The following is a 56,329-nucleotide window of genomic DNA, read 5'->3' as shown; positions in this document are numbered from 1 at the left end:
TCTGCACCATCGCCGCGCAGGTCGAGGGCGTGGCCGCGGCCAACGGCGCGAACGCGGTCCCCGGAGCCCTGGAGGAGATCGCCCGCCTGGTCGCCGAAGGCCGACTGCGGGTGCCGATCGCAGCGAGGTTCCCGATCGAGCAGATCCGCCGTGCGGTCGAACTCCAGGCCGGCCGGCACGTGCAGGGCAAGATCGTCATCGACCTCCGCGCCGAGTAGACCGAGCCGCCGCGGCGACGAACGCGAGGGCGGCACGGCGACTCCTGACTGCACCGCACCGCCAACGCCGCGCCGAGCTCCGGCGGACGCCCGCGACTGCTGGGTGCCGTCAGCCGATCTCGTCGATGTGGTCCTCCACCCAGCCGCGCAGTTGCGCCAAGGGGCCCGCCACGCTGCGGCCGAGGTCCGTCAGTTCGTACTCGACGTGCAGCGGTACCGCGGGGTAGACGGTCCGCTCCACGAAGCCCCGCTGCTGAAGGCGGCGCAGTGTCGCGGTGAGCACCTTGGGGCTCACCCCCTCCAGCCGTTTCTGCAGGGCGCCGAAACGCTGTGGCCCCTCCTCCATGGCTCCGATCGCCAGCGCCGACCACTTGTTGGCCAGGAGGTCGAGCACGTCCCGGCACGGACATTGGGCGGCGTACACGTCGTGATGGTCGTGCCGCTGGGACTCGCAGAGCGTCACCATGGGCCCGCCCTTCCTGGCTTCACCGCTCCCACCCAAACACTTCCCCAGGGATAGTAGTGTCCCTTGCGGGTTACTACCTCCTCGGAAGTACGTTGGTGGCGCAGGACGCACCCGCGCCGCCCTCAGGAGGAACAGTCATGACCCGGCTCCCGCAGGCCATGCCCGCCGTCGCCTACCGCACGAGCCTGCCGGTGGACGACGCGGACAGTCTCGTGGACACGACCCTGCCGGTACCGCGGCCGGGGCCGCGCGACCTGCTCGTGCGGGTCGAGGCGGTCGCGGTCAACCCGGTCGACTACAAGATCCGGCAGAGCACCGACCCGGGCGGCGAGCCCAAGGTCCTGGGCTGGGACGCGGCCGGCACCGTTGTCGCCGTCGGTGAGGAGGTCGAGTCGTTCCAGGTGGGCGACGACGTCTTCTACGCAGGCGCCCTCGACCGGCCGGGTGCCAATTCACTCTTCCACGCGGTGGACGAGCGGATCGTCGGCCACAAGCCCGCCTCGCTGTCCTTCGCCGGCGCCGCGGCGCTGCCACTCACCTCCCTGACCGCATGGGAAGGCCTCTTCGAGCACCTCGGACTGCACGCCGCCGCCCCCAAACAGACCGGCACCCTGCTGGTCACCGCCGCCGCCGGCGGTGTCGGTGCGATGGTCTGCCAGCTGGCCCGCGCCCTGACCAGCCTGACGGTGATCGGCACCGCGTCCCGTCCCGAGACCGCGGAGTTCGCACGGCGCTTCGGAGCCGTGCACACCGTCGACCACCGCGAGGCGCTCGTCCCGCAGGTGCACCACATCGCCCCCGACGGACTGGACTTCGTCTTCGGCACCATCGCCACCGACCACAACCTGGCCGCCTACGCCGAACTCGTCAAACCCTTCGGGCACATCGTGGCCATCGACGACTTCGGCCAGCTCGAGATCGGCCTGCTGAAGTCCAAGAGCATCGCCTTCCACTGGGAGTTCATGTTCACCCGGTCCCTGCACCGCACCGCCGACCTGGCCGAGCAGGGGCGCATCCTCGATCAGGTCGCCCGGCTGGTCGACGCCGGGATCCTCGCCACCACGGCCGCCACCGACCTGGGGAAGGTCAACGCCGAGCACCTGCGCGAGGCACACCGCGTCCTGGAGTCGGGCAAGGCCATCGGCAAGATCACGATGACCGGTTTCTGACCGGCGCCCGGGGGGGGCGGCGAGGAAGCGCGACACCCGCACCACAACAACCGCCTACGACTGGGAGAAAGCCCTCCCCGTCTCGACCACGGACGATCCGGGCGGCCTGAACACCACCAAGACCACCGCCTACGACGACCAGGGCCGACCGGTCGAGGTGACGCAACCGAAGTCCACCGGCAGCGACGCGGCAGCGACCGTCACGACCTACTACGCGGCAACCGGTACCGGCGCGTGCAACGGCCGGCCGGAATGGGCCGGGCTCCTGTGCTCCACCGCGCCCGCCGGCGCCATCACCGGCGGCGCATCGAACCCGGACCAACGGCCCACCACGACCACCGAGTACGACCGGTACGGCAACCCATCCAAGATCACCGAGACCGCCAACGGGATCACCCGGACAACCACCAACACCTATGACGCCGCGGAGCGCAAGACCGCGACAACCCTCACCGGCGGAGCGGGCACCGCAGTCCCCGACTCGACACGCCTTGAGGCGTTCGGCTGGCTCCACCGTTACAACACCCGACGCCGCCACTCCCGCCTCGGACAGCGCAGCCCGATGGCCTACGAAACAGCGACCAGAACAGCATCAACTACGCTGACACCAGCCGCATAACCCGTGTCCAGAATCCGGGGTCAAGGCCCCTGGCAAACGCCACCGGATCTGGGCTTTCGTGATGGTGCTGCCCTGCTCGCGGCACATGTTCGTGCGCCCGGTGATCCATATGGACCAGCATGCCTGGACCGAATCGCACGCCGAGGCGTTCCGTTTCTTCGGAGGCGTCCCGCGCCGACTGGTGCCGGACAACCTCAAGACCGGGGTCGACAGGCCCGACCTCTACGACCCGAAGATCAACAAGGCTTATGCCGAACTCGCCTTCTACTACGGGGCTCTGGTCGACCCGGCCAGGGCCGTGCACCCCAAGGACAAGCCGCGGGTCGAGCGCCGATGCCCTACGTTCGCGACTCGTTCTGGAGCGGCCGCCAGTTCACCTCCCTCGAACACATGCAGGCCGAGGCCCTGGTCTGGGTCAGGGAGATCGCCGGCGGTCGGCAGTGCAGGCCGCTGGGCGGGGCCGCCCCGCTGACGGTCTTCGACGCGGTCGAGGCCCCGGCCTTGCTGCCGCTGCCGGACAAGCCCTTCGTGCTCGCCCGCTGGTCCACCGCCACCGTCGGCCCCGACATCCACGTCAAGATCGGCCGCACCCTCTACTCGGTGCCCTGGAAGCTGATCGGCCGCCCCGTCGACGTCCGCTCCACCGCGACCATGGTCCAGGTCTTCCACGAGGGCCAGCTCGTCAAGACCCACGCCGCCCTGGAACAGGGAAAACGCACCGACAAGGCGGACTACCCGCCGGAGAAGATCGCGTTCCAGATGAAGACCCCTCTCTGGTGCCGGACCCAAGCATCGGAGGTCGGGGACCGCTGCCGGGAGGTGGTCGACCAGCTGCTGGAGATCAACGCGCTCTACCGGCTCCGCGCCGCCCAGGGAGTCCTCGGGCTGCGGGAGTACAGCGACACCCGCCTGGAGGCCGCCTGCGCGAAGGCCCTGACTGTCGGCGACCCGTCCTACCACACGATCAAGGGCATCCTGATCGCAGGCACCGAGACCGACCCCGAGCCGGAGACCGGCGACGCCGGCGCGGCGGCCTTCCTCCACGGCCCCGAGGGTCTGTTCCCCGCCGACATCCCCACCCAGACACTGGGCGCGCTCCGCGAGGACCAGGGCCACGACGACGCCGAGGAGACCGTGCGATGAGCGTGATGGAACACTGCCCTGCGCGAGTCGCTGAAGGTGCTCCGACTGTCCGGGATGCTGGAGACCCTCGACGCCCGCCTGGCCCAGGCCCAGGGCGGAGAGCTCGGCCACCTGGACTTCCTCCAGGTCCTGTGTCAGGACGAGATCACCCGCCGTGAGACCGTCGCCTTCCAACGCCGTCTGCATCGGGCGAAGTTCGAGCAGCAGGTGACCTTGGAGGAGTTCGACATCGCCGCCTCCTCGAAGCTCCCCGCCGCGCAGATCCGGGACCTGGCGGCCCTGCGCTGGCTCCACGCCGGGGAGTCCGTAATTTTGTTCGGGCCGGTGGGTGTCGGCAAGACCCATATCGCCCCGGCGCTCGGGCATCTCGCCGTCCGCCAGGGCGCGAACGTCCGCTTCGCGAAGACCAGCCGGATCGTGGCCGAGCTCGCCGGCGGACATGCGGACCGCACCTGGGACAAACGCATGCGCGAGCTGATCCGCCCCGACGTCCTGATCCTCGACGACTTCGCCATGCGCCAGATGACCGCCGCTCAGGCCGACGACCTCTACGAGCTGGTCAGCGAGCGGCAAGGACGCTCCCTGATCATCACCAGCAACCGGGCGCCGAGCGACTGGTATCCCCCTGTTCCCCAACCCCGTCGTCGCCGAATCGCTCCTGGACCGGCTGATCAACACCAGCCATCAGGTCATCATGAACGGCCCCAGTTACCGCCCCAACAAGCGGCCCAAGAACCCTTCGGAGAAGGGAAGTTAGAAGTCGTCTCATTTGGTGAGTCTGCGGTAGCAGATGAGGGTGCAGGCGATGCTGGTGAAGGCGAGGAAGTGCTCGGCTTTGCGTTCGTATCGGCGGTGCAGGCGGCGGCAGCCGGCGAGCCAGGCCATGGTGCGTTCGACGGTCCAGCGGTGACGGCCGAGTCGTTGAGAGGACTCGATGCCTTTGCGGGCGATGCGGTGGGTGATGCCGCGTAAGGCGAGCCATCGGCGCAGGTGGTTGTAGTCGTAGCCCTTGTCCGCGTAGAGTTTGGCGGGACGCTGGCGACGCGGACCGCGGCGGGAGCGGATCGGCGGGATGCCGCAGACCAGTGGGATCAGGGCTTGACTGTCGTGGAGGTTCGCCCCCGAGATCCCGACGGATATGGGCAGGCCAGACCGCTCGGTGATCAAGTAGATCTTCGAGCCGTACTTGCCCCGATCCACAGGATTCGGACCTGTCAGGTCCCCCTTTTCATGGCCCTCATGTTCACCGAGTCGATCGCGCAGCGACTCCAGTCCAGCCCACCGCGCGCGCCGAGTTCGTCCAGGACCAGGCGGTGGAGCTTCGCCCACACCCGGCCCTTGCTCCACTCGGTGAACCGGCGGTGAGCCGTGGGCCCCGAAGGCCCGAAGGAAGGCGGCAACTGCCGCCATGTACAGCCGGAGGTGGCGACGAACACGATGGCCGCCAGCACCTCACGATCGCCGTAACGACGCCGACCGCCACCCTGCGGCCGCGACGGCGCAGGCGGCACTACCCGCTGGAACAACTCCCACAGCTCATCCGGCACCAAGCGCTCCACGATCCCCACGGCCGCAGACTACCGAACCCCCAAATGAGACGACTTCTTAGCCCAGTCATCCTGCTGCGAGGCTCAGACGCTCGGCAAGTAGGCGTCCTGGGACTGCGGATCCCACAGGACCAATCGGTACTCCCCGGCCAGCTCCTCGATCATCTTGATTGCGTCGTCACTCTTGGAGGAGAAGCTCAGGTTCATGATCACGTGGTCGATGCCGACCGCCAACGGCGTCGACATCCAGGGCGAGTCCGTCGGACGGGGCGGGCAGTCGGGGAACTCAGAGCGCAGACGCTCATAGAACCCGACTATCCGCTCATCCAGCTCACCCTCGTCATGATGCGAGCAATAGTCAAGAGTTGTGGGTGAGCTGATTCTTCAGCTCTGCCTGCGGTGGTTGAGGGTGGCCTTCGCGGTGTTGCGGATCCGCTTGGTGCGACCGGCTTCGGCGCCACAGGCCCATGGCACCGTCGCCGATGACCAGCTCGGGGTCGCGCATGCCGCGGCGGCGGCAGTCGCGCAGCAGGTCGGCCCACGACTCGGTGGACTCGCGCAAGCCCTCGGCCAGGGCGATCAGTTCCTTCGTGCCGTCCAGCCGGACCCCGAGCAGGACCAGGACGCACGAGTGGGCCTGGCCGAGGCGGACCTTGGGGGTGCACGCCGTCCGCCCAGACCTAGACGAAGTCGCGGTCGGACAGGTCCCGGTCTTGGAAGGCGGCGTGGTCATCGCTCCACTGCTTCGTCAGCCGGGTGACGGTCGTGGGCGATAGGCCGGCCGTGCCGCCGAGGAACTGCTCCAGCGCCGGGACGAAGTCACCGGAAGACAAGCCGTGCAGGTAGAGCAGCGGCAGCACCTCGGAGATCTTCGGGGACTTACGGCACCACGGCGGAAGGATCTTCGAGGAGAACCGCTTGCGCTCGCCGGTCTCATCGTCAACGCGGCGGTCGTTGATCCGCGGGGCCTTGACCTCGACCGGGCCAGCGGCGGTAACCACGATCCTCGCCCTGTGGTGGCCGTTGCGGACCACGAGACGTCGGCCGTACTCGTCGGTCTCGGCCGACAACTCGGCTATGTACTGGTTGACTTCCGCTTCCAGCGCGGCGGCCAGCATCCGGCGGGCGCCTTCCCGCACGATCTCGTCGATCAAGGAGCCGGACTGGGAGGAGCCGTCGTCGGTGACTACGCTGAGCACGGGCGTGCCTTCCCGACCCGCGCTGCAACGCGGGCCTACTCGGAGACCTTAAGGATCATCGGGAAGGTACGCCCTCCGCGTGCCCTCCCGAAACCGATCCACAAGTCCTGAGCATTGCTCTCATGATGCAGGGAGTTGCACCGTTCGAACATTGCACGCGCTGCCGCGGCATCAGCCGAAGCATCCATTGCAAGTACCGCAAGGTCGAAGCTCATGGCGTCATCCTCCGAAGACGCCCCTTCATGCTCCTCTGCCCGCTCACCGCGGAAAGCTACGTCCCGGCCCGCGACCGGCCCGCGCGACCAGGCCGGCATCAACGATCTCCCAAGCCAAGCTCCTCTCGATCATCGGTGAGTGGAGGCTCGGATTCCGGGGTGGAGATCACGTCGCAGTGTTGCCCCGGGACTGAGCTGGAGTGATGCGACATTTCGTGGGGTGGGGATGTCGCTTTGGCGTGACGGAGAGGCGAAGCGGAGGGCGGCACTCTGGCTGGTTCTGGGCGCCGTAGACGATCAATTACGGGGAAACGTCGTCGCGGCGCACTGTGCTCCGGTGGGAGTTTGTGGCCGCTTGTGGTCGCCGCTGTGGCGGCCGAGCACTTCCTAGGGGGGAAGATGAGCAACACTCCTGGCACAGGCATGCCCTCGCACGCCTACCGCCGTCTACGACACGCGCTGACCACCACCACCGCCGTGCTCGCAGTGGTCGCCGCAGGCCTGAGTGCCACTGCCATACCCGCCTCGGCCGCACCGGAAAGCGTGAAGCCGTCGCAGGAGCCGGTTGGACTGACCAGCGCTCCGCGTTCGCAGGCGTCGGCCCAGCCGCGGTCGGCCGCCGTCGTGCGGTCCGGCCTGCCGCGACGCACCGCGGCAGCTCCGCCGACCGAACCGGTGCGGCCGTTCGGTCCCCATACACAAGGTGTGGCAAAAACCCTGAACACCACGGTGGACGCGGAGAGCTTCGGTGAAGTGCCCTGGCACGGGTTTTCCACCATCCGCTTGGATGACGCCCTGGTCGCCAAGATCGATCTGTATGACGGCGACCTGCTCCTCGATGCCACGTGGATGGACCTGCCCGTGGCTGGACGCAGCCTCGAGTACACCAACACCACGCCGTCGTGGAACAGCTCGCCATGGGGCAACTGGGACCGTCACCTGTACTTCTGGCAGGACGCCAACGGGAATCACACGCAGGACGGCGACATCAGCGTGTATGAGGACCACGGCGAGCCGGTGCAGTTCGCCCGAAACACCGACGGAAGCTACAGCCTCGACTCACCGGGCTACCGGGAGACGCTGACCAAGAACAGCGACGGGACCTACACCGTCGCCCACACCGACACGGGCCTGAAGGACACCTACAAGCCCAACGCCGACACCGTCAACCAGGGCGATCTGATCTCAAGCACAGATCGAAACGGCAACACCACCAGAGTCAGTTACTACACCACCACGACCCCGGGCAACTACACGTACAACATCGGCTACCGCCTCACCGACCAACGCACCGGTCACTACATCGACGCCCAGCCCGGACCTGCAGGATTCACCCTCACCGACGGCACCGGCCGCACCGCTATCGACTCCTGCGCCACCGCCACGCAGTGCACCTTCACCGACACCGCGGGCAAGCGAACCGTCTACGACTACGACAGCGACGGGCGGGTCATCAAGGTCACCACGCCCGAGGGCCGCGAGACGACTTTCACCTACGACGACGGCAACTCCATCACCTCATTCACCCGCGTCACCGACAACGTCACCGGCGCAGGCCAGACCACGTTGATCAACTACGGTGACGCCGACCCGTATCCGACCACGATCACCGACCCGCTGCAGCACGCCACGAGCTACGTCACCGATGACGACGGCGCGGTCACCAAGGTCACCGACGCCCTGGGCCACACCCGTTCCCACAGCTACGACGCCAACCACAACGAGACCACCGCGGTCGACGCGATGGGCACCGGCAGCACCGCTGGCAACACCACCACCTACGGCTGGACCAACAACAACCTCACGTCCGCGGCCATGCCGATGGGCGCCACGGCCACGCTGGCCGGCTACGCCTCGCACGGCGGCGCCCAGCTGCCCGGTTCGCTGACCGACCCGCAGGGCTCGACCACCGCCTACAGCTACGACAGCGCCGGCAACCTGCTCCAGGTCAAGGACACCACCTCCGGCGGCACCGGAGCGAACTGGACCTACACCTACCAGGGCGGCAGCACCGACTGCGGCGGCTTCACCGGACAGCGCTGCACCGCCACCGATCCCAACGGCAACACCACGCACTTCGCCTACAACACCGGCGACCTGGTCACGATGACCCCGCCCGCACCATTGGGCAAGACCACATACACCTACGACAGCCGCGACCGGATCCACACCGCGACCGACGGCCGCAACATCACCACCACCTACACGTACGACGACCGCGACCGCGTCACCAAGGTCGCCACCGCGCACACCACCACCGTCCTGACGTACGACGGCGACGGCAATCTCCTGCAGCAGACCGACGCCTCCGGCACCACGAAGTACACCTACGACGCGCTTGGCCGGGAGAACTGGCGGCAGCTGCCCTCCGGTGAACAGTCCTCGCTCGGCTACGACGCGGGCGGCAACACCGCCACGTTCACTGACCCCGCGGGAACCGTGGTCTACCGGTACGACGAGGCCAACCGCCTGAAGTCGCTGACCGAGCCCGGTGGCGCGCAGACCACCTACCTGTACGACAACGACGACCACCGCACCAGGACCACTTACCCCGGTAACACCACGCTCGCCACCACCTGGGACAACGACGGCCGCCCCAGCACCGTCACAGGCGCCAACGGCTCCACCACACTGTCGAAGTACACCTACGCCTACACCAGCGGTCCGTCAGGCAAGGACGGCGCGAAGGTGAGTAAGCGCACCGACAACGCCGGCGCCGCCATCGCCTACGCCTACGACACCCAGGGCCGCCTGACGCGTGCGGTGGAGACCAACTCCGGCGGAACCACGACGGCTGGCTGGCTGTACTGCTACGACGCCGGCGGCAACCTGCAGAACGCCGTCAGTAGCGGAGTCACCTCGAGCAGCAACTGCTCCGGCACCCGCGTCTTCCAGTACACCGCCAACGCCGCCAACGAACTGTCCGGCGCGGGCATCGCCAGCCCCAACAACTGGGGCTACGACGCCGACGGCAACGAAACAGGCACCGACACCCCCGCCGCCACACCACGCTCCGGCGAGACCTGGACCGACCTGAACCAGAACTCGGCGCTCACCGTCGCAGGCTCCACCTACACCGCCACCTACTCGGGCACCGGCTCTAGCGAACGCACCACTCTGGCCGGCCCGAGCAGCACCACCGCCTTCTCCCACACGGCGCTCGGCCTCACCACGGCCACCACCACGGGCGGCAGCGGCGCCGGCACCACGCGCTTCATCCGCGAGCCCGGGGGCACCCTCACCGGTATGACCACGGCCGCCGGCACCGACTACTACCTCACCGACGCGCAAGGCTCGGTCACCGCAGTCGTCGACAACGCCGGCCACCAGGTCGCCGCCTACACCTACACCCCCTACGGCGCCCCACGCACCACCACCGGCACCCTCAACCAGCCCAACCGCTACACCGGCGCCTACCTCGACCCCTCCGGCCTCTACAACCTGGGCGCCCGCTCCTACGACCCGACCCTGGGCCGATTCACGCAGCCCGACCCCAGCGGCAAGGAAGCCAACCCCTACGCCTACACCGCCGGCGATCCGATCAACTACACCGACCCCAAAGGCACGTTCAGTCTCAGCGACCTCGACGGCGTCATCGGGCACATCTCCGACGCCAAGGACGCCTACTCCATCACAACTGACCTGATCTCCGGCGACATCGAAGGCGCCGCTCGCGGCACGGCGAGCCTGACCGCCGGATTCATCGTCGGAGCGATCTGCGAGGCCGCCACCGGCCCCGAATCGGGATTCGTCTCAACCCTGGGATGCTTCGCAGCCGGATACGACACGAGCACCGGTATCGAGCATTGGCTGTCCTGACCAACCCAACCATGCCGCCCACGAAAGTCCGACCCACGACCGGAGAGGAGTCCGCGTGACGAAGCTAGGAAGAGCGCTGGAGAACGCTGAGGACGCTACCCGCGGGCGCCCCTGGACCAACCTGATAGGCGCCTTCGTCATCATTTACCTCGTGGTCGCCGTAGCGCTCACCATCGGCGGAACCTCCCCCGCGAAGGCGTGGCTGGGCCCACTCCCCGTCCTGGTCGCCGTAGGAATCGGCATGGGGCTGGCTCGCTCTCGTAACCGGAAAGCTTCGTAGTCAGGCCCCGAACACGGGCCACCAGCGACTGCAGCGCGGTGGGCGGTCATAACCTGACCGTCCACCGCCTCGCCCCGCAGGGCAAGTGGTCAACGGAGTGCTGTGGCGCCTGCGAAGCGGGGCGCCGTGGCGCGATCTGCCGTCGCGATGCGATCCCTGGCAGACCGTCTACCGACGCTTCGCCATGCCTGCCGGAGGGGGTGCCTATCGCGCTAGTTTGCCTGGTCTGGCAACCGACGGGTGTCCTCAGCGAGGAGGGCGATGCTTCCACTCCATCCCGTTCACCTTCTTTGGCGCAGGTGGGACGCCCTGTACGGCATCGTGGTGGAGACTCTCACGCGACAGCCGGACATAGCGCTGGAACTGCGGGTGACGCGCCGGTACGTGAAGGCGCACGGGCGGTACTGGTACGTGTTCACCGGGGCGGCCCTGGCCCTGCCATTGCCGCGCCTGCGGCTCTTCCAGCGCAGACTGCGGCGGGACGCCCGCCGCGCCACCGTGCGAGAGCTGGAGACCCTGCTCCGCCTGGGGTGGCGTGAACGTGCGGTGGGTTTGTGGCTCGTCGCCGCAGGCCGACGCGCGGACCTGCGCACCCGCTTGGCAGAGATGGCAGTGGAGGACTACCCGGACGACCCGTCAAACCTCGCGCTGGCGGCGGCCTGCCTCGGCGAGGACCAGGACGCCCGGACACTGGTGCGGTACCTGCGCATCGGACTGCCCCGGGGTGACGAGCACGGACCGCACCTGGCCCTTGCCGCGCTTGTCCATCTCGACGGCCGTCTCGGCACCCGGCACGCACAGGAGTTCCTCACTGCCGGCGGGCCCTGGGAGCGCTACGCGGGCCGCACCGCAGACCTCGGCGAGCTGCGCCGATCGATCGACGATTACCTCGCCTTGTTCTCGGGCGGGTGCCCCGCCTCGCGCGACGAACTAGTCGGCCGGGGGGTCTATCCGCCCGGCTGGCGGGGCTGGCACCTGCCACCGCTGTACTGAACTCCGCCGCGACCGCCCGCACCCGCTCGCCCCGGGATCCCCGACCGCAAGGCCGCGTCCGTCCGACCGTGACGAGCGGCAGGAAGCGCCGAAGGTCCGGTGTTCTCCGGTGCCTGTAGTTGGCGCCTTGGTGGCAGCGGGTGGGCGTGGATCGGTGTGGATTGCCCTGCTGTCATGAGTTGGCCAGGCGGCTGCCGCTGCCCGACCGGCGCCGCCTGGGCGGGCTGTCGCGAAGGTGCCTGCTCCCACAGGGGCACGGGGCGCGCTGAACAGGTATGCGGTCTGACAGGGCAGTGTCGTGGAGTCTTTGACGTTGGACAACTGGCGGCCGGCGTCGTTCCTGGTCGTGGCGCAGCTCGACGTCATGGTGGAGGGTTTGAAGGACCGGTCCTTCACGGTGGAGCCTGACGAGGTGCATGGCGAGCACACCGCGGTGGTGCGCCTTCCTACAGGCCTGGTGTTCTGCCTGGTTGCTATACCCGAGACCGCCCTCGGGGGGTTCGTGGTGCTGTGTGGCGACCCGGGAGAGATGGGCTGGGACGAGGCGTTGGACGTCTTCTTGTCGCAGACGCCGTTCGACCGGTCCGCTGTCAGCTGGGTTCCCGGCGACGTCCCAGATGGGCCGTAGTCCCGTACCCTCCCGCTCCGGCCTCTCACTGTGCAGACGTCTACCAGCGCATCCCCAGTGCGTCGAGTTCCGCGCGCCGCTCCGCCGTGAGCTTGTCGGCCCGCCTCCGCGCGTTGTCTGCGAACTGCCCCAGCTTGTTGTGAACTACAGGCTCGGTGTCCAGGTTATTCCGATGGTCTGCCGCCTGATTTCTAACGACGTGTCCGGGCCGTGGGGCATGTCGCCGCAGCTCAGGCATGTGGTTTTTCCTGGCAGTTGATCTTTCACGAATTCGGCACTGAGGCTGGAACTCCAGAAGACGTCGCGCTGGCTGCGGCGTACCCCCGCGGGTAGGGGGAGCAGCTCGAACCTGCGGAGGACGTCCGTCGGGTCACTGCGGTACCCCCCAGGCAGGGGAGCCGGCACGGTGATCGACCAGTCCCCACGGGCCCTGCGCGGTACCCCGCGTGTAGGGGGAACAGGCCAGTAACACCGGGATCACCAGCGACGCCACAGTGGTACCCCCAGCGTGTAGTAGGGAGCAGTTCCGCCACCACCGTGAACTCGCCCCGGTGCCCGCGTTACCCTCACGCGCAGGGGGAGCAGCCGAGGAAGCGGGCGAACTCCGATACCAGCATCGTGGTACCCCCTCGCCCAGGGGAGCAGTCCTCGACTCGGTGGTGGAACGTCATCACCGACGCGGTACCCCCAGTTGCAGGGGGAGCGGAACTGCCGGGCCGCCCGGATATTCGCCGCCCACGCGGTAGCCCTCGGGCAGGGGGAGCAGCGGGTGCCGGCCTCGATGAGGCTCCGACAGAGCGCGGTACCCCCTCGTATGGGGGAGCAGATGCAGGTCCTGGTCGTAGTGGAACAGCACGTCGGCGGTACCCCCACGTGCAGGGGGAGCAGGCGATGTACGGGTGGAGGTAGTAGGTCCGGTACGAGGTACCCCCATCCGCAGGGGGAGCGGGCCTCCTTCAAGCTTCCGCTGACCTGGCTCTGCGCGGTACCCCCACGTACAGGGGGGAGCAGTTGCACCACACCTGAAACCAGCTCCCGGGCATCGCGGTACCCCTGTGCGTAGGGGGAGCAGCCAGCCTCGCGCCGCGCCTCGATCTCCGCAAGTGCGGTACCCCCCATGTGCAGGAGAGCAGTCCGCTAACCGCCGACCGGCGGTCCTCAAATTCGCGGTACCCCCACGCAGGGGAGCGGAACTGCCGGGCCGCCCGGATGTTCGCTGCCCACGCGGTACCCCCTCGTGCAGCGGAAGCAGCACGTCCCCTACTCCGACCTGCGGCGCTATTCCGCGGTACCCCCGTCCGCAGGGGGAGCAGTGGCTCGCCGAACAGCGGACCCTGGATGCGTACGCGGTACCCCCGTCCGCAGGGGGAGCAGGCTTTCTGACCTGGGCTGTTGTGCGGGTTTGGTTGTTTCTTTACTTGGTTTCTCGGTTCGTTGTCGCTGTGTTCGGTGGGTTTTGCGTCCCGCGGTGTTCATGGTGTGGTTTTTGTCGGTGTGTTGTCCAGCGGTTTGCGCCGGGGGTCTTGGGGTCGGTCGGGTGTCGACGGAATTGTGACCTGGAGTTGTCTGTTGTGGTCGTGTTCCGGTGTTTTTCTGTCGGCGGTGTTCCGGCGAGGACGCTTGGTTGAGCGGGCCTCATCGTAAGTGGTGGTCGCGGTGATGCTTGCGGAGGTGGGTGCTGGTGGGTGTGGTGGAGGATGCAGGGCGCGGGGGGATCCCGTTGGATCCCTGGGGAAAGTTCGACAGCACTTCCGGGGAGTCGTATGCATTGTTGTTTCATTTGCTGGATGCGGGTGCGGTAGCGGAGGCTTTGTGGCGCTCGTTTTTGACGGTCCGGCAGCGGCAAATCATTGCTGATGGCTTGGGGGTGTCGCTGGAGCAGGCGGCCCGGCTGGTGGCGTTTTGTGCGGCCTGTCACGACATCGGGAAAGCGAGTGCTTTTCAGGCGTGTGAGGCGGTGGCGTGGGCGCGTGTGGGGGAGGTGTTGCGGGCTGATGCGGGCGGGTGGGTGTGGATGCCGCACGGTCGGGCGTCGATGGTGGCGCTGTTGCCGGTGCTGGTGGAGTTGGGCTTCGAGGTGGCGGGCAATGCGGGCGCCGGTGTGCGGGTGGCGCAGGTCGCCGGTGGTCATCATGGCCGGTATCTGGCGTTGGATGTGGCAGGTGAGTTGAGGCAGGACGGCAGGCTGGGTGGCCCGCTGTGGGCGGACCTGCGGCGTCGGTATGTGCGGGTCGTGCACTATCTGCTGGGTGTGGACATGGTGCCGTCGCGGATGTCGGCGCAGGCGGCTGTGCTGATCACGGGTGTGGTGATGCTCGCGGACCGACTGGTGAGCCAGCGCGGGTACTGGACTCGGCGGGCGTCGGCGCCGGCGGTGGGTGCGGCCGAGCACATGGCCGGCTCTCGGGCGCAGGCTCCGCGGCTGGTGGACCGTGCGGGGCTGAGCCGGGTGGTGTTGCCGGAGGTGCCGTTCGCCCGGGCGCACGGCCTGCCGGAGCCCAATGCGATGCAGGCGTCGCTGATAGCAGCCCTGGGGAAGGCGGGGGTGGGAGGTGGGGGCGCGATGGTGCTGGTCACGGACGGTACGGGCGCGGGGAAGTCCGCGGCGGGCCTGGAAGCGGCACGGTTGCTGAACGCGGCCTGCGGGACGGCAGGCTGGTGCTGGCTGCTGCCGACGACGGCGACCGCGGATGCCGCCTACGACGTCGCGGCGAGGTATGTGGAGGCCCACGGCGCGGACAGGTCACCGCTGGGCCTGGTGCACCACCAACCGTGGCTGAACCGGGCCTATACCGACCAGCGGATCGCGGCGGACCTCCAGGGCTCCACGCGAGACGCCCCGTGGAACGACACGGTGTGGGACGAGGGCGAAGGGGAGGAGCGGGAACGTCCCCGGGAAGCGGTCACGGTCCCGGACCGGTGGCTGCGCGGGTGGGACAGGGCGCTGCTGGCGCAGTTCGCGGTGGCCACGGTGGACCAGGCGCTGATGGCGGCGCTGCCGGTGCGGCACAGCCCGTTGCGGATGCTGGCCCTGTCGGGCAAGACGGCGATCATCGACGAGGCACACGTCCTGGACACGTTCACCTTCCGCCAGTTGGAGCGACTGCTGGTATGGCTGGGCGCCTTCGGCACGCCGGTGGTGGTGCTGTCGGCGACGCTTCCTACCCGGGCGGGGGAGCGGCTGGTGCGTGCTTACCTGCGGGGGGCCGGCACCGCCGCCCCGGCCGGGCCGCTGGTGGCCCCGTATCCTGGGTGGCTGATCGCGGACGCCGCTACGGGCGCCACCGTGGTGATGGCGGCTGCCGACCGTGAACGGCACCGCGGGCGGCAGCGCCGCAGCGTCATGATGGGCCGGGCGGACGTGGTGTACCGGCCGCTGGGGCCGGCGCCGCGGCAGGTTCAGGCAGGGGAGCGCCTGGCGGTGATCGGAGATCTGGTGGCCCCGGTGGTGTCCGGCGGGGGATATGCAGCGGTGACGGCCGCGACCGTCACCGACGCGCAGGAGACCTACCGGCACCTGCGCGACACCCTGGATTTCGGCGGGCGGCCCGCTGATCTGGTGCTGCTGCACGCCCGTTTTCCCGGCCGTCAGCGCGAGCGACTGATGCGCCGGGTACGGCGCGCCCTCGGCCGCGACCGGCCCTATCCCGGGCGGATGATCGTGGTCACCACGAGCGTCCTGGATGTAAGCCTCGACATCGACGTCGATGTGATGATCAGCGACCTCGCCCCGATCAGCTGGCTGCTGCAGCGCTTGGGCCGGCTGTGGCGGTTCCAGCACGCCTGGACGGGGCAGGAGCGGCGGCCTGCGTGGGTCCGCGAGGCCGGCGCGTGTCTGACGGTGTGCCACCCCGTCGGCCCGGACGGCGCACTGGACGTGCCCGGGCACTGGTCACACATCCCCGCGTTCACCCTCCACGCCACCGCCGCGACTCTGGCTGCCCGCGCTGCCGGGCAGCCGCTGCTCCTGCCCGACGCCGTGCCCGCTTTGGTGGAGGAAGTACAAGCCGCCCTGGACACCGAGAAGGGCGCCGCCGTCGACGCCGTACTGCACCGCGCCTACACCGCGTCGGTGAGGGCGCAGGAGCATCTCAGCTCTGTCCAGTTGATCCCGCCGCCGCACCGCGTGGCGTCGCTGTTCGACCTGCATCGCCAGCCGCTGACCGCCGCGACGGCCGCCACCCGCCTGGGAATGCTGCCCCGCCCGCTGCTGCCCTGCTACCGCATGCCGCACGGACGGCTGGCCCTGGACGCGGCCGGCCGTTTCGAACTACCCGAAGGGAATCTGCGGCCCGCGCACGTGCGGGCCCTCCTCGGTCGCAGCGTGCCGCTGCCCGCAACGTGGGTGGCCCGCCCGGGCGCCGGCCACCCGCGGCCGCCCACCGCCTGGAGGGGCCACCCCCTGCTGGGCGACCTGGTCCTGCTGCCCCTGACCGCCGACCGCGCGCCGACAGCCTTCGGTGACCACCTGCTGCACCTCGACCCCGAACTCGGCCTGGTGCACCAGCACACCCCCGCCGTCTGACCGCGCGCCGCCGCGTCGCGGCCCCTTACGGGCCCGCTGCGCGGCGCCTTCGGCAGGGCGCGGGGAGTTTCCCGCGGTGGGTGCTTAGCAGACCCGGGGAAGAAGAATCTCATTTTTGCAGTGATTCGCGGGGATCTGTACCGACCTGGCTAATGTGACAGGGCGTGACTTTCGGCTCTGCTGTCGCACCGGCCACGCCCGAACCGCCGCCTCATGCGCTGCGGTTCGGGAGCGGCCGGGCTCGCCAGGCCCCGGGCCGTCGGTCGCATACCGGTCCTCGCACGACGGAGGTGACCGATTCCTCCCCGCCCTTCAGCCCCCGCCGACCGCCCCCGATATCCCGTCGACACCCGCCCGTGGGTGCCGGTCCGCACCGGCAACCAGGTAGAGCCGGTGGGATTGAGGGAACTGTTCTGCCGCGCCCACCAGATCCATGATCTTGCGCTTCCCCACGCCCCGGCCACCGCAGGCCTGCTGCGGGTCCTGGTTGCCATCCTTGCCCGCCTGACCGGGCTGGACCAGCCCGGCACCAGCGTGCAGGAGTGGAACCAGCGCCGCACCGACCTGCTCAACACCCGCGGCGGCCTGGACCCGGCCGGTATCGACGCCTATTTCGACCGGTACACCTGGGACGCCTTCGATGCCGAGCGTCCCTGGATGCAGGATGCCTCGCTGGCCGACCAGTGCCGGGCCCCTTCCGGGATCAACGCGCTGATCATGGGGCGGCCCTCGGGGCACAATCTGTGCTGGTTCGAACCGGACACCGACACCGATCCTGCATCGGCTCCCACCGACCAGGCCCTGTGGCACCTCCTGATCAACCACTACTACGGCAACCCGGGCCGGCAGACACTGCGCACTGCAGGAGGCACGGCGAGCGGCCAGGGCTCGGCCGGGCCGCTGCGCGGCACCCTGTCCTTCCACCCGCTGGGCCGCACTCTCCTGGAGACCCTGGCGTTGGGCCTGCCGCCGCTGACCGACGACGAGAACACCGTCGCCGACGCCTGCCCCTGGGAAGAGCCGGCTGTCCCCGACCCGCTGGCGCCACTGCCACCGGTGACCTGGCCCGGCAGGCTGCTGACCGGCCGCTCCCGGCACGCGGTCCTGCTGGTACCGGGAGCCGACGGCACGACCGTCACCGACGCCTACCTGACCTGGGCCACCCAGCAGCCACGGCTGGAGGCAACCGACCCCTACCTGGCCTACCGCACCGACCCCAAGGCGCCGGTCGAAACGCGCCGCGTGCCGCGCATGGCGGAGACCGGCCGCTCGGTCTGGCGCGACCTGGACGCGCTGCTCCTGGCCGGCGAGGAGAACTCCGCCAGCCCCCGCCCGACCGCCTTCACCACCCTCAACGACCTGCCCGCAGACGTCCGCGACGCCCTGCGGGTCCGCGTGATGGGCTTCGACCAGGACGTCGGCCTGGTCAAGAACCGCCTGTGGTACAGCGCGCTGACCCCGCCGATCTGGAACTGGGCCCAGGAACACGACCCGGACACCGCCCGCAGGATCCGCGACTGCTGCACCATCGCCGAGCAACTCGGCCACCTCCTGGGCAAGGTCGCCGGCCGCGCCTGGAAAGAGATCACCTCACCACCGGCCGCCGCCCGCCCGCACAAGCCCGGCGCGAAGGATCCCGCATGGTCCGCCCGCGCCCGCGCCGCCTACTGGCCGCAGGCCGAAGCCACGTTCTGGCGCCTGATCCACGACACCCCCGACACCCCCGTCCGACCCGTGTTCGCCGCCGACGCGGTGCGCGCCCTGCGCACCGTGTCCACCGCGAGCCTGTCCCAGCACGCCCGCGCCGGCGAGATCCTCGCCGCCGCCATCGCGACCCTGTTGCGCGACCCCGCAACCCCCCGCACCTCCCGGCGACCCCACAAGGCCCCCGCATGACGACAGCTGCCGAACACCGCGCCGACCACGACCTGTTCATCGACACCGTCCACGGCCTGTGCCAGGACCCCGGTGCCCGCAAGGCGATCAGCCGCAGCCGCGGCCGCGACCTGAGCCACTGCGCCGACGCCCACTCCTACCTGGCCGAGCACGTCTTCCGGCACCCCATCCGCAAGTACGCACCGCGCGCCCACTACACGGTGGCCGCCCTCATCGCCGCCACCAGCACCCCACACATCCCCGACCAGCCACCACCGCAGGCCGCCCTGCACGCCGGGAGCGCCGCAGGCACACCGCTGCTGACCCCGCTCACCCCAGCCTCACCCCCGGCCGTCGACGTGCCTGCCCGCACCCCCCAAGGAGCCGTCGGCAGCCCGGCAGACGACACCGCCGACACCCCCGACAGCCCCGGCACCGCTGTTTGCGGGCCGGCCGGTGGTACCACCAGCGGGCCCGAGGCAGCCCGCCTCACAGGGCAGGCCTGGCAGCGCCGCCCCGACCTGGGCCGCACCCTCGCCGAGGCCGTCCTGCGCCGCGCCATCGCCCACGACAGCGCCACCCGCCGGCTGCGGGCCCTGGGAAAGCTCAGCACCGACCTGCTCCACCCGCGCCTGCCGGCCCTGGCCAAGCTCCTCGACCAGGCCGGACTCGACACCGACTTCGCCGTCCTGCTCGACAACCTGGTCTGGTGGGACACCGACCGGGCCCGCATCACCAGCGCCTGGACGCTGTCGTTCCACCTCGCCGTGGGCGGCGACACCCCAGCCCCCACCGACCTTGCGGAGACATGATGGCCTCCCGTTTCCTCGAACTGCACATCCTGCACAATCTGCCCGCCTCCCGCCTCAACAGCAACGAGGACGGCGAACCCAAAACCCTGACCTACGGGAACGTCGTGCGCGCATGCGTGTCCTCCCAGTGCTGGAAACACGCCCTGCGCCACACCATCGAAGAGCACTCCCACGAGTACGCCACCCGCACCCGCAACCTGCCATACCGCCTCACCAAGCACCTGATCGGAGACGGCTGGCCGCCGGACCTCGCGGCCTTCGCCGCCGCGGAAGTCGCGCGCTGCGCCGGACCGAAAGGCCTCGCCCCCGGCAGCGACCCGCAGGCCACCGCAACCATGCTCTACCTTCCCGCCGACGTCCTGACCGGCCTCGCCGCCCTGTGCCAGACCCACCGAGGCGTCCTGACCCAAGCCGCGAAGGAAGCGGCCGACCGCACCCCGCAGACGGCCCCCGACACGCCCCCGCCTGCCGCCCGCAAACCCGCCGGCAAGAAACGCCGCACCACCCCGGACACGCGCCTGCTGCCCACCGCCGACGTCAACGCCCTGCTGACCGACCGCACCGGCACCATCAACCTGCTCGGGCGGATGCTCACCGACATCCCCGGCGGCACCGTATCCGGCACCGTCGACCTCGCACCGGCCTTCAGCGTCCACGCCGCCGACCCGCAACCCGACTGGTTCACCGCCGTAGAGGACTGGCCCCGCCCCGGCACATCCGGCAGCGCCCACATGGACACCGCCTACTTCACCACCGCGACCCTGTACCGCTACGCCTGCCTGAACATCACCGACCTGCAGCGCAACACCGGCGACCTCGACCACGCCCGCCGCCTGACCGCACTGTTCACCGAGGCGTTCATCCTCAGCATGCCGCAGGCCAAACGCACCAGCACGGCCCCCCACACCCTGCCCCACCTGGTTCACTACACCATCCGTGACCGCCGACCCGTCTCCTACGCACCCGCCTTCGAACCACCCGTCAAAGCCCCCCGTACCGGCGGCTACACCGCCCCCGCCATCCAGACCCTGTGCGCCTACGCCGCCGCCACCGACCGGCTCCTGGGCACCGCGCAGCGCCACGCCCACGGCTACACCAGCCTCGACGACGGCGACCTGCCCCTGGGCACCGCACACCGCGGCTACGACGACCTCATCGCCACCTGCACCGCCGCCGCCTTCACCCCCACCCCGCCACCGGCCGCAGGCAGCCTCGACATCCCCCTGCTGCCCGCACCGGCAGCCGCCGCATCGTGAGCGCGCTGCTGCTGCGGCTTGCCGGACCGCTCAGCTCCTACGGCAGCACCTCCTCCTTCCACCGACGCGGCACCCACCCCCATCCCACCCGCTCCGCCCTGATCGGCATGTTCGCCGCCGCCCAGGGCAGGACCCGCCAGCACGCCCTGGCCCCCCACGACGACCTGCCGGACAAGCCCAGCTACCACGACCTGACCTTCACCATCCGCCTCGACCGCCCCGGCAGTCCCCACACCGACTTCCACACGGTCGGCGGCGGCCGCCCCCACCGCGAAGGCCTGCGCACGAGCAAAGGCGGCTACCGCAGCGCCGACCGCTCCACCCTGGTCACCCGCCGCGACTATCTCGCCGACGCGGTCTTCACCGTCGCCGTTCAAGGCCCCGCACCTTTGGTGGAACGGATCGCCACCACCCTGGAACACCCCATCTGGGCCCCCTACCTCGGGCGCCGCTGCTGCATCCCCGACGAGCCCCTCGTGCTGGCCGCCTCGGTCCGCGACCCCGTCACCGCCCTGCGCACCACCGTGCCCCTCAGCCTGCCCGCACCCCCACCGCCAGGGGCTGCCACCGTGCCCGTCGGCTTCGTCTGGGAACAGCAGCCGGAAACCACCGTCGCCGGCCGCCACTACGAACTGCCCCACAGCCCCCTCGACCTCACCCCCGGCCAGCGCACCTACACCACCTACTCGGTGTGGTCCACCACCGAACCCCTGCCGGCCGACCTGTACGCAGGCCCCCAGCCCCTGCACGCCCTGACGGCCTACCGGCACGCCCACCACCGCGCCGACCGCACCCCCCACCGCTTGCCCGACTACCTCCTCGATCAGGAGCCGCCATGCCCGCCGTCCTCGACGCCGGCCTGCTGACCGCCAGCCTCACCCGCATCCTCCTGCGCCGCGGCAACCCCCACGTCCGCCGCGACCTGCTCGACACCGTCGCCCTCCACAAGACCGTCATGCGCCTGGCTCCCGACGACCTCGGACCCCACCCCCGCCAAGCCTCCGGCGTCCTCTTCCGCCTCGAGCCCGGCCCCGCCCCCACGCTCATCGTCCAGACCACCCACCCCCCGCTGCTGCACCACCTGCCAGTCGGCTACGGAACCGCCCACGTCCACAACCTCAGCCCGATCCTGTACCTGCTGACCTGCGGCATGACCGTCCGCTACCGCATCACCGCCAACCCCATCACCATGCAGCCCCACCCCACCGACCCCGACAAGCCACAGCGCCGCATCGCCCTCAACGGAACCGACGCCACCGCCTGGTGGACCCGGCGGGCCACCCGCGCCGGACTGGTCGTCCACACCACCGATGCCACCATCCGCGCCTTCCACCGCCGCGACCCCGCCGGCCCCTGCCACTCCCTCATCCAGTTCGACGGCCACGCCACCATCACCGATGCCGACCAGCTGCGCCACGCCCTGACCCGGGGCATCGGCAAAGCCAAGGCCTACGGCGCCGGCCTGCTCACCCTCGCCCCGGCCTGACACCCCGGCCTGACCACGCCCGCCCCTGGCCCGGCCAGCGCAGGAGCTACCCCCGCATGCCCGCACACATCCCCGCGCAGGACATCGAACTGCGCATCGAATCCATCCGGCACCTGCTGGAACTGGAACAGCAGAACACCGACACAGCGCCCCACCGCAAGACCGTCGCCAGGGCCTACGGCGTCGACGAAAAGACCGTGAAGCGGTGGATGGATAACGCCCGCGCCCACGGCGGCACCTACACCCCCGCCCAGCGAAGACGCTTCACCCTTACCGCCAACATGATCGACGAAGTCGCGATCCAGCGCGGAAACATCAACGCCACCTTCCAGCGCCTGACCACCCACCCCTACGAAGGCGACCCTCCGCTGCCGTGCCTGGCCACCTTCTACAGCGCCGTCAACGCCGCCTTCGACAAGGCCTTCCTCGAGGGCCTGCGCCACGGCGAGTGCGCGGCACGCCGCTACACCGTCCACGGCCAGGAGATCTTCGACCACCGCAACCAGGTCTGGGAAGGCGACCACGTCCAGGCAAGCGTGTGGGTCAACGTCGACGGCCAGCCCGCCAAGCCGTGGATCACCTGGTTCATCGACGGCCTCACCAAGGTAGTTCCCGGCAAGTCCATCACCCCAGGGTTCCCCAACAGCGGCTCGATCATGGCCGCCGCACGCGCTGCCCTGGCCCGCGGCGGTCCCTACGGCCCCTTCGGAGGCCGGCCCCAGACCGTCCGCATCGACCGCGGCGCGGACTTCCTCAGCACCGTCGTCAGCCAGGCCTTCGGCAACCTCGGTGTTCCCCTGCACCCGTTGCCACCCCGCAGACCCGACCGCAAGGGAACTGTCGAGGGCCTCAACAGCGCCGTCAAATCGAACCTCTTCCAGGGCATGCCCGGCTTCGTCGACGACGCCCCGCCAGGCAAGCAGCCCCGAACCCGGCCCAGCGGATCGAAAAAGCCCGCCAGCACCGACGGCCTGATGTCCTTCAAGGACTTCGTCACCGAGGTCGAACGGTGGATCGACGAATGGAACCACCGGTGGCCCAAACCCCACCTGGGCGACCGCACACCCGCACAGGCATGGGACGACGACCTCACCGTCATCTTCGACATCGACGCCGAAGCCCTCCACACCTACACCCTCGCCGGCCCCGACAAGCCACGGAAGATCACGAACAAGGGCGTCACCTGGAAAAACAACCGCTACATCGCGCCCTGGATGAACGACGACGCGCTTGTCGGCACACTGGTCATGCTGCGGCACATGCCCAACCAGGACCGCGAAGTCGAACTGTACGACGCGACCACCGGCAAGCACCTCGGCTCCGCCGTCGCCACCAACCAGGCAACCCCGCAACAGCGCCGCGAGGTACGCCAGGCCGCCGACCGCAAAGCCACACAGATCCGCCGCAAGCGTGACCGCGCCGAACAACTCCGCATCGAGCGCCACGCCCCCGTCACCGCCCCCCAACACCCCCAGTACGCCCAGGCGATGTCCCACGACCAGGCCCAGCAGCACCTGCACGAACTCGGCGAACCCGAACCCACAGTCGGCCCCGCCACGAAAGACGACCTCCTGCCACTCCCCGTAGCGACACCAATCTGGGCCGCCGCCGCACCAACCGGACAGGCACCGAAACTGCCGCGGCCACAGGCCGAGCCCTTCCTGCCCCTGCCGCCCCCGACCGCCTCATGGGGCGCAACGTCCGAGCCGCTCGCAGCCGACGCAGAAAGCGACCACTGATGACCGAAGCCCCCGCCGCACCACCTTTCGACCTGGCGGCCTACCTGAAAGTCCCCGGCGCCAGCCTCGTGCCCACCCAGGCCGTCCTGCGGACACAAAAAGACCTGACCACGGCCATCCAAGGGCACAAAGTCATGTGCGTATACGGCGACTACGGCACCGGCAAGACACTCACCGTCGGCGTCACCCTGCACGACCTCGCCCCAGACGCCACCGTGCCCGTCCAACCCCTGGGCACCGGCATCAAAGCCTTCCGGCACGCCCTCGCCACCGGCCTCAACGTCCCCGGCGACCTGACAAGCGACACCGCCCGCGACGCAGCCATCCTCGCAGTCCTCGCCCAACGGCCCCACACCCTGCTGTGCGACGAGGCCCAGCGACTCGACAACCGCAGCCTGGACTACCTGCGCGCCCTGTACGACAGACGGGACCTCCACCTGTCCATCGTCCTGGTCGGCGCTCACGACTTCCGCCGAAAGATGCTCGCCCGGCCCGCCTGGAAGAGCCGCATCAAGCTGTGGACCAAGTTCACTCCCCTCACACCCGACGAAGTCCTCGACACCGTGTACAAGTTCCACCCCGTCTGGTGCGCAGCCCCTGCCGCGGACATCCCGGTGATCGACGACGCTGGCTGCCACGGCAACTTCCGGGCATGGGCCGGGCTCACCGACGAACTCAAACGGGCACTGGAGGAAAACCCCGGACTCACCTACAGCCTCAAGCTAGTGCTCTGGCTCCTGCGCAAGATGAACGGCTTCGACGGCCCGGAGTAGAGCTGCTGTAGGCACAACGCTGGCTCACGCCTTCGCCAGCCTTGCTCATCGCCTTGGCCACGACGAGCACACCGGCGCTCTGACCGACGCCATCAGGTGCTTCCTTGATCAGGAGATACACCGGTCACCGTACAGACCCCGTCCCGCGTGACACCGACGCGGCACGACAACGAACGACCATGGGGGTCAATTTTCCGGGATCGCTCAGGGGTCAAAATTCGCGGAGCGTTGACATGATCGTCACCCGCATCGACGGAGCACCACTTACCGAGCTGATCGACGGGTTCGAGATCGCCGCCGGGATGCAGCCCGCAGGCGACGCCTACGGCGGTCTGATTCCGGAGTTCTTCCGGTTCGGCCCGATGCAGGATCACTTCCTCGGACGGTCCACCAACGCGATGAGGTCGAAGACACCCGTTCTCGGTTGTGAATGCGGCGAGTGGGGATGCTGGCCCCTCATGGCCCGCATCACCGCGACGACCGACTCCGTGACCTGGGACGCCTTTGAGCAACCGCACCGCAAGGCCCGCGACTATGTGGCATTCGGTCCGTTCCAGTTCGACCGTCACCAATACGATGGCGCCCTGCGGGCCCTAAGCGCGGTGAACGGCTCCGACGTCGACGACACGCGTGCATGAGCGCCACCAGGCGCGGCCTGTTGGGCTAAGGGATGGGGAAGCGGTTCATGGAATGATCCAGCAGTTTTCCCAGTCCACGCGCAGCCACGACGAACTACTCGCGCTCTTTCCACCCGTCGGTTCACAGATCGATGCAGTGATCGAGCAAATCCACCGTTGGCATCCGCCGGTATCAGTGCGGCTCAACATCCGACCTGCCGACCTGGAGTCGCTGGTCTGGAGCTGCGACTTCTGTGCTGAACCGATCACGTTGGGCCCAGGTGGAGACGCCCTCATCCTGGACTCGCGCAGCAGCGACGGTCCAGGAAGCCACACCATCATCTCCCACCGGCACGGCCTGGCCGAGCGCATCCGCCCGGAGAACAGTGGAGAGCGGGCGCGAGCATTGAAGATCGGGAAGATGTACTGAAGTCGTGAGGTTCGCGCCGACCGGTATGGATGAGCTCGACAGCTCACTCGGCGGGAACCAAGCGATAGTTCAGAGAAGCCTGCTTCCGATGCTCGATGCACTGACCCGACCGGCTCAACGGGCCTGAATCGTCGACATCAGCAACAACATCATCGCCCGCATCGCTGAGGCCGAGAGAGAGCGCTGGCTTGGCGAGGCGTCACGGATTCATTGCGTCGAGGGGCTCGTCGTGCCAGCGCCAGCCGGCGGTGCCGTCGTCGTGGATGTGCAGCATGAACTCGGCGACCGGCCCACCGTCAGGAAGCGTCAGGGTGAGCGCACTGCGGATCTGGATGTAGGAGGCCTCGGTCCGCTCCCAGTCCTCCGCGTCGACAGCCCGCTCTTGCTCACTGAAGAGGAGACGGAACTCTTCAAAACCGGGGAGGGCCTCGACTTTGCCGTGTGTCCAGGGCATATCGACGCCGGTCACGGTCAGCCGGGCAATCTCCTGATCGCCGTGCTGGAGCCGCCAGATACTGCCGGTGGTCAGGTTCGGGTTGGCCATATCTCCCATGATGACGATGGACACTGACAGGCGGGCAGTGAGGTCACGGCCCTTGAGATGCCCGCGTCAGCGCACCGCCGGGGTCGTCCCAGACCTACTCGGCCTGCTCCGGCCGCGGCTCGTCCTGGATCGGCGCCGTTGCTTGACCATCGGCGACCGGGGCGATGTAGCGAACGGACCTGCCCTGCTTGCTGCGCTGGGCCAGGGCTCGGGACACCAGGTTCTCCAGCGTGGTTCGTACGACCGTCGACTTGATGCCGCGCTCGGGGTGAGCCTGAACGAGCGCCTCGGTCACCTCCGCAGCGGAGCGCGGCTCGGACTGCTCAGCCAGATGGCGGCCGACAAGCTCCACCAGGGTCGCCCCGGTCCCGTTCAGCCCCGCAGCCCCGGTCCCCGGCTTCGGCGTAGCCGACTTCCTGGTCGTCTGGCTCTTGGCCTTCTTCGCCCTGCCCTGCGTCTTCTTCGCCCGCGCAGGTTTTCCCGCATCGGCGTCGGACTCGGCCTGGGGCTCCTCGCGCGGGGCGGGCAGTGCGGTGATATTAGATTCGGCTCCCGGCTGGGCAGGCGCGACCGCGATCCCCAACGCCTGCTGCACGTTGAGCAGCACCGTATGGTCGTGCTCCAGAACCGCCAACTGCTCCTGCAGCACGCCGATCTCTGCGTTGATACGTTCCTGCTCCTTGGCATTCTGCTCAAGGTCGCTGGTCACCTGAGCGGCGTACTGCGATGTCACTCCGGTAGCGGCGGTCATGATCTGCGACATGGCGTTGGCCTTCCTTGTGTGTCCTGATTCAACCCCGCGTCGGGCTGTGACGCGGCGCTTGCACCGCCAGTCCGCGCGGGGGAACTTCTGACCCCACTCGGACGGCAGTGGCGGCACTTGATGCCATCCGTCCGAACACAGATAGTACGGACGAGCGGAACGAGTTGTTCCTGTTGGGCGATGTTTGTTCACCAAGGCAGCCAACACACAACCGACGCCCCCGAGCGGACCGGGTCCTCGCCCACAAGGCGTATTCGCCACGGACGACCCGTACCTGGTGCAGGCGTCGTGGCATCGCCGTGACGATTCCTGAACACTCTGACCAGGCCGCCAACCTGCTCCCTCGGGCTCCGGCAGCGGTCGACCGACGTGGAACCATGCAACCACCGCAACGTCGCCGGAGAGGCACTTCAGCCGGCTCACCCAGTTCGCGCGATAGCAACCCGGTTCGACAAGCTCGCGGACTGCAACCAGACGCGACTCCACATCGCCTCACTGGCTCCGCGAGCCCGCATCGGGAGGCGCTTACGACCGGACCCACGATTGCTCTGACCGCTCCTGATCTGGCTGCGATGCCGAACGAGACGGGCGGCCACGAACACCGTCTCGGTTTCCGCTGGCCCATCGCCATGTGCCGCAGCCCCGGCCGTTACAGATCAGGCTGCTCCACGCGGGTGATCGCGGACAGATGTTTTGGGTGGCCCTCGGTGGCTTGCCGGTGGCGAATTCGGTTTGGTGGGCACTGGTTTGGGGGGTGCGCCACGTGTGGGTGATCGATGGCGCGCCCGATACGGAGATAGGCGCGGCCCGCAGCCGAGGATCACGTCCATGTCCGTGATCTGTAACGGTGCGTGTTTCCGTGATCGCCGTGGGTCGCCGGTCGGTGATGGTGGTGCTCCCGGCGGACAAGCCGAGGGCCAACACCACTGGCACAGCCCAAACGCTGCGCCCTGCATCGAAAGGGGACAGGAGTATCCCGTCTCGTTTCCCGTATGACCGCGACCACCCTGGCTGCCGGAGCCATGCTCGCCGCCGCGGCGCTGCCGGCCACGGCAGCGGACCACGGCCGGCACTACCCCCAGCGTTCCCAGGTCGCTCTGGGGGCCATCCAGTACGACAGCCCCGGACGCGACAACCGCACGAAGGCCTCCCTGAACGCGGAGTGGGTGACCGTCGTCAACATCGGCCGCGCCGGCGTCAACCTGTCCGGCTGGACCCTGTCCGACGAGTCCCACCACACCTACCGCTTCACCCGCCTGTGGCTGGCCGGCCACACCGCCGTCCGCGTCCACACCGGCATCGGCCACGACACGGCAGCGAACGTCTACCAGGACCGCCGCAACTACGTCTGGAACAACGACCACGACACCGCAACCCTGCGCGACAACCACGGACGCATCGCCGACACCAAGTCCTGGGGCCACCGCCGCCACCGCTGACCCCACCCCAAGGTGACCGGACCCAGCCGGTCACCCACGCCCCGCCACCGAGCCCCGACTCGATGGCGGGGCGCTCGCACGACAGCGATCAGGAGGCACGGCGACGGCGCCCGCGAGAGGCACCGCAACCGGCCCGCCCGCAGCGGCAGTTCATGCGAAATGCGGTGTACCGCTCCCCATCAACCGATACCGTACGGGCAGCCGGACATCGTCCCGGTTTCAACCGTCTGAACTGACCGGCAGGGCCGACTGATCCGCCCCGTACACCGGCACCCGTCCAGGAAGGCACCCCGAGTGCAGCCCAACCACCCCTACCGACCCCTGCCACCACGCCCCACCCCGGTCTGGTCGCAGCGGACACCCGCCGTGATCGCCTTCCTCGTGCTTGTGCCACCGGCCGGAGTGGCCATGACGATCCTCAGCGGCTGGGCCCGGCGAACAAAAGTCCTGGCCTCAGGGGCTGCCATCATCTGGTGCATGACCGCCCTGGCCCTGGCCGGCGGCAACAACAAGCACGAGACCACCACCGCCAACAACAAGCCCCCTGCCACCGTCTCGGCTTCACCCTCGGCGTCCCCGAGCGTGATCCCGACAACCACCCCCGCCTCCAGCAGCGCGACGCCGACGACATCGCCGTCGACGACCGCTGTCACGACCGCACCACCCCGGCCCGAGGACCAGAAATGGGCATCCTGCGCGGACGCATGGGCCGGGGGAGTAACCAAGACGGGCATGTCCCTCGGCTCCGACAAGGGCTACCGGGCCAGCCTGGACACCAACGGCGACGGCATCGCCTGCTCGAAGATCGTCAGTGAGTCCTTTGGTGGCAACAGCGATTCCTCGTCGAAGGTGGCGGCCAGCACCCCGCACCCGTCGCCGACCCACCGTGCGGTCAGCGGATCGGGCGGGACATCGGGCGGCACGTCAGGAGGCTCCTCCGGAGGATCCGGTGGAACATCATCCGGCGGCTCTTCCGGCGGAGGCGTGTACTACGCCAACTGCTCCGAAGCGCGGGCTGCAGGGGCGGCGCCGCTCTACGCCGGCCAGCCCGGGTATTCGGCCCACCTGGACCGCGACGGCGACGGAGTGGCCTGCGAATAGACGCAGCGCCCCACTCATCAGGACTGCGAAACGCCGTGACCGTGTGGGCTTCTGGCGAATCCGCCAGAAGCCCACACGGTCCTCACGATCTGTCCGCGCGGCACCTCACCGCTGGTGCGCCCTTCGATGCCGGCCCCGTAAGCGACCGAGCGGTCGGGAGCCCCCAGCTGGTGAGCATGAGGTTGACGGCGTTCTCTGCAACGGTGATGGCGGTCATGAGGTCGCTGTGCGCTGGACCTTGCTGCTGCGCACGTCCCAGGAGAAGCTCGAGGTTCCACTGGGCTGGGATGGCGTCGCTTGTGGTGGCGGCCAGGTAAGCGGAAGTGACCTCGTCGACGGTGAGTAGAGCCGTCGCGGTGTTGTAGGCCGCGACTTGCTTGGCGACCTCGGCCAAGGCCGGTTTCAGAGCGTCCGGTACTCGCTCAGCGGCGCGTTCCACGCGGGTCTGCCAGTCCCGCAGCTGTGCGAAGTCGCCGTGCGCCGCGGTGCCCGGGGAGTGGGCAAGGCGCCCGGTCTCCAGATCAATGGCTTCCAGCATCGCGCTGATCGGGGCAAGGTCTGCGCGTGTGTGGTCCTGGCGGCGGTGGCGAGCCACCAGGAGCCACCCGACGACCGCGACGAACAGCGTTACGATCACGCCGAGCGGCACCCACTCAGACCAGCCCGATGTCGCCTGTGGCGTCGAGTGACCGACAGTGATGTCCCTGATCGGAGACGCGAGGTTCGCGGACATTGGTTCTTCTGATCAGTCAGGACTGATGAGATGTGACTGGTGATGCGACTGAGCACGTCGTCGGCGCCAGCTCCGATTCCTGAGGCAGGGAGTGCGGGCCACAGTGACCTCGTCGGTTCGTGAAGTCCCCAGGCATGACCTGTGCGCTGCGACCTTTCGTGACGCGCATGGCCTTGTCGCCGACGCAATCTCCTCCAGTCATCGCCCACGCTGAATCCCATGGGAGTTCCGGGGTGGGAGTTGCGGGGTCACCTGAGGGCGGGGAGGTCTAGAAGGGCCCGGCGCCAATCACAGTTGGCCCGGGCCCTTTACGGTCTTCAGGAGGGTGACTGGGCTATGAGATCAGGCCCATGGTTTTCCAGGAGCCATCGTCTTCCCACAGGCTGGGACCGGAAGTGAGGGTTCCTGTTCCATCTCCCGTGTAGAGGTGTATGGTTCCGTCCCCCCAGACTGCGACGAGGTCCGTCAGTCCGTCGTCAGTAAAGTCGCCGGGGACGATGCCCTTGACTGTAGCCCACGAGCCTTCCTTGAAGGTCATCTGGACGCCTTGAGTGAGGTGGCCGTTACCGTCGCCGTTGTAAAGGTAGAGGTCTCCGCTAGATCCCCATACACCGAGGAGATCGGCATGACCGTCGTTGTTATAGTCACCGGCTCCCAGAAGGCGCATAGTCTTCCAGGAATTGTCGTTCCAGATGTTGGGGCCGGCGCTCCCGATGTGACCGTTGCCATCGCCGGGGTAGATGTGGACGCTGCCGTCGTTCCAGATGGCCAGGAGATCGGTGTGGCCGTCTCCGGTGAAATCGGCGGCGGCGATTTGGGAGACGCTGAGCCAGGTGCCGCCCCCGATCAGCTGCCCTGCAGCAGCGATGTGACCTCTCCCGTCGCCGGTGTACAGGTGTGCAGTGCCGTCGTTCCAGATGGCCACGATGTCGGCGTTGTCATCCTTGCTGTCGGTGAAGTTGCCGCTGGTCATGAGGCGCATGCTGGCCCAGGTGCCGTCCCACAACTGATTGTCAGCAACGAGATCGCTTTCCGCGGCTCCGTCGTACAAGTGAAGGGTGCCGTCGCTGCCCCACTGTGCAACGACGTCAGCGGTTCCGTCACCGCCGAAGTCGTGATTGTCGTTGATGTGCTCGTAGGAGGTCGGACCGGGGTTCCCGGCGAGGATGGCGACCTGCTTTGCGGAGAGGGCGGCCGAGGAATACGTCTGGACATCGGCGATGCTGCCTACGAAATGCCCGGTGATGGCGTCGTTGTACTTGTAGGCGCCGATGGTCAGAGGCCCGGTGGTATTCCACTTGGTGGTGTGGGTGGCTTGAGCGGCGGCGACGTCGTCCACGTAGAGCACCATCCGCCCCGTTGCGGCTTGGTAGGTCGCGGTTAGGCGTACCCAGGTCCCGAGTTGGGCGGGGATGGTGACGGCTGATGCGACGTCCTCGGTGGGGTTAGTTGCGTCAGAACGTGCCATCTCGAATTGCCAGGACTTGGTGGTGGCGTCGCTGTACAGGGCGAACGGAGAAGTGTGCGTTCCACTTTGTCCGATGATACGTCCGCCGAATGCTTCGGGCTTGACCCAGGCGGAGATGGTAAAATCCCCGGTCGTGTTCAGCGCGCTACTGGTTGTTTGTACGACGCCTGTGCCGTCGAAGTGCGCGGAGGGGCTGAACAGGTCGCCTGTCGTCCAGGTTGCGCCACCGCTACCGGTTGCTGCCAGGTTTCCAGTCACGTCTGCGGCGTTGCTGATCGCGTCTTGGGTGCCGTCGTTGAGCGGCCACGAGTGGCTGGGCGTGGTCAGCGCGTCGGTGTACTGCGTGGGCGTAATGGGGGTGGCGGTGAGATCCGTGTACAGGTTTGTCGTCACGCTGCCGTCGGGGTTGATGACCCTCAGGTCGGGGATTCCGTCGCTGTTGACGTCGGCGGCTTGAATGGTTGTGCCGGCGGCTGGGGTGAAGTTTTTCGAGATGGGATAGTCGGTGTAGGTGAGCGTGGCGGTTTGGCCGACCACGTCGATGTCGGTGGCGGCCAGGTTTTCCCAGAGGTCGAGTTGTCCGGTGCTCTTGTTCCACAGGAACATCGCAGTGCCGGTCGACAACTGGGTGGACGTCAGGGTCCACATGTTCCAGTCGGCTGTTTTGTCTGGGGTATTGAGTGCGTCGAAGCGGGCGTCGGCGTAAAGAGGCAGGGCATTTGAGTAAGATCCGGTTCCGGTCTGGGCTTGGATGAGGTTCAGGCCGTAGCCGGAGGTGTCTCCTGAGACGCTGAGCAAGTCGGGGTAGTTGACGATGCCGCTATGGGAAGTGTTGCCGGCGTTAACGAGTTGCATCGGATTATTGCCGTAGGGATCGGCAAATTTTCCACTCGTCAAGACGTGGTCGTTTTCGCTGTATTGTGTGTCGAGTGCGGACCCGTCGCCGTTTCCGTTGATGATGACCGGCACGCTTGCGTGTGTTCCGCTGGGGTAGTAAATGAGGACGTCTTGGAGGGCTGTCCCGGTGAAGTGGCCGGTGATGGCCAGGGCGCCGTCGTAGTCGGCCGGCGTTCCCGCGCCGGTTGGGCCGTTGGCGTTGATACCGGACCCGTAGGGGCCGATGTCTGGGGCGCTGGAGTTGAGGTGGCCGTTGCCGATCGTCTGGCCGGGGTCAGCTTTGGCGTTGGCCAGCCACAGGCCTGACGGAAGGTTGTCCTGTCCTCCGACGGTGAGCAGGTCGGGGATGTTGTCGCCGCTGAGATCACCGTCGGATTGGACGGTGGTAGGGGCTTCTGAGAAGAAGTTGATGCTCGCGCTGTCACCGTAGTTGGCGCCGGCGGACAGGCTGCTGACGCTCAGGACATTTGTTTGCCTGCGGGGCTTGATGGTGACGGTGGCAACGCCGTTGGCGTCGGCCTTGACGTTGAGTGGTGCCCCACCGTTGACCTGGTATTCGTAGCTGCTGGGGATGACCGCCGGGACGCCGGTCACGGGGGTTGGCGGGTTGATGGTGACCGACAAGGACTGCCCGATGGTGGAATCGCCCGGTTGGACGATGTTCGGGGGCCCAGGGCGTGTGGGGTCAAAGGAGAAGTGGCACGGTTTCGCCAGCCAGTTGCCCCAGAAGCCGAAGTCGCTGACCTGGATGCGCCAGTCGAATTCTGTGACCTTGCCACCCGCAGCTTGCTCCAGCGTCGCTTTCGGGATGATGAACACCGAAGTGGAGCCGGATTGATTGGTGAGATTGTTCGCACTCGACTCTGCGATCACGGGGCTTGACGCGCCGTGAGGCAGGAGTTGGAAGTGGGAGCCCACCGTGCCTCCGTCGGGGTCGGAAACACCTGCGTAGAGGGTTACGTTTCCATCACCGACGATGGTGTCCGCCGTGCAGGAGGTGCTCGGCGAGGTGGTGAGGTGGGTTGGCGTGTTCGGGAGGTGATCGTAGGTGATCGATACAGACGTGGTGCGGGGGTCGAACTTCTTCCAGGACACGTCTTGATACTTTTGCTCAGCCGTATCCGTGGCCTTGAGTACGAACGTCAGAGTCTTCGTGGTGCCGCTGTCGGCGGCCGCCTGCATGACGGAGTCGAGGGTGAAGGGGACGCTGTGGTTGGCGCAGTTGGATCCCCAGCCGTAGGCGACGGTCTGTGAGTCGACGAAGGTTTTCGGGGCTGGCTGATTGGCCCAGGTGGTGGAGGAGGAGACGCCGCCGCTTGTGGTGTCGAGGTCGACCTCCGAGGGGGTGCAGGACCAGGACCAGACCTCGGTGATGTTCAGTTGCGCGGCAACGTGCTCTGCGCCGTAGATCGCCGAAGGAACGCCGATCTGCAGGTATGAGCGCGCGGTGTAGTTCGGTGGATTGTTGGGATCGTCGGTGTAGCCGACGCGGAGCAGGTCGTTGGTCTTCCAGAAGCTGGCGCCGGAGTAGTACGAGCTGGTGTAGGTCCATCCCTGGAGCGTGCCGGGAGCGGAGGGCCAAACGAATGTCGGGCCGCTGAGGAACACCGGGTAGGTGACGTCCGACCCGGACAGCGCTGCGGCCTTTGGCGTGAGCGTGATGGTGTTGGCCGTGGTGCGGGTGGCGAGTTGCGTGGCGTGTGCTGCCCTGCCCGGCCCCTGGACGGTCGAGGCGACGGGCGTACCGCTCTTGCGGTCCACCATCTGCCCGGTCATGGGGTTCTTGACGGCGTCGCTGGAGGCAGTCGCAGAGCCGGGTTGCGCGCCCTTTGAGTCCCACATCTGCGGGGTGGTCGCGGTGAAGATCGGGTGGCCTCTGCGATCGGTGGCCTTGATGTTCCCCGCACGGTCGGAGGTGATGGTTACGCCTCGTCCGTGTGCGCCCAGGGTGAAGTTCTTCAGCGCCGGATTGGCAGCCGCCTTGGCGTTCTTGACGATCAGGACGTCAGAGAAGGTCCCGTCCGTGTTCGCGGTGACGGCCAGGTCGACCCCGCCGAAGACATTGGGGTACGTCGCGGTGGCACCCGAGAGGGAGGGAGTCGGCAAGTGAGCGGGCAGGCTAACCGCCAGAGAGTCCGCGCCGGCGTGCAGGGTGGCCAACGGACCAGAACCGCCGCCGGACAACGTCAAGTCGCTGCTGGTGACCGCAGTGGAGATCGTTCCGTTGCTGTTGCGGTGAAGCGTTGCATCCAGCGACTTCCACACGCCGCCCACGAACTTCCGCACAGGCGCGAGCGACTCATTGACCGTGAACGTGCCATTGGGGTGTGCGGTCAACGTGCTCTCAGGAGTCGTCGCGGCCGTGACTTGCACGTCCTTGTGGCTCTTCCGCGCCTGCGCGGAGGCAGTTTGCGCACTGACCCCGTGGGTGGTTGCAGCCGTGCCGTGTGTCGAGGCAGCCGCTGGGGCCGGCGCCGCCGCGGCAGCAGTGCCGAGCACGGCTGAGCTCGTCGCGAGGACAACGCTCAGTGTGCAACTGACGCTGAGCGTGCGCCAGGTGTGGCGTCTGGGATGGAGATGCGAGGACACGTAACGGGAGCCCTTTCCGTGATCGCCGGGGGTCTCCCGGACAGCCGTCAAGGTAAGCGCGGAGGCCGCGACTCCCTCACGGTCGTGATCCACGTCACACGCGTGTTCATGGAATCTTGTCGGGATTTACACCTGATGAGCTCTCTTTCTTTGCCTGCTCTTTTCAGTTGAGGGAGGCGTTCCGTGGGAGCTTTCTCCGGTCGTGGCGTGTGACCTGGGACTATCACGGTCTGCGCGCCGCTAGTGACGTCTTGGTGACGAAAGGTCAGTTCATGTCGTGGCGGGGTGGGAAGCGCCGTACGCGCCTCTGGGTCGGGTCGCGCTGGGTAACGATGTTGGCCGTCGGCGCCGTGCTGGTGGCATCGGGCACGGCGTGGGCTGACGTGACGTCAGGCCACCGGCGATATGCTGGCGCACCTGATCTCCCGCAGTCGCCCTCGGTCGGGCATGTCACATCCCTGCCGTCGCACTTCGTCAAACCACCTAACGACGCGGTCAAGCCATATCGGGCGACCGCCACCCACTTTCCGCCGGCCACCAGCACGACAGTCGCCCTGACCAGCGGAACGAAACCCTCTTCGTCGAGCTCCCCGATCTCCATCCGCGCGGTCTCACCCAAGACCGGCCACTACGCTGGGCCGGCTACCGCGACGGTGAAGGTGAGTGACCCGGCCTCCGCACGCCAAGCGGGCGTTTCGGGCGTGCTGTTCACCGTCACCCCACACGGAACGGGCCATTCCGCAGCCGACGTCACCCTCGACTACTCCGCGTTCGCGCAGGCCTACGGCGGAAACTTCGGCTCTCGACTTGAGCTGGTCCAGCTTCCGACGTGCGCGCTGACCACTCCGCAGAAGCCGGAATGCCGAGTGCAGACCCCGCTGGCCTCCAAGAACACCCCGAACCGCAAGACCCTTCAGGCCCGTGTCAATCTCACCGGGGCAAGCCACACGACAACACCAGGTGCGCCACCGCACACAACTAGCGTTGCGCAGACGTCCTATTCACAAGGGGCGCCAGCCAATGTTGGCACTGCGTCCTCAGCCGGTGTTGTTCTGGCTGCTACGACATCTGCCTCCTCCAGCGGCGATGGCGGAGGTCCCTCGGGAACCTACTCCGCGACATCCCTGAGCCCCTCCGGTTCCTGGACGGGAGGTGGCTCATCGGGCGCCTTCACCTATTCCTACCCCGTGACCGTGCCGCCGACCGCGACTCAGCTGACGCCGACTCTGTCCCTCGGCTACAACTCGGCAGCGGTCGACGGGCAGACCGCTGCCACACAGTCCCAAGGCTCATGGGTCGGTGACGGGTGGGCCACACCGCAGTCGTTCATCGAACAGAGCTTCACCTCCTGTAGCGACAATCCTGAAGGCACAGCCTCGCCGGTCTCGACCAGCGACGAGTGCTACGACGGACCCGTGCTCACAATGTCCTTGAACGGCAGCTCAATGTCACTGATCTGGGACTCGAGCAAGAAGGTATGGAAGCCGGAGGACGACAACGGTGAGGTCGTCACTCACCTGACCGACCAGAGCAACGGCACTGGGACGTACAACACCGACTACTGGACGGTCACCAGCCGAGACGGCACCACCTACGAGTTCGGACGCAACGAGCTGCCGGGCTGGTCATCGGGCAAGACCACGACCAACTCCGTGGACTCCATGCCGGTGTACTCCGCGCACTCCACCGACCCGTGCTACAACTCTGCCGGCTTCACCTCGTCGGTGTGCACGATGGCCTACCGATGGAACCTTGACTACGTCAAGGACCTCAACGGTGCTGCTATGTCCTACTACTACAAGCAGGACACCAACTACTACGGCCAGGACAACGGCGCAAAGAACTCGCCGTACGTGCGGGACTCACACCTGGACCACATCGACTACGGATTCACCGACGGCAACGCCTACGGCACGATCCCGGACAAGGTCAACTTCACCACCGCTGACCGCTGCGTGACCGGCACATGCGACCCGCTGAACTCCACCACGAAGGCGAACTGGCCCGACGTTCCGTTCGACCTGGTGTGCGCTTCTGGTGCGACGTGTGCGTCGCACAGCCCGGCCTTCTTCTCCACCGTCATGCTGACAACGATCGCTACACAGCAGTGGTCGGCCTCTGCAGCCAAGTACCTTCCGGTCGACTCCTGGGCGCTGAACGTGACCCTGCCCACGACCGGTGACGGAAATGCCACCACCTGGCTGTCGAGCATCACCCGCACCGGACAGGATGCCAGCGGCGGCGGATCCACCACACCGATAGCTCTGCCGCCTGTGACCTTCGCGTCCGTCGACCTGCAGAACCGCGTGGACACCGCCACCGACGGCCTGCCGCCGCTCTATCGCTTCCGCGTCTCCTCGGTCACCACAGAAGCCGGTTCGGTCATCGGGGTCCAGTACGGACAGACCACCCCGTGCACCGCGCCGGTGACGATCAGCCCGGCAGCGAACACCTCGTCGTGCTACCCGGTCTATTGGACACCGAAGGACTACACGGCGCAGATCCTCGACTGGTTCAACAAATACGAAGTGGACAAGGTCACCCAGACCGACCCCACCGGCGGCGCGCCCACCATGGCCACCTCCTACAAGTACACCGGTGCGGCGTGGCACTTCGATGACAACGAACTCGTCAAGCCCAAGTACCGCACCTACGGCCAATTCCGCGGCTACCAGGACGTCAAGACCTTCACCGGCGACAACGTCAACGACAAGCAGACCCTGAACGAAACGACCTACTACCAGGGCATGTCGGACGACAACAACACCACCGCCGTGATGCTGACCGACTCCCAAGGCGGCAAGCACGAGGACCTCGATCAACTCGCTGGCGGAATACTGGAGACCACGGGCTACGTCGGCAACGGCGGATCGGTAGACCACTCCACCATCACCTCGTACTGGGTCTCCGACCCAACAGCCACCCGCACCCGCACGGGCCTGCCGGCCCTGACCGCCAACAGTGCGCAGCCGGTGGAAACCTGGACACGCCAGGCACTCACCGACGGCGGAACCACCACCTGGCGAACCAGCGAAACCGACACCTCCTACGACGCCACCATCACGGACGCCAACTTCGGCCAGGCAACCGCCGTATACACCCACAGCGTCCCCGTGAACGCGGCGTATGACCGCTGCACCACGACAAGCTACGCGCCAGCAAACACCGACAAGAACCTCGTCGGCCTGGCCGCCCAGACCGAAACCGACACTGTGGCCTGCGCAGGCTTCAGCGAAGGCAGCACCTCGAGCGTTCCCGGCTCGGTCAACACCCTGACGGCCCCCGCCAGCGTGAGCCGCCCAGCTCAAGTCGTCTCCGCCAGTCGCACCTTCTACGACGACCCGACCATGGCCGCCACTTGGCCGCAGCCCTCGGCCCCGACGTTCCCGCAGACCTCCGCTCCGACTCTCGGCACCCCATCCGTGGTGCAGATCGCCTCCGGCTACACCGGCGGCGCGTTCACATGGCAGACCTCCAAAACGCAGGTCCTCGACAGCTATGGTCGCCCCACCGACGCGTACGACGCCAAGGGCAACAAGACCACCGTGGCGTACACCGATTCCGCGGGATCCACTACCGGGACCGCAGTCAAGAACCCGCTCAACCAAACCGCGTCCACGACCCTGGACCCGGCCCGAGGGCTCACGCTGACCGGAACCGACCCCAACACGGTTCTGACCACCACCCAGTACGACCCACTGGGCCGGCAAACCGCGGTTTGGCTCAACTCGCGAGCCACCACCAGCCCAGCGAACTACACCTACAGCTACCTCGTTTCCAACAGCGGCGTCACCGCGGTGACCACCAACACGATGAACGATGCGGCCGGGTACGCCACATCCACCACCATCTATGACGCGCTGCTTCGGGTCCGGCAGACCCAAACGCCCACTCCGAAGGCCGGGCGCATGGTCACCGACACCTTCTACGACACCCGCGGCTGGAAGAGCGCCACATACAACGGGTGGTGGGACTCCGCCACCGGACCCAACACCACGATCGCCTCTGCGGCAGACCTCAAGGACGAAGTTCCCAACCAGGACTACTTCACCTACGACGGCCTCGGCCGAGTGATCATCGACCAGTCCGAAAAGGACAACGTCGAGATCACCCGGACGACCACCGTCTACAACGGCGACCGCACCACCGTCATCCCCCCCGACGGCGGCGTCACCAAGTCCACCGTGACCGACCCGATGGGCCGCACCAAAGAACTCGACGAGTACACCGCCGCCCCGACCCTGCACACGCCGACCGACACCTTCACCGGCACCTGGTACACCAGCGGCGGCACCACTCAGGCCACCACGTACGGGTTCGACAGCCACGGCAACCAGAATTCCACGACCGCCGGCGGCTCAACCTGGACGAACACCTACAACATTCTCGGCCAGATCACTAACAAGCAGGATCCCGACGCGGGCGCCTCGAGCATGCTGTACGACGCCAACGGGAACCTCACGCAGACCACCGATGCTCGCGGCAAGACCACCAGCTACACCTACGACGCCCTCAACCGGAAACTCGGCGTCTACGACGCACCAAGTAGCGGACAAACGACCGCCAACGAAACAGCCTCATGGGTGTACGACAACGCGAACAACGCCATCCCCAACATGAGGTACCCGATCGGGCACGCCACCACGCAGACCGCCTACAACGGTGGCGCCGCATACGTAACGCAGGCCCGCGGATTCAACGTCTTCGGCGAATCCATCGGCGAGAGCATCACCATCCCCTCCAGCACCGAAGGCGCAGCGCTCGGCAAGACCTACACCTTCTCCCACGCCTACTCCACCAACCTGGGCCTGCCCTCGACAAACACTTCAGCCGCGGCTGGCGGGCTGCCCTTGGAGACCGTCAATCTCGGCTACCAAGGCCCTCTCGACCTCCCGGACCGCATATCGGGTACCAACGGATACGACAACGGCACCGCCTACGACGCCTTCGGCCGCGTACAACAGGAGACCCTCGGCGCCGTCACCGGCAACCAGGCCTGGATCACCAACACCTACGACGACCACGCGGGCTGGCTGAAAGACCAACTCGTCACCCGCTCGACGGCAACACCGAAGACCGTCGACGAGCAGGCCTACGACCACGACAAGGCCGGCAACATCACCCGCCAGGTCTCCACACGCCTGGGATCGGCCACCACCACCGAAACCCAGTGCTACCAGTACGACGCCCTCGACCGACTCACCCAAGCCTGGACCGCCACCGACTCCTGCACTGCTGACCCCAGCACCGGGAGCAGCGGCAACGTCGGAGACAACCTCAGCCCAGCAAGCGCATATTGGACCAAGTGGACCATCGACGCCCTGGGCAACCGCACCAAGGAAATCGACCACTCCACCACCGGCGCCGCCGACACCTCCACCGACTACGCGTATGACGGCAACAGCGCCAACCAGCCCCACACCCTGACCTCCACCGACTCAACCGGCGGCACCAACGGCTCCACCGCCTACGCCTACGACGCCGACGGCAACATGACCATCCGCACCACCCCCGGCGCCGGCACCCAGGACATCACCTGGAACGACCAGGGGCGGCTGACCAGCATCACGGGAGGGACGAAGGGCGACAGCCACTTCGTCTACGACGCCAACGGTGACCTGCTACTGCAGAAGGACCCCGGCACCACCACCCTTTACCTACCCGGTGAGCAACTCGCCCTCAACACCGCCACCGGACAAGTCGACGGAACCCGCTACTACCCGCTGCCCGGCGGCGGAACCGCCGTCCGGATCGGCAACGGGGCAGCCAACACCAGCACCTACTCCTACGAAATCCCCGACCAGCACGGCACCAACGGCCTCAGCCTCGACGCCACCGCACAAAACCCCACCTGGCGCCAATCCACCCCCTACGGTGCCCCCCGCGGAACCACCACTACCTGGGCGGACAACCGGGGCTTCCTCAACGCCCCGACCGACACCAGCACCGCCCTCACCATCATCGGCGCCCGCCAATACGACACCACCACGGGCCGCTTCATCAGCCTCGACCCACTCATCGACACCACGGACCCCCAGTCCCTTAGTGGGTACGGCTATGCCGACAACAACCCCATGACGTTCTCCGACCCCACAGGCACCAAACTTGCCTGCGGCGGCCAGTTCGCGGAATCCTGCCCGACCGTCGACAACAACAAGGACGGCGTACCCGACACCAACCAGGACACATCAGAAAAGGGCGGCACCGAGGACACCTGCCCCAGCATCACCAACTCGCAGTGCCCCGAATACGCAGGTGATTCCACTACAACTTCGGCCAACACATCGCAACTGCCCACTGTCAACATTCCGCCGGAGTGGACGCAGCCGAATCACGGCTACGGACTCCTGGGCCTGTGCTGGTTCGGAATCGATACTGCGTTCGGCTGCGTCCACGGGAAAGCTGCACTCAATGCCACCCTGGACGTCGATCTCAACCTGCTAAAGGGATTGAGCGGCTATGACGATTTCGTCTCATGCAGCAATGGCAGCTGGAAGGGGTGCAGCTGGTCAGTCATTGACGGGGTCGGATACTTGACCGCGGCAGGAAAACTCGCCGGCGTAGTACGAGACAGCAGAGGCGTCGCCCTGGTCGACGCCCTGGCTGGATGCAGTTTCTCGCCAGAAACGCAAGTTCTGATGGCGCACGGCCAGAAAAAGTCTATAGATAAAATCAAAATCGGCGACAAGGTCGAAGCAGCCGATCCCAAGACCGGCAAACACAAGGGTACGCGAACAGTAACTGCCGCCCTGATAAACCACGACTACGGCCTCATCGACGTCACCATCCAGAGCGCAGGCGACAAGCCAGCTACCATCCACACAACGTCCAACCATCCCTTTTGGGATGACACCACCCATACCTGGACCCTCGCAGGACAGCTCAAACCAGGCGACCTACTGAACACGGACGCGAACCTCCACGCCAGGGTCATCACCGTCCGAGCCACCCCAGGTGCCGCCAATCGCTACAATCTGACCGTTGCCCAGCTTCACACGTACTATGTACTTGCGGGCTCGACCCCGGTTTTGGTTCACAACTCAAGCTGCCAATATTGGTCGCTGACCGAATACAAAGGTCAGCGTATCTATCAGCGGGATGATTTGGTGAATCCGGACTACTATTCACCTGCGGATAAGTACGGTCGAAGTAACCTTAAGAGAATGCAGCAGGGGCTGGCTCCGATGGGTCCGGACGACAAGCCGCTGAATCTTCATCACATGCTTCAGACTCAGGACGGACCGATCGCAGAGGTGACGTCCTCGATGCACTTCGGGAATTACAGTCAGCTGCACTGGAAGGTAGGCACCAATATCCCCAGCGGAATCGATCGAGATGCCTTCAATGCTTGGAAGTCGCAGTACTGGAAAAACCGAGCGGCAGGATTTGGTGGATGATGGACGCGGTCGAGGCGAGTGAGCGACTTATCGAGCTGGTTCGCGGGAACGATGACATCGCGAACCATGGCGATGGCTGTGACGTGGGGGCGATGGCCGCTGCCGAGGGTGATCTAGGTGTGGCCTTCCCTCCTTCGTATCGTCGCCTGATAAAAGAGTTCGGGACATGGGATATTGCTGGGGAGGAATTCCTCGGTGTATACCAGACACCCGCAATGGGATCGAAACTATTGGGTTCCGTAGCGGAAACTTTGGATGCCCGCAGTCAATATGGAATGCCATCCGATCTGATCGTTGTCATGTTCGATGGAATGGGTGGCCTGATTGTCCTCGATTCCTCCTGCGTGGATCAGATGGGCGAGTACCCTGTCCTGGTCTGGAATCCTGGAATTGTAAATCGCGAGAGCATGGAGAGGCTGGCGAATGATTTCGGGTCCTTTGCATTCGCCTTGTGTCAGCGGGCCGTGACGCGCTGGCGGGAGTCCGACTGAAGCGAGAAGTCAGGTGAAAATCGAGAAGCCTCGCCAGAGGTATTTGGCGAGGCTTCTGCGGGTTCCCACTGACCTTCAAAGCGTGGTGTCGGTAGGGGCTGACGGCCCGTGATCCCTGCGGTATGCCGACTTCATGAGGTATGCGCAAGGGGGCGGGCTGACGACGAACGGCGAGCCTTCCGCGAGAAGTTGGGGATGGAGGCGGCTGAGCGGTCCGTCCTGGGCGAGGAGAGCGCGGTCATCGCGCATGATCTGCGGGTCAGCGTCCGGTCGGTCCAGCGCTGGCGCAAGGCCTGGTCGCAGGGCGGGCCGGGGGCCTTGGCCTCGAAGGGCCCGGCATCGCTGCCGCTGCTCAGCGACGAACTGTTCGCCGTACTGGAACAGGAGCTGGACAGGGGTCCGGTGGCGCATGGCTGGCCGGACCAGACCTGGACCCTGTCACGGATCAAGACCCTGATCGGGCGCCGATTCCATAAGAGCTACACCGTCCAAGGCGTTGCCGCGCTGATGAGACGGCATGGCTGGAGCTGTCAGGTGCCGGCCCGCCGGGCGGTGGAGCGCGATGACGCCGGGGTGGCGAGCTGGGTGAAGGAGACCTGGCCGAACGTGGAAGGACCGTGGCGGCGCTCGACGCCTGGCTCGTCTTCGAAGACGAGGCCGGCTTCTCGATGACGCCGCCGACCACCCGCACCTGGTCCCGCCGTGGCCACACTCCTATCGTGCGCGTGCGGGGCCGCTCCCGCCGGCGGTTATCCGTCGCCGCCCTGGCCTGCTACAAGGCAGGCGAACGCTCCCGGTTGATCTACCGGCCGTGCCCGGACGCCCGGCCGGACGGACGCAAGAGCTTCTCCTGGAAGGACTACCGCGACCTGATCCAGACCGCGCACCAGCAGCTCGGCGGCCCGATCGTGCTGGTGTGGGACAACTTGAACACCCACCTGACGGCCGGGATGCGCCGCTACATCGCCGAACGGGACTGGCTCACCGGCTACCAACTCCCGCCCTACGCACCCGACCTCAACCCGGTCGAGGGCATCTGGTCGGTACTGCGGCGCACCACGACGGCCAACCGCGCATTCGCCGACCCGCACGACCTGATCACTGCCGTCAGACGGGGGTTACGCCAGCTTCAATACCGCCACGACGTCCTCGACGGCTGCCTCACCGGCACCGGACTCATGCCCACCCACCACGACGACATCACGCATTGAACGTCAGTAACGGCAACGCGGACGTCAGCGGAGGGCGGCTGCGAGGGTCCGAGGCGTTGAGCTACTGACAATCCGCCTTGGGTTTGCACTGCTGCAGGGCTCGGACCCGGAGAAGCCGATGGGTACACGCAGCCCCCGAGGCCCGGGCCCCGGGGCGCTCAGCGTTCTTGCCGGTTGCTGACGGGCTACGCGATTGCCGTCAGGTAGGTGTTCAGCTCCCTTGCGATGTTGGGGTCGGGTTGGAGGACGGGCCCGTAGTCGTTGTCGCGGCAGATATGAAGCCTGCCGATGAGCTCGTTTCGTCGACGACGTCCTCGGCCTGCTCCTGACTGCCCAACTGGGCGTCGGCATAGACCAGATGCGGTACGTAGTACAACTCGACGAAGGCCTCGAACGCCGCCGGCAGCACGGCACCTCCTTCGCCTGCTGATCGCCTCCGTACACCGCAGGCACCGACCAAGCCGCCCGCGTAAAGTTTCCGGCAGTCCCCACCGCCGCCGCGCCCAGTGCGAGCCCGCGCCGTTCCCGGCGCCGGTCCGCGTTCAAGACCCCATCCCGCGCGCTCGCCCTGGCGATCACGCGACCCATCTCCTTGACACCCACGCGCTGGACACTCCTTGTCCCGCCGCCCGCGGCCGAACACCGCGACACAGACGCCGTACTGCCCCACGCAGCAAGGCGGTCGCTCTGAGACCACTTCAGCGCACGGAACGGCAAAACGTGTATTGAGCCGGCGAAGAGATTTCCGGGATTTCGGCCGTGCGTGCCCGCCGCCACCGCGACCAGGCACAACACAAGACGCGGTGGACAGACCGCCCTTGCCAGTCGTGCAGGGGAGCCGCCGCCGTGAGCCCAGTCCGGGGGAGGGCCAAGGAGGTCTTGATGTCCGGTGCCGCAGGCACGCTGTGCGTGGCAGTCGCTGGCCGCTTCACCAGATGGTGTCGCTGGCGTCCCAGACCTGGCTGTCGTCGCTGTCGCCGTAGGGGGCCGACCGCACGCCGTAGTCGGCCCAGGACGTCCTCTCCATGTCGATGGCCGGCGCGCACGGCTCGGCTGTTGTCTGCGGGGGAGGTACGGGAACTGCGGCCGTGCATGGCATGGCCGCGCAGCACTGATGGCAGGTATCGGCGAGCTGCCACGTGGGGGAGTGGGAACCGCGGGTCAGGGCCAGGACGACCGGTCCGGCGCAGCCACGGTGCCGCCGGTGCCATGAACAGCCGGCCTTACCGCACTGGCACGTGCGCAGGTGAGCCGGAGTCACATCGCTGCGGGCGTGACGGGCCAGGTGACTCAACACGCCGGCACGCAGTGACGGGTGCGGCCAGCCAGCGTGGTCCAGCGGCCCGCACGTGCGGCACACCACCCGGGTCCGGTCGCCGATGCGGACGAGGCTGACCTCCCACAGACGGGGTGGGTAGGAGATGAGACTGCCGGGCCTCATCGGGCGCGTCCTTTCTTGGTCCGTGTCGGCCTGCCCTACCGGGGCAGTGCTCAGTCCGATTGGCGGGCTGAGCGCGCCGACACGCTAGTGCAGACCTCTGCACTCTGGGGGTTTCACTCGTCCGCCCGCAGATAGGGCAGAGGTCTGCACTGACAGTGCAGGGGTCTGCACCGTCGGATGGACGAGTGACGATCATCCCGCCCGACCCAGACCTCGACGCCCTCCGCCTGGAGCTGGCGCGTCTGCGGTCCGAGCGCGGCTGGACCTACGACGAACTCGCAGGCCGCAGCGGGATTTCACGCCGCACCCTCATCGAAATCGAGCAGGGCCGCTCGACCGGCTCCCTCAAGACCTGGCACGCCCTCGCCCACGCCATGGGCACCTCCTTCGACCAACTCCTGAGCGCAATGTGCGTCGACCACGACCCCCCAGGCACGGGCACCGCCTGACCACGGCACCATCCCAGCCGGGGAGCGGGTCTACCCGAACCGGTACCCGAAACGAACACGCCAGCGAACCGGGAAACAGGTGATCGATCTCCTGCCCCCAAGCGGGGGACAGGACCCGACACGACACCACCACCTACTGCGTCTCCGCTGCCATGGTCACCGGCATGCACTCCACCCCCCACCACCCCCGACACCGCTGGGACGGCAGCCGCACCAACGCCCGCCCCCACCGCTCGCTGCGCCTCGCCCCCGAACCCGGCACACCCCTCCTACGCGCCGGACAGACCGGCCGCTGCCGCGACTGCGGCAACCTCATCGAGTGGTACCACCGCCCCGACCACCGACCCGTACCCCTCCACCCCAAAGAACTCCCCGCCGACTTCGTCCCCGAGACCAACCGCTGGAGCGTCAGCGCCGGCATCGCCTACCCCGCCGGCGACGGCACCGCCTGGTGCCGCGTGCCGCACGCCGCCCTGTGCCCAGCCCACCCCTCAGAACCGGTGACAGAGCAACTCGCTGCCCTGCGCCGCACCATGGCCACATACACGCGCCGCCTCATCGACACCGGTCGGTTCACCCCCCAGCGGCCCGCCCCCGCACGCCACCACCCCAACCGGCCCGCCCGCCCCGTCGTCCAGATCCTCGGCATCCGCTACCTGGCCGCCCACCAGGTCGAAGACATCCACTGCCTCGCCCGATCAACCAGCACCCGCGCCCGCTGCACCCAGCCACTGGCCGACCCCACCTGCACACCCGGCACCTGGCGGCTCCTGCCCGTAACGGTCAGCACTTCCCGGCAACTGGCCTTGCCCGGACAGGCGGACATGCTCGTCTACGACCTCATGGGCTTGCCGTATACCGAGCAAGTGCGCTGGCGCTCCCAACGCTGCCGCCACCACACCGCGACCCGAGCCGAGATGGCCACCAGCGACTGGGAACCCTTCGACCCCCTGGTACATCACGAGCACATCCGCACCGACCTACCTGACCCGGCGCCGCGCAGCAGCCGGGCCACCAGCCGCTGCCACTACACCTGAGCGGCCCCCGCCCAAGCCTGCTCCTTGCCCTTCATGGCCCGAACAACGAAGCGGCCGATCACTCAGCGCATCGCACTCCGGCCCTATCCCTGCGCACCCCTGCCCGCGACCGCACCGGCTGCGCACCCATTCTCGAGGACCACCTGTGAAACCGACCGACGAGCAAGTGGCCGCTGCCGACGCCTTCCAAGCCGGCCACCACCTCAGCCTGCAAGCCGGCGCCGGCACCGGCAAAACCTCCACCCTGGCCCTGCTCGCCCACTCCACCAAACGCCGCGGCCGCTACCTGGCCTACAACCGCGCCATCGCCAAGCACGCCGCCACCCGCTTCCCCGCCAACGTCCACTGCAAGACAGCCCACGCCCTCGCCTACGCAGCCGTCGGGTACCGCTACACCGCCCGCCTGAAAGCACCCCGCCGCCCCGCCTGGCAAACCGGCCACGCCCTCGGCCTGACCAAACCCCTACACATCGGCGAACACGAAATCACCCAACGCGCCCTGGCCAACGCCGTCCTGCGCACCGTCACTCGCTTCTGCCACAGCGCCGACGACCACATCAACCACGCCCACGTCCCGCACCTGCGAGGCCTTGAAGACCCCCACCAGCACTGTGAACTCGCCGCCCACATCGTGCCGTTCGCCCGCCGAGCCTGGGCCAACCTCCAACACCCCCACGACGGCGCAGTCCGCTTCGACCACGACCACTACCTGAAAATCTGGGCCCTGACCCAGCCCACCCTCGAGGCCGACTTCCTGTTCCTCGACGAAGCCCAGGACACCAACCCCGTCGTCGAACACGTCTTCCTCGCCCAACGCAGCCACGCCCAACTCGTCATGGTCGGCGACTCCGCCCAAGCCATCTACCAATGGCGCGGCGCCAAAGACGTCATGGCCGGCTTCGACAGCACCCGCATGACACTGTCCCGCTCCTTCCGCTTCGGACCCGCACTAGCCGAGGAAGCCAACCGCTGGCTGACCATCGCCGACGCCCCCATCCGCCTGACCGGCACCGACACCATCCCCACCGGCCTGGGAGACTGCCCCGCACCTCACGCGGTGCTGTGCCGCACCAACGTAGGCGCCATACTCGAAGTCCTCGCCCTCCTCCAAGCCGGCCACCGCACCGCCCTCGTCGGAGGAGGCAGCGCCCTGCAAGCCCTCGCCCAGGCAGCACGAGACCTGAAAGCAGGCCGCCGCACCACACACCCCGAACTCGTACTGTTCCCCCACTGGGGAGCCGTACAGGACTACGCAGCACACGATCCGGCCGGCAGCGACCTGCAACCACTGGTCGACCTCATCGACCGCCACGGCCCCAACACCGTCCTGACCGCCCTCGACCAGCTCACCGACGAGAACCACGCCCACGTCACCGTCTCCACCGCCCACAAAGCCAAAGGCCGTGAGTGGCCAACCGTCCGCATCGCCAGCGACTTCACCCCACCCAAGAACACCGACCAGCACGACACACACGGCACTGCCATCCCCTGCCCCATCGACGACGCCGACGCACGCCTGGCCTACGTAGCCATCACCCGCGCCCGCCACCTTCTCGACCGAGGATCACTGGCCTGGATCGATCACCACCCGACGGCAGGCGGCAAGCCCACAACCACACACCAACCGCACCCCTGCCGTGCGCCGGATCGGCATACTGACCTCCGGCACAGAGGTGCCAATCCGGCACCGACCTCCAAGCCCCTCCGCCAGCATGACGGAGACACAGATGGGGCAGTATGTCCCCGCTCATCTCCGACCGTGAGGACCCCGCCCGTGCGATCCCGCCTTCTCCCCGGCAGCGCCACCACGCTCGTCGCACTCCTGCTCGCAGGGTGCAACCCCTCCTCACCTGTGAGCAACGCCAGCGGCACCCCGTCCGGCCAAGCCGCCCCACCCGCGAACACCAGCACGGCATCCAACGCTGCTCACCACTCCATTCCCGTCGGAGCCGGCCCGCAGACCCACTACACGGTCCAGCCCCAACCGTCCGCCGGAAGCTGCCACTACCGCTACGAGAAAGGCGAGCCGATCGAGGACCCCACCTGCAACCCCGGGGCGATCAGCCCCGCCGTCACACAGGCCAACATCACCACGACCATCTGCCGCAAGGGTGGCTACACCGGCGGCATCCGCCCACCACAGTCGGTCACCGGCAAAGAGAAAGCCCTCAACGCCAAGTCCTACGGCTACACCGGCCGAATGAGCGACGCCGAATACGACCACCTGATCAGCCTTCAACTCGGCGGCGACCCCAACGACCCGCGCAACTTGTGGGTCGAGGCCCCAGACCCCAGTCACAAAGCCAACGCCGGCGTCAACAACCTCAAAGACCCCGTGGAGACCAAACTCCACACCGCGGTCTGCGCCAACAAGGTAACCCTCGCCGCCGCCCAACAGGCGATCGTCACCGACTGGACCACCGCACTCAGCAGCCTAGGACTGCAGTAACGGACACGGAGTCACTCAACACACCCCAAAGCACCCACCACCCGACGGTCTCCATACGCGACGGAAGAAGACCGCCAACGCCGCCTCCTACGGCTACACCGGGCCGATAGATGACGCCGAGTGCGACCATCGGGTCACCTCCGAGCTCGGCAGGCCCCGAACACCCCGGGGAACCTGTGGTGGAAACGCCGTCGCCTGGGCGTAGGGTCGGCTCCGTCCCGGAACAACGACCAAGGAGAAGGTCGAGCCTCTCCGGCACACAGCCGTCTGCGCCCACACGGTCACCCCAGCTCAGGCACACACGGTCACCGCTATGGACTCGAGACCACCGGCGGGACTGGATCTGAGCCACCCCAAGTCGGGGCGGGCGTGGTGAGCCGCTGGCGGCCTGCTGACAGCGTCCGAACCGTCAGACAGCCAGTACACCCGGCCGGATGGGGTCTCGCCACGGATCGTCAAACCCGTGCGTCTGTGCGTCAAGGACACCTCTCACCATGCACACCAGACTCTAGGCACCGGAGCGTTGCCGTCACCGGACCACCTGGCCCAGAACCGAAAGCCAGGACCTCAAATGAGTCAAAGAAGGGAAGCGCATGAAGAAGAGTGCGGCCATACGAAAGCTGCCCGTAGCAGTTGCCATCGCCTTCGTCGTGGCGGCCGTGACCGTCCCACAGGCGAGCGCGGCACAGGCCAGACCCGTAGCCGGAGCTCTGAGCGGTGTAGCGACGCCAGCTTCTTTCGCCTGCGGGAGTGCCGCACCGGTGGACCACGACCCCAGCCCACTGAAGGCGACCGGAGGCGGAGCCAACATCCGCTCCGGCTCCAGCACCGGCTGCGCGATCAGGGGCACGGCCGATGCCGGTCACAAGCTGAACTACTACTGCTGGACGCTCGGCAGCGACAACGCATCCTGGACCTACCTCAAAGACCAGACCACAGGCGTCCAGGGCTGGGTATACGACCAGCTCCTGAGCGACCACGGGAGCAGCTTGTACTGCGCCTGATGCGGGCCGCCGACTTGGTTGGCGCGGACTTGGCGGGGCGAACCCGCGGACCGGACCCGCTCCCGCCGAAGCCGGCCTGACCCGTCTGAATCGTGTGTCGGATGGATCCGTGGTCCTTGTCCGAACGAGGGGCGGAGCGATCAGGCCTCGGCAGAGGGGTGGGCAGGGTGGCGACGTCGCCGGGTGAAAGGTCAGGCCGGTTACCGACGATGCGGACCGGCTGCCGGTATCGGCCGGCAGCGTCACGGCTGATGTCGGCGCCGCCTCCACGACTACCTCCGGCTGCATCAGGTCAACCGCACGAGGGTCCCGGCTGCCCCACGCGGCCGAGAAGCGGCGCCCCTCCCCGGATGGCCGCCGCCGGCGAGAGTGAGGAGCCGACCGAGGCATTCGGTCAACGGCCTGGCCAGCGCCGTGGACCGGTCGACGTACCGCAGCCGACCAGCCCCGTCGTAGCGGCCAAGCAGCAGGCTGCGGGGCCGGGACGGACTGCCGGTCACTGCCCCGACGATCGCCTCGGCGGTATGCCGGATCCGCCACTTCCACCACCCCCGGCTGCTGCCCCGGCCGGGCCGGTAGGTCCCTCGGGTGTCCTTGATGACGCTGGCAGGTGGGTGCGCAGTAGATCTGTCGGACGGGCTTGGGGGCGCGGAAGGTTGCAGATCCGTGGCCTGACCGGACGGCTCCGACATCATGCATCTCAGTAATGAGGAACGTTTCGACAGTGAAGCGCGGAGTCGCACAGGTCCCACTCGCTACACCACTTCCACGGACGCAACCGAGACGCAGAGGGGCCACAGCCTGCGGCGGGCGTTGGCCACCACTCGCTGACGTCGAACGGAAACCCACCACACGAGCTGGAACGCTGCGTGTTCACCCGTCCCGGACCCTTCGCCCGGCACGGCGGAGGGCGCTCGTACGCGGGCAGGAGAACCGCGCTGACAACGGTGCTCCGGGGAAGTTGACTTGGGCAGGTCAACGCCCCTAATGTCTGCCGCCCGGCCGCTGATCGGTCCGGGTCGTCGACTCGATCGAGACTCTCTTTTTCTCGTCCTTGGGGGGACACACACGTGCGTTGGTACATCGACGTGCTCAAGAAGTACGCCGTCTTCAGCGGGAGAGCACGCCGCAAGGAGTACTGGCAGTACACCTTGTTCACCTGCATCGCCCTCGTGGTGCTGGCCATCGTCGGCGCGGTGGCTCACACCATGATCCCGTACTTCGTGTACCTGATCGGGGTCATCGTGCCGACCCTGGCCGTGGGCGTGCGCCGTCTGCACGACACCGGCAAGTCCGGCTGGTTCATCCTGCTCGGCTTCATCCCGGTGGTCGGCGGATTCATCATGCTGGCTTTCTTGTGCGCCGCCGGCGAGCGAGGCATGAACGCCTACGGTCCCGACCCCAAGGATCCCGCCGACCACGCGTTCGTGCCGCAGCCCCAATACTGATCCCAGTCGAGACGGACGGCGCTGTCGGTCCTCAGTGCCGTCCGCTTCACTGTGTGGCCATAAGACGTCACTTACCGCGTCCTACAGCTTGCCCGTGTCTCTCCAAGCACGCAGCCTCTCCGCTGCGGTGAGGGTGTCGGGGTGTTCGGGGCCGAGCAGCCGCTCGCTGTCGGCCAGCACCTGCTCCTGCAGGGTGATCGCTTCGGGGGTGCGTGCCGCCTGCCGGTAGGAGACGGCGAGGTTGGCGCGGGCGTTGAGGGTGTCCGGGTGTTCGTGGCCGAGTAGCCGCTCGCGGTCGGCCAGCACCCGCTCCTGCAGGGTGATCGCCTCGGTGGTGCGTGCTGCCTGCTCGTAGGAGACGGCGAGGTTGGCACGGGCTGTGAGGGTGTCGGGGCGCTCACTGCCCAGCAGTCGTTCGGCGTCGGTGGCCAGGTGGTGCCAGTGAGTGAGGGCGGCTGTGTGAAGGCCGGCGTCGAGGAGGCTGTTGCCGGCTCGGAACAGGACGGGGTGGCCGTCAGGCTGCCAGAGCAGGTCGCCGGCGTCGGCGGCGAGAGCGTCGGTGTTGGCCCGCAAGACTGCGGCCAGGTCGGGGGCGGTGTGGTCGTGCTCGGGCCAGATCGCGGTGAGGACGGTGCCGGCGGCTGTGACGGTTGCCAAGGTCTCAGCCTGCGGGGTGGTTTCGCGGGCGGCGCGGGCGGTGAGGGCATGCAGGCGCACCGCGCGGTGTCCTGCGAGGGTGTCGATGGTGAGCAGGGCGTAGTGGTGCAGCAGACGCAGGGCGGCGTAGGCCTGTGCTGGGGTGACGTCGGCTGGTTGCGCCTGGTCGGTGGGTGGGGCGCGGTGTTCGGTGAGGTAGGCGGTGGCGGCGGGGGTGGCCCACAGGTCGCGGGCAGGGCCAGGCCGAGCGGTTCGCGTTGCTGGGCGGCGTCCAGGGCCAGCAGGAGCGATGCGGTGACCTGTCGTCCGTAGCCTTCGGTGTCCGCGCCGGGCGGCAGCAGTGCGCCCAGGTGGGAGGCGCGGGCGGCGAACAGGGTGAGGTAGTCGGTGCAGGGCACGTCTTCGTTGATCATGTAGGCGGCGGCGTGGCCCAGCGCCAGCGGCAGTTCTCCCAGTTCCCGCACCAGGTCGTGGGCACGGTCGTCGAGCAGATGCGGTGTGTGCGCGCTGGTGAAGCGGTCACGCAGATAGGCCAGGGCTTCCTTGCGGGTGTAGGTGCCGACGTGGACGACGACCCGGCCGGCGCCGGAGACCAATGCGTCGCGGCGGTGTGTGGTGACAAGGACGTGGCCGTTGTCCGCTGCGGGGGGCTGTGGCCACCACGCGCGGGCTCCTTCCAGATCGGTCAGATCGTCCAGGACGACGAGCCACGTGCGTTCGGTGACGGCCAGCCAGGCCAGGAATGCGCGTGCGTCGTCCTCGACGTCCTGCCCGTCCGCGCCCGGCGCCCCGACGCGGTGGGCGGCAGCGGCGTAGGCGGCCACGACCTGGACGGTCTCGGCGGCGCTCACCCACACCAGCACCTCTACGCCCTGGGCGTTGGCCTGGTGGGCCAAGGCGGCGGCCAGCTGCGACTTGCCCACGCCGCCACCGCCGGACAGGACTTGGGTGAGCACGACGGTGGAGTGTTCGGCGCGGGCTCGCTCGACCTGCTCCCGCAGCTCGTGCCGGGGCTGGAAGGCCGAGGCCAGCACCGGTACCGCGCCCACGCGCACGCGCTGCCAGGGCGTCACGGGCACCGGCGCGGCGTAGTAAGCCACCTGGCCGATGTGATCAGCTGCAATCGCACCCTGCTGGGCGATGACCGCCTTCTCCGTGGCGACCTGTGCGGCAGCGGTGGTGCCGGGCGCGGTCAGCTCTGTTCCGGGCCCGGCCGGTGAGGGTCCACGGTGCCAGATCCGATCGTCACGTCGCCCATCCGCAGCGCGGCGGCCGAGCCGCCTTCCGCGCTGATGGTCGCGTTGCCGCCGATGGCTTGAGCGCTGCCGGACGCCGACACCCCGCCAGGGGCCGCGGCCTTCTCGGCAGCCTGCACCTGTTCCACCAGCTCCTGCAGCGCCTTGGCGAAGTCCGGGTCGCGCTCGGCGGCATCCTCCAGGGAGTCGGCCAGCCGCCGCTGGGTGCGCTCGCTGGGTTCGGCCTGGCCGGCCCAGGCCTCCTCGGTGGCACGCTCCAGAGCGGGATCGGGCCCGAGCTTGGCGCTGACCAGGTCGTGCAGGCGGTCCATGCCGGCGTCCAGCCCCCGGGCGACCTCGGCATCGACCTGGCCCGCCACGCGCTTGGCCTTGCGGACCAGGTAGGCGAACACGTACCCGACCGCGATCTCGATCCCCGTCACCGCACACCCCCCACTCGCTGCTGAACTCGCACCAGACCGTACCGCCATCCCTGCCACGGAACAGGGAATCCATCGGACAGCCGGCAGGGGCCGGGCCGGGGCATCGAGGTCCCACCCACCAGCGGACCCCTCGGGGCCGCGATCGGCAGGCCGGTCCGGTGGGATGTCTGTCTCGGGCGCGCGCCCGCGTCCATGACCCGGGTTCCAGCGACGGTCCAACAGCTCGTCATCGTCCTGGTCAACCGGATCCTCCTCGTTCCACCATTCGTAAAGGTCAGCGGTCATGAACTGCTCCTTGGTGTCTCTTCGGCTAGACGCCCGCAGTCATCTCTTCGATGCGCTGGGCGAATCCATCCGGGGGGAGAGGGAGCGGGATGTCTTCGTCGTCGACGAACTGGATGGCGTTCTTGACATAGACCACAACGGCGTTGGTGGCCTCGGGCACGGCCTTGTGGCGGGCGACGGCGTGCAGGCAGGTAGCCGCGGCGGCGGTCTCCTCGTCGCGGCCTTCCCGGACGGCGCGGGCCCACATGTCCCGTCCGCCGCGCGGGACCTGGTCGTGCCACCAGTTCGCTTCCTGGAGTTCTCCGAGCGCTAGGTGGTGGAGGAAGAGGCAGAAGCGGGCCAGGCCGTCGTCGGCGCCGGCGGCGAACTGCCACCAGAAGCGGGCGCTGTCCTCTCTGCCGGCCAGGTGCAGGATGCACGCCAGGACCCGGGCACCGTCCGGTTCGGGTATGAGGCTGGCGTCGTGGGCGCGGCCGGACAGCAGCTCGGACATCGCGTGCAGGGCGTTGTCCTGACTGATGACGATCTTGCACAGGTGCTGCAGGTCGCCGGCCGCTTCAAGCCGGTCGCGGGTCTCGGCGTCGTCCCCGTCGACCGGCGCCGGCCACTGCTCTTGGCGGGCATGCGCGGGGCACAGGTCCGGGCCTGTGACGTCGTCGAAGGTGAGCGCCCCGGACATCAGCTGCTGGGTGGCGCGGGCTGTCAGACGTGCCTGGGCGGCGGCGAGCTCGTCGGCGGTGTACTCCGGCGAGACGAGCCGGGCCTTGGCCAGGTACTCGTCAAGCGACCTCGGAGCGGTCATCTGCGTGTCCCTTCTTGGTGTCGAGGTCCAGTGCGGCCCGCAGGCGTCGCCGGGCGTCGCGGACGGTGGAGCGGACGGTGGCTTCGGTTATGCCGAGGACCGCGGCGGTCTCCGGGACGGTGAGGCCGAGGCTGTAGCGCATGAGGACGACGTCGTGCTGGCGGTCCGGCAGTGCGTCGATGGCCTGCCAGACGGCCAGGCTGTTCTCCAGCTCGCCGATGGGGTCGGCCGCCTCCTGCAGCGCGGTCACGGTGAAGATGGCGTCGGCCAGCTTCTGGTGACGGCTGCGAGAGCGTGCCGCGTCCTTCACCCGGTTCTTGACCAGCCACCAGGCGTACGCGGCGGGCTCCTCCTGGGTGAGCACGGTGGGCCACTTGCCCAGCAGCTCGACCATCGCTTCGCCGACCGCGTCCTCGGCGTCCGCCCGCGATCCCAGGTACAGCGACGCCCACCGCACATAGTCGCCGCGGTACATGGCGTGGAAGGCCTGGAAGTCCACCGGGCCGGTCTGGTCGGTGGTGGCCTTCGGACGTTCGGGCCGGCGACCTCGCAGGCTGCTGTCGTTCACCGCTGATCCTCTCGCTCGTCCATGGTGCTGGGCCGGTTCGAGCGGGAGGAGCGGGTCAGCTCGACGGCG

At 67.7% G+C, this 56,329-nt stretch carries 38 protein-coding genes and 7 pseudogenes; 30 read left to right on the top strand and 15 right to left on the bottom strand.

What is annotated here, in order from left to right:
* The coding region (locus K7862_RS28815) for a zinc-binding dehydrogenase (RefSeq protein WP_222967587.1) at window positions 1–218 on the top strand (218 nt) is incomplete at its 5' end.
* Between the two features lie 109 nt (window positions 219–327).
* Here the strand turns inward: K7862_RS28815 and K7862_RS28810 are convergent.
* Window positions 328–684 (bottom strand): winged helix-turn-helix transcriptional regulator, encoded by a 357-nt coding sequence (locus tag K7862_RS28810; protein ID WP_222967585.1) that lies wholly within the window; start codon window positions 682–684, stop codon window positions 328–330.
* 137 nt (window positions 685–821) lie between these two features.
* Here K7862_RS28810 and K7862_RS28805 point away from each other — a divergent pair, with 137 nt between their 5' ends.
* The 5 genes and pseudogenes from K7862_RS28805 to K7862_RS28790 form a co-directional block, all read left to right on the top strand.
* Window positions 822–1,853, top strand: coding sequence for a zinc-binding alcohol dehydrogenase family protein (locus K7862_RS28805; RefSeq protein WP_222967583.1), 1,032 nt, complete (start codon window positions 822–824; stop codon window positions 1,851–1,853).
* Between the two features lie 157 nt (window positions 1,854–2,010).
* Entirely contained in the window at window positions 2,011–2,472 is a 462-nt protein-coding gene (locus K7862_RS28800) for a hypothetical protein (RefSeq protein ID WP_222967581.1), read from the top strand.
* Between the two features lie 61 nt (window positions 2,473–2,533).
* Window positions 2,534–2,719: pseudogene (locus tag K7862_RS37900) on the top strand (IS21 family transposase); the annotation flags it as partial.
* Window positions 2,720–2,805: 86 nt separating this feature from the next.
* Entirely contained in the window at window positions 2,806–3,615 is an 810-nt protein-coding gene (locus tag K7862_RS28795; protein ID WP_262413983.1) for a Mu transposase domain-containing protein, read from the top strand.
* A gap of 54 nt (window positions 3,616–3,669) precedes the next feature.
* Window positions 3,670–4,173, top strand: a pseudogene (locus tag K7862_RS28790) (ATP-binding protein); the annotation flags it as partial.
* Window positions 4,174–4,380: 207 nt separating this feature from the next.
* Here K7862_RS28790 and K7862_RS28785 read toward each other — a convergent pair.
* From K7862_RS28785 to K7862_RS28775, 3 genes and pseudogenes are all read right to left on the bottom strand, one after another.
* A protein-coding gene (locus tag K7862_RS28785) for an IS5 family transposase (RefSeq protein WP_443611935.1) occupies window positions 4,381–5,174 on the bottom strand; the annotation gives its coding sequence in 2 pieces (ribosomal slippage) (window positions 4,381–4,842 and window positions 4,845–5,174; 792 coding nt in all).
* A 72-nt stretch (window positions 5,175–5,246) separates the two neighbouring features.
* On the bottom strand, window positions 5,247–5,408 hold the full coding sequence (locus K7862_RS28780) for a hypothetical protein (protein ID WP_222967579.1): 162 nt from the start codon (window positions 5,406–5,408) through the stop codon (window positions 5,247–5,249).
* 169 nt (window positions 5,409–5,577) lie between these two features.
* Window positions 5,578–6,361: pseudogene (locus K7862_RS28775) on the bottom strand (IS256 family transposase); the annotation flags it as partial.
* 920 nt (window positions 6,362–7,281) lie between these two features.
* On the opposite strand from K7862_RS28775, the gene K7862_RS28770 reads away from it, so the two are divergent.
* From K7862_RS28770 to K7862_RS28755, 4 genes and pseudogenes are all read left to right on the top strand, one after another.
* Window positions 7,282–10,395: an RHS repeat-associated core domain-containing protein gene (locus K7862_RS28770; RefSeq protein WP_222967578.1), complete on the top strand. Its 3,114-nt coding sequence runs from the start codon at window positions 7,282–7,284 to the stop codon at window positions 10,393–10,395.
* A 344-nt stretch (window positions 10,396–10,739) separates the two neighbouring features.
* Window positions 10,740–10,856 (top strand): annotated as a pseudogene (locus K7862_RS28765) (transposase); the annotation flags it as partial.
* A 143-nt stretch (window positions 10,857–10,999) separates the two neighbouring features.
* A complete protein-coding gene (locus K7862_RS28760) occupies window positions 11,000–11,668 on the top strand; it encodes a DUF6000 family protein (RefSeq protein WP_222967577.1) in 669 nt (222 codons plus the stop codon).
* Window positions 11,669–11,966: 298 nt separating this feature from the next.
* Window positions 11,967–12,296, top strand: coding sequence for a hypothetical protein (locus K7862_RS28755; RefSeq protein WP_222967576.1), 330 nt, complete (start codon window positions 11,967–11,969; stop codon window positions 12,294–12,296).
* Between the two features lie 40 nt (window positions 12,297–12,336).
* On the opposite strand, the gene K7862_RS38625 is transcribed toward K7862_RS28755, so the two are convergent.
* Window positions 12,337–12,534 carry a Helicase associated domain protein gene (locus K7862_RS38625; RefSeq protein ID WP_504740064.1) on the bottom strand — a complete coding sequence of 66 codons (198 nt, stop codon included), beginning with the start codon at window positions 12,532–12,534 and terminating at the stop codon, window positions 12,337–12,339.
* A 1,443-nt stretch (window positions 12,535–13,977) separates the two neighbouring features.
* Here K7862_RS38625 and K7862_RS28750 point away from each other — a divergent pair.
* The 10 genes from K7862_RS28750 (at window position 13,978) to K7862_RS28705 (ending at window position 25,809) form a co-directional block, all read left to right on the top strand.
* The gene (locus tag K7862_RS28750) at window positions 13,978–16,821 is read left to right on the top strand and encodes an HD domain-containing protein (protein WP_222967575.1); all 2,844 of its coding nucleotides are present in this window, start codon (window positions 13,978–13,980) and stop codon (window positions 16,819–16,821) included.
* Between the two features lie 360 nt (window positions 16,822–17,181).
* Window positions 17,182–18,717 carry a type I-E CRISPR-associated protein Cse1/CasA gene (gene casA / locus K7862_RS28745; RefSeq protein WP_222967574.1) on the top strand — a complete coding sequence of 512 codons (1,536 nt, stop codon included), beginning with the start codon at window positions 17,182–17,184 and terminating at the stop codon, window positions 18,715–18,717.
* Complete coding sequence (locus K7862_RS28740; protein ID WP_222967572.1) at window positions 18,714–19,508, top strand: type I-E CRISPR-associated protein Cse2/CasB; 795 nt, start codon at window positions 18,714–18,716, stop codon at window positions 19,506–19,508. Before casA ends, K7862_RS28740 begins: the two co-directional genes overlap by 4 nt.
* The gene (gene cas7e, locus K7862_RS28735; protein WP_222967571.1) at window positions 19,505–20,764 is read left to right on the top strand and encodes a type I-E CRISPR-associated protein Cas7/Cse4/CasC; all 1,260 of its coding nucleotides are present in this window, start codon (window positions 19,505–19,507) and stop codon (window positions 20,762–20,764) included. Before K7862_RS28740 ends, cas7e begins: the two co-directional genes overlap by 4 nt.
* Window positions 20,761–21,630 (top strand): type I-E CRISPR-associated protein Cas5/CasD, encoded by an 870-nt coding sequence (cas5e, locus tag K7862_RS28730; protein WP_222967570.1) that lies wholly within the window; start codon window positions 20,761–20,763, stop codon window positions 21,628–21,630. The genes cas7e and cas5e overlap by 4 nt, the downstream gene beginning before the upstream one ends.
* The gene (gene cas6e, locus K7862_RS28725; protein WP_222967569.1) at window positions 21,600–22,250 is read left to right on the top strand and encodes a type I-E CRISPR-associated protein Cas6/Cse3/CasE; all 651 of its coding nucleotides are present in this window, start codon (window positions 21,600–21,602) and stop codon (window positions 22,248–22,250) included. The genes cas5e and cas6e overlap by 31 nt, the downstream gene beginning before the upstream one ends.
* A gap of 56 nt (window positions 22,251–22,306) precedes the next feature.
* A complete protein-coding gene (locus K7862_RS28720) occupies window positions 22,307–23,989 on the top strand; it encodes a TnsB C-terminal domain-containing protein (RefSeq protein WP_222967568.1) in 1,683 nt (560 codons plus the stop codon).
* Complete coding sequence (locus tag K7862_RS28715; RefSeq protein ID WP_222967567.1) at window positions 23,989–24,762, top strand: AAA family ATPase; 774 nt, start codon at window positions 23,989–23,991, stop codon at window positions 24,760–24,762. Before K7862_RS28720 ends, K7862_RS28715 begins: the two co-directional genes overlap by 1 nt.
* 233 nt (window positions 24,763–24,995) lie before the next feature.
* Entirely contained in the window at window positions 24,996–25,400 is a 405-nt protein-coding gene (locus tag K7862_RS28710; protein ID WP_262413972.1) for a hypothetical protein, read from the top strand.
* A gap of 52 nt (window positions 25,401–25,452) precedes the next feature.
* A complete protein-coding gene (locus K7862_RS28705; protein ID WP_262413971.1) occupies window positions 25,453–25,809 on the top strand; it encodes a hypothetical protein in 357 nt (118 codons plus the stop codon).
* A 199-nt stretch (window positions 25,810–26,008) separates the two neighbouring features.
* Here K7862_RS28705 and K7862_RS28700 read toward each other — a convergent pair whose 3' ends face one another.
* Both K7862_RS28700 and K7862_RS28695 read right to left on the bottom strand, forming a co-directional pair.
* Window positions 26,009–26,353 (bottom strand): hypothetical protein, encoded by a 345-nt coding sequence (locus K7862_RS28700; protein WP_222967564.1) that lies wholly within the window; start codon window positions 26,351–26,353, stop codon window positions 26,009–26,011.
* Between the two features lie 94 nt (window positions 26,354–26,447).
* Complete coding sequence (locus K7862_RS28695; RefSeq protein ID WP_222967563.1) at window positions 26,448–27,116, bottom strand: BlaI/MecI/CopY family transcriptional regulator; 669 nt, start codon at window positions 27,114–27,116, stop codon at window positions 26,448–26,450.
* Between the two features lie 992 nt (window positions 27,117–28,108).
* Between K7862_RS28695 and K7862_RS28690 the strand changes: the two genes are divergently transcribed.
* Both K7862_RS28690 and K7862_RS37890 read left to right on the top strand, forming a co-directional pair.
* Window positions 28,109–28,555, top strand: coding sequence for a lamin tail domain-containing protein (locus tag K7862_RS28690; RefSeq protein ID WP_222967562.1), 447 nt, complete (start codon window positions 28,109–28,111; stop codon window positions 28,553–28,555).
* 477 nt (window positions 28,556–29,032) lie between these two features.
* Window positions 29,033–29,656 (top strand): excalibur calcium-binding domain-containing protein, encoded by a 624-nt coding sequence (locus K7862_RS37890; protein WP_262413970.1) that lies wholly within the window; start codon window positions 29,033–29,035, stop codon window positions 29,654–29,656.
* An 82-nt stretch (window positions 29,657–29,738) separates the two neighbouring features.
* On the opposite strand, the gene K7862_RS28680 is transcribed toward K7862_RS37890, so the two are convergent.
* Window positions 29,739–30,389 (bottom strand): hypothetical protein, encoded by a 651-nt coding sequence (locus tag K7862_RS28680; protein WP_222967561.1) that lies wholly within the window; start codon window positions 30,387–30,389, stop codon window positions 29,739–29,741.
* Window positions 30,390–30,723: 334 nt separating this feature from the next.
* On the bottom strand, window positions 30,724–35,253 hold the full coding sequence (locus K7862_RS38325; RefSeq protein ID WP_222967560.1) for an FG-GAP-like repeat-containing protein: 4,530 nt from the start codon (window positions 35,251–35,253) through the stop codon (window positions 30,724–30,726).
* Window positions 35,254–35,552: 299 nt separating this feature from the next.
* Between K7862_RS38325 and K7862_RS28670 the strand changes: the two genes are divergently transcribed.
* The 3 genes and pseudogenes from K7862_RS28670 to K7862_RS38605 all read left to right on the top strand — a co-directional run bounded on the left by K7862_RS28670 (window position 35,553) and on the right by K7862_RS38605 (window position 44,442).
* The gene (locus K7862_RS28670; protein WP_222967559.1) at window positions 35,553–42,740 is read left to right on the top strand and encodes an HNH/ENDO VII family nuclease; all 7,188 of its coding nucleotides are present in this window, start codon (window positions 35,553–35,555) and stop codon (window positions 42,738–42,740) included.
* Window positions 42,737–43,231: an SMI1/KNR4 family protein gene (locus K7862_RS28665; RefSeq protein ID WP_222967558.1), complete on the top strand. Its 495-nt coding sequence runs from the start codon at window positions 42,737–42,739 to the stop codon at window positions 43,229–43,231. The genes K7862_RS28670 and K7862_RS28665 overlap by 4 nt, the downstream gene beginning before the upstream one ends.
* Before the next feature lie 133 nt (window positions 43,232–43,364).
* Window positions 43,365–44,442: pseudogene (locus K7862_RS38605) on the top strand (IS630 family transposase).
* Between the two features lie 211 nt (window positions 44,443–44,653).
* On the opposite strand, the gene K7862_RS28650 reads toward K7862_RS38605, so the two are convergent.
* A complete protein-coding gene (locus K7862_RS28650) occupies window positions 44,654–44,851 on the bottom strand; it encodes a hypothetical protein (RefSeq protein ID WP_222967556.1) in 198 nt (65 codons plus the stop codon).
* 1,217 nt (window positions 44,852–46,068) lie between these two features.
* On the opposite strand from K7862_RS28650, the gene K7862_RS28645 reads away from it, so the two are divergent.
* The 5 genes and pseudogenes from K7862_RS28645 to K7862_RS28620 all read left to right on the top strand — a co-directional run bounded on the left by K7862_RS28645 (window position 46,069) and on the right by K7862_RS28620 (window position 52,270).
* Entirely contained in the window at window positions 46,069–46,332 is a 264-nt protein-coding gene (locus K7862_RS28645) for a helix-turn-helix transcriptional regulator (protein WP_222967555.1), read from the top strand.
* Between the two features lie 164 nt (window positions 46,333–46,496).
* Window positions 46,497–47,369 (top strand): DUF6083 domain-containing protein, encoded by an 873-nt coding sequence (locus K7862_RS28640; RefSeq protein WP_222967554.1) that lies wholly within the window; start codon window positions 46,497–46,499, stop codon window positions 47,367–47,369.
* 145 nt (window positions 47,370–47,514) lie between these two features.
* Window positions 47,515–48,972 (top strand): annotated as a pseudogene (locus K7862_RS28635) (UvrD-helicase domain-containing protein); the annotation flags it as partial.
* A 1,439-nt stretch (window positions 48,973–50,411) separates the two neighbouring features.
* Entirely contained in the window at window positions 50,412–50,822 is a 411-nt protein-coding gene (locus K7862_RS28625) for an SH3 domain-containing protein (RefSeq protein WP_222967553.1), read from the top strand.
* A 1,070-nt stretch (window positions 50,823–51,892) separates the two neighbouring features.
* Entirely contained in the window at window positions 51,893–52,270 is a 378-nt protein-coding gene (locus K7862_RS28620) for a DUF805 domain-containing protein (RefSeq protein ID WP_222967551.1), read from the top strand.
* An 81-nt stretch (window positions 52,271–52,351) separates the two neighbouring features.
* Here the strand turns inward: K7862_RS28620 and K7862_RS28615 are convergent, their stop codons facing one another.
* The 5 genes and pseudogenes from K7862_RS28615 to K7862_RS28595 all read right to left on the bottom strand — a co-directional run bounded on the left by K7862_RS28615 (window position 52,352) and on the right by K7862_RS28595 (window position 56,260).
* Entirely contained in the window at window positions 52,352–52,927 is a 576-nt protein-coding gene (locus K7862_RS28615) for a tetratricopeptide repeat protein (protein ID WP_222967549.1), read from the bottom strand.
* Between the two features lie 596 nt (window positions 52,928–53,523).
* Window positions 53,524–53,850: pseudogene (locus tag K7862_RS38540) on the bottom strand (tetratricopeptide repeat protein); the annotation flags it as partial.
* A gap of 269 nt (window positions 53,851–54,119) precedes the next feature.
* On the bottom strand, window positions 54,120–54,605 hold the full coding sequence (locus tag K7862_RS28605; protein WP_222967547.1) for a hypothetical protein: 486 nt from the start codon (window positions 54,603–54,605) through the stop codon (window positions 54,120–54,122).
* A gap of 310 nt (window positions 54,606–54,915) precedes the next feature.
* Window positions 54,916–55,692 carry a hypothetical protein gene (locus K7862_RS28600; RefSeq protein ID WP_222967545.1) on the bottom strand — a complete coding sequence of 259 codons (777 nt, stop codon included), beginning with the start codon at window positions 55,690–55,692 and terminating at the stop codon, window positions 54,916–54,918.
* Window positions 55,670–56,260, bottom strand: a complete 591-nt coding sequence (locus tag K7862_RS28595; RefSeq protein WP_308012236.1) for an RNA polymerase sigma factor — start codon at window positions 56,258–56,260, stop codon at window positions 55,670–55,672. Before K7862_RS28595 ends, K7862_RS28600 begins: the two co-directional genes overlap by 23 nt.
* Window positions 56,261–56,329 lie beyond the last annotated feature (69 nt).

Source organism: Actinacidiphila acidipaludis (assembly GCF_019890725.1).
Classification (GTDB): domain Bacteria; phylum Actinomycetota; class Actinomycetes; order Streptomycetales; family Streptomycetaceae; genus Actinacidiphila; species Actinacidiphila acidipaludis.
The sequence above is the reverse complement of the archived record's forward strand: the minus strand, read 5'-3'. Positions and strand labels throughout refer to the sequence as shown.

Coding starts and splice junctions, on each gene's coding strand:
- K7862_RS28810 (WP_222967585.1), bottom strand. CDS start 684: ATGGTGACGCTCTGCGAGTCCCAGCGGCACGACCATCACGACGTGTAC.
- K7862_RS28805 (WP_222967583.1), top strand. CDS start 822: ATGACCCGGCTCCCGCAGGCCATGCCCGCCGTCGCCTACCGCACGAGC.
- K7862_RS28795 (WP_262413983.1), top strand. CDS start 2,806: ATGCCCTACGTTCGCGACTCGTTCTGGAGCGGCCGCCAGTTCACCTCC.
- K7862_RS28780 (WP_222967579.1), bottom strand. CDS start 5,408: ATGTCGACGCCGTTGGCGGTCGGCATCGACCACGTGATCATGAACCTG.
- K7862_RS38625 (WP_504740064.1), bottom strand. CDS start 12,534: ATGCCTGAGCTGCGGCGACATGCCCCACGGCCCGGACACGTCGTTAGA.
- K7862_RS28740 (WP_222967572.1), top strand. CDS start 18,714: ATGACGACAGCTGCCGAACACCGCGCCGACCACGACCTGTTCATCGAC.
- cas7e (WP_222967571.1), top strand. CDS start 19,505: ATGATGGCCTCCCGTTTCCTCGAACTGCACATCCTGCACAATCTGCCC.
- cas6e (WP_222967569.1), top strand. CDS start 21,600: ATGCCCGCCGTCCTCGACGCCGGCCTGCTGACCGCCAGCCTCACCCGC.
- K7862_RS28720 (WP_222967568.1), top strand. CDS start 22,307: ATGCCCGCACACATCCCCGCGCAGGACATCGAACTGCGCATCGAATCC.
- K7862_RS28715 (WP_222967567.1), top strand. CDS start 23,989: ATGACCGAAGCCCCCGCCGCACCACCTTTCGACCTGGCGGCCTACCTG.
- K7862_RS28710 (WP_262413972.1), top strand. CDS start 24,996: ATGATCGTCACCCGCATCGACGGAGCACCACTTACCGAGCTGATCGAC.
- K7862_RS28705 (WP_262413971.1), top strand. CDS start 25,453: ATGATCCAGCAGTTTTCCCAGTCCACGCGCAGCCACGACGAACTACTC.
- K7862_RS28700 (WP_222967564.1), bottom strand. CDS start 26,353: ATGGCCAACCCGAACCTGACCACCGGCAGTATCTGGCGGCTCCAGCAC.
- K7862_RS28695 (WP_222967563.1), bottom strand. CDS start 27,116: ATGTCGCAGATCATGACCGCCGCTACCGGAGTGACATCGCAGTACGCC.
- K7862_RS28690 (WP_222967562.1), top strand. CDS start 28,109: ATGACCGCGACCACCCTGGCTGCCGGAGCCATGCTCGCCGCCGCGGCG.
- K7862_RS37890 (WP_262413970.1), top strand. CDS start 29,033: ATGACCGCCCTGGCCCTGGCCGGCGGCAACAACAAGCACGAGACCACC.
- K7862_RS28680 (WP_222967561.1), bottom strand. CDS start 30,389: ATGTCCGCGAACCTCGCGTCTCCGATCAGGGACATCACTGTCGGTCAC.
- K7862_RS28665 (WP_222967558.1), top strand. CDS start 42,737: ATGATGGACGCGGTCGAGGCGAGTGAGCGACTTATCGAGCTGGTTCGC.
- K7862_RS28640 (WP_222967554.1), top strand. CDS start 46,497: ATGCACTCCACCCCCCACCACCCCCGACACCGCTGGGACGGCAGCCGC.
- K7862_RS28625 (WP_222967553.1), top strand. CDS start 50,412: ATGAAGAAGAGTGCGGCCATACGAAAGCTGCCCGTAGCAGTTGCCATC.
- K7862_RS28600 (WP_222967545.1), bottom strand. CDS start 55,692: ATGACCGCTCCGAGGTCGCTTGACGAGTACCTGGCCAAGGCCCGGCTC.